Annotated in this window: 61 protein-coding genes (2 of these 61 running past the window's edge); 35 read left to right on the forward strand and 26 right to left on the reverse strand. The window is 63.8% G+C overall.

Annotated features, from left to right (window positions below):
* From Sj15T_RS20520 to Sj15T_RS20540, 5 genes are all read left to right on the forward strand, one after another.
* Positions 1-1111, forward strand: the 3' portion of a protein-coding gene (locus Sj15T_RS20520; protein WP_007683345.1) for an MFS transporter. It extends 131 nt beyond the left edge of the window; the window shows 1111 of its 1242 coding nt (coding positions 132-1242); its start codon lies beyond the left edge, outside the window; the stop codon is at positions 1109-1111.
* Positions 1112-1190: 79 nt separating this feature from the next.
* Positions 1191-1628, forward strand: coding sequence for a DUF411 domain-containing protein (locus Sj15T_RS20525; protein WP_007683347.1), 438 nt, complete (start codon positions 1191-1193; stop codon positions 1626-1628).
* A gap of 384 nt (positions 1629-2012) precedes the next feature.
* Positions 2013-2276 (forward strand): type II toxin-antitoxin system RelB/DinJ family antitoxin, encoded by a 264-nt coding sequence (locus Sj15T_RS20530; protein ID WP_004212689.1) that lies wholly within the window; start codon positions 2013-2015, stop codon positions 2274-2276.
* On the forward strand, positions 2263-2544 hold the full coding sequence (locus tag Sj15T_RS20535) for a type II toxin-antitoxin system YafQ family toxin (protein ID WP_004212690.1): 282 nt from the start codon (positions 2263-2265) through the stop codon (positions 2542-2544). The genes Sj15T_RS20530 and Sj15T_RS20535 overlap by 14 nt, the downstream gene beginning before the upstream one ends.
* Before the next feature lie 347 nt (positions 2545-2891).
* Positions 2892-3611: an SDR family NAD(P)-dependent oxidoreductase gene (locus Sj15T_RS20540; RefSeq protein ID WP_049775019.1), complete on the forward strand. Its 720-nt coding sequence runs from the start codon at positions 2892-2894 to the stop codon at positions 3609-3611.
* Positions 3612-3691: 80 nt separating this feature from the next.
* On the opposite strand, the gene Sj15T_RS20545 is transcribed toward Sj15T_RS20540, so the two are convergent.
* A complete protein-coding gene (locus Sj15T_RS20545; protein WP_030541630.1) occupies positions 3692-4063 on the reverse strand; it encodes a hypothetical protein in 372 nt (123 codons plus the stop codon).
* Between Sj15T_RS20545 and Sj15T_RS20550 the strand changes: the two genes are divergently transcribed.
* Positions 4062-5030, forward strand: coding sequence for a magnesium and cobalt transport protein CorA (locus Sj15T_RS20550; protein WP_013039095.1), 969 nt, complete (start codon positions 4062-4064; stop codon positions 5028-5030). The genes Sj15T_RS20545 and Sj15T_RS20550 overlap by 2 nt on opposite strands.
* 59 nt (positions 5031-5089) lie before the next feature.
* Here Sj15T_RS20550 and Sj15T_RS20555 read toward each other — a convergent pair whose 3' ends face one another.
* The 9 genes from Sj15T_RS20555 to Sj15T_RS20595 all read right to left on the reverse strand — a co-directional run bounded on the left by Sj15T_RS20555 (position 5090) and on the right by Sj15T_RS20595 (position 12783).
* Positions 5090-5497 carry a response regulator gene (locus Sj15T_RS20555; protein WP_013039094.1) on the reverse strand — a complete coding sequence of 136 codons (408 nt, stop codon included), beginning with the start codon at positions 5495-5497 and terminating at the stop codon, positions 5090-5092.
* 81 nt (positions 5498-5578) lie between these two features.
* A complete protein-coding gene (locus tag Sj15T_RS20560; protein ID WP_013039093.1) occupies positions 5579-6202 on the reverse strand; it encodes a response regulator in 624 nt (207 codons plus the stop codon).
* Complete coding sequence (locus Sj15T_RS20565) at positions 6192-7727, reverse strand: PAS domain S-box protein (protein WP_013039092.1); 1536 nt, start codon at positions 7725-7727, stop codon at positions 6192-6194. Before Sj15T_RS20565 ends, Sj15T_RS20560 begins: the two co-directional genes overlap by 11 nt.
* 58 nt (positions 7728-7785) lie before the next feature.
* Entirely contained in the window at positions 7786-8259 is a 474-nt protein-coding gene (locus Sj15T_RS20570) for a DUF305 domain-containing protein (protein ID WP_013039091.1), read from the reverse strand.
* 90 nt (positions 8260-8349) lie between these two features.
* Positions 8350-9516: a copper resistance protein B gene (locus Sj15T_RS20575; RefSeq protein ID WP_013039090.1), complete on the reverse strand. Its 1167-nt coding sequence runs from the start codon at positions 9514-9516 to the stop codon at positions 8350-8352.
* Positions 9516-11441, reverse strand: a complete 1926-nt coding sequence (locus tag Sj15T_RS20580; protein ID WP_013039089.1) for a copper resistance system multicopper oxidase — start codon at positions 11439-11441, stop codon at positions 9516-9518. Before Sj15T_RS20580 ends, Sj15T_RS20575 begins: the two co-directional genes overlap by 1 nt.
* A gap of 66 nt (positions 11442-11507) precedes the next feature.
* A complete protein-coding gene (locus Sj15T_RS20585; RefSeq protein ID WP_013039088.1) occupies positions 11508-12074 on the reverse strand; it encodes an RNA polymerase sigma factor in 567 nt (188 codons plus the stop codon).
* Positions 12071-12511 carry a periplasmic heavy metal sensor gene (locus tag Sj15T_RS20590; RefSeq protein ID WP_041386223.1) on the reverse strand — a complete coding sequence of 147 codons (441 nt, stop codon included), beginning with the start codon at positions 12509-12511 and terminating at the stop codon, positions 12071-12073. The genes Sj15T_RS20585 and Sj15T_RS20590 overlap by 4 nt, the downstream gene beginning before the upstream one ends.
* Positions 12511-12783, reverse strand: coding sequence for a hypothetical protein (locus Sj15T_RS20595; RefSeq protein WP_013039086.1), 273 nt, complete (start codon positions 12781-12783; stop codon positions 12511-12513). Before Sj15T_RS20595 ends, Sj15T_RS20590 begins: the two co-directional genes overlap by 1 nt.
* A 132-nt stretch (positions 12784-12915) precedes the next feature.
* On the opposite strand from Sj15T_RS20595, the gene copC reads away from it, so the two are divergent.
* The 5 genes from copC to cueR all read left to right on the forward strand — a co-directional run bounded on the left by copC (position 12916) and on the right by cueR (position 17809).
* A complete protein-coding gene (copC, locus tag Sj15T_RS20600; protein WP_013039085.1) occupies positions 12916-13296 on the forward strand; it encodes a copper homeostasis periplasmic binding protein CopC in 381 nt (126 codons plus the stop codon).
* 4 nt (positions 13297-13300) lie between these two features.
* The gene (gene copD, locus Sj15T_RS20605) at positions 13301-14233 is read left to right on the forward strand and encodes a copper homeostasis membrane protein CopD (protein ID WP_013039084.1); all 933 of its coding nucleotides are present in this window, start codon (positions 13301-13303) and stop codon (positions 14231-14233) included.
* Positions 14234-14271: 38 nt separating this feature from the next.
* Entirely contained in the window at positions 14272-14946 is a 675-nt protein-coding gene (locus tag Sj15T_RS20610) for a class I SAM-dependent methyltransferase (protein WP_013039083.1), read from the forward strand.
* Positions 14947-15056: 110 nt separating this feature from the next.
* Positions 15057-17414: a heavy metal translocating P-type ATPase gene (locus Sj15T_RS20615; RefSeq protein ID WP_013039082.1), complete on the forward strand. Its 2358-nt coding sequence runs from the start codon at positions 15057-15059 to the stop codon at positions 17412-17414.
* Entirely contained in the window at positions 17411-17809 is a 399-nt protein-coding gene (gene cueR, locus Sj15T_RS20620; protein ID WP_013039081.1) for a Cu(I)-responsive transcriptional regulator, read from the forward strand. The genes Sj15T_RS20615 and cueR overlap by 4 nt, the downstream gene beginning before the upstream one ends.
* A gap of 26 nt (positions 17810-17835) precedes the next feature.
* Here cueR and Sj15T_RS20625 read toward each other — a convergent pair whose 3' ends face one another.
* The 4 genes from Sj15T_RS20625 to Sj15T_RS20640 form a co-directional block, all read right to left on the reverse strand.
* A complete protein-coding gene (locus Sj15T_RS20625) occupies positions 17836-18471 on the reverse strand; it encodes a response regulator (protein WP_007683376.1) in 636 nt (211 codons plus the stop codon).
* A gap of 562 nt (positions 18472-19033) precedes the next feature.
* Positions 19034-19942, reverse strand: a complete 909-nt coding sequence (locus tag Sj15T_RS20630) for a ribose-phosphate pyrophosphokinase (RefSeq protein WP_004212748.1) — start codon at positions 19940-19942, stop codon at positions 19034-19036.
* Positions 19939-21477 carry a thymidine phosphorylase family protein gene (locus Sj15T_RS20635; RefSeq protein WP_004212749.1) on the reverse strand — a complete coding sequence of 513 codons (1539 nt, stop codon included), beginning with the start codon at positions 21475-21477 and terminating at the stop codon, positions 19939-19941. Before Sj15T_RS20635 ends, Sj15T_RS20630 begins: the two co-directional genes overlap by 4 nt.
* Entirely contained in the window at positions 21474-22934 is a 1461-nt protein-coding gene (locus Sj15T_RS20640; protein WP_013039079.1) for an MBL fold metallo-hydrolase, read from the reverse strand. Before Sj15T_RS20640 ends, Sj15T_RS20635 begins: the two co-directional genes overlap by 4 nt.
* Before the next feature lie 251 nt (positions 22935-23185).
* Between Sj15T_RS20640 and Sj15T_RS20645 the strand changes: the two genes are divergently transcribed.
* Positions 23186-23449: a DUF2933 domain-containing protein gene (locus Sj15T_RS20645; protein WP_013039078.1), complete on the forward strand. Its 264-nt coding sequence runs from the start codon at positions 23186-23188 to the stop codon at positions 23447-23449.
* Complete coding sequence (locus Sj15T_RS20650; protein ID WP_013039077.1) at positions 23446-24126, forward strand: isoprenylcysteine carboxylmethyltransferase family protein; 681 nt, start codon at positions 23446-23448, stop codon at positions 24124-24126. Before Sj15T_RS20645 ends, Sj15T_RS20650 begins: the two co-directional genes overlap by 4 nt.
* 109 nt (positions 24127-24235) lie before the next feature.
* Here the strand turns inward: Sj15T_RS20650 and Sj15T_RS20655 are convergent, their stop codons facing one another.
* Entirely contained in the window at positions 24236-24805 is a 570-nt protein-coding gene (locus tag Sj15T_RS20655) for a hypothetical protein (protein ID WP_013039076.1), read from the reverse strand.
* Between the two features lie 221 nt (positions 24806-25026).
* Here Sj15T_RS20655 and Sj15T_RS20660 point away from each other — a divergent pair, with 221 nt between their 5' ends.
* The 20 genes from Sj15T_RS20660 to Sj15T_RS20755 all read left to right on the forward strand — a co-directional run bounded on the left by Sj15T_RS20660 (position 25027) and on the right by Sj15T_RS20755 (position 43338).
* Positions 25027-25788 (forward strand): LuxR family transcriptional regulator, encoded by a 762-nt coding sequence (locus tag Sj15T_RS20660; RefSeq protein ID WP_013039075.1) that lies wholly within the window; start codon positions 25027-25029, stop codon positions 25786-25788.
* A gap of 13 nt (positions 25789-25801) precedes the next feature.
* Complete coding sequence (locus Sj15T_RS20665; RefSeq protein WP_013039074.1) at positions 25802-26548, forward strand: LuxR family transcriptional regulator; 747 nt, start codon at positions 25802-25804, stop codon at positions 26546-26548.
* Between the two features lie 74 nt (positions 26549-26622).
* Positions 26623-27234, forward strand: a complete 612-nt coding sequence (locus Sj15T_RS20670) for an acyl-homoserine-lactone synthase (protein WP_007683387.1) — start codon at positions 26623-26625, stop codon at positions 27232-27234.
* 11 nt (positions 27235-27245) lie between these two features.
* A complete protein-coding gene (locus tag Sj15T_RS20675; RefSeq protein WP_013039073.1) occupies positions 27246-28178 on the forward strand; it encodes a phytanoyl-CoA dioxygenase family protein in 933 nt (310 codons plus the stop codon).
* Between the two features lie 63 nt (positions 28179-28241).
* Positions 28242-28580: a hypothetical protein gene (locus tag Sj15T_RS20680; protein WP_013039072.1), complete on the forward strand. Its 339-nt coding sequence runs from the start codon at positions 28242-28244 to the stop codon at positions 28578-28580.
* Positions 28577-29242 carry a lytic transglycosylase domain-containing protein gene (locus Sj15T_RS20685; protein WP_013039071.1) on the forward strand — a complete coding sequence of 222 codons (666 nt, stop codon included), beginning with the start codon at positions 28577-28579 and terminating at the stop codon, positions 29240-29242. The genes Sj15T_RS20680 and Sj15T_RS20685 overlap by 4 nt, the downstream gene beginning before the upstream one ends.
* Positions 29239-29577, forward strand: coding sequence for a TrbC/VirB2 family protein (locus Sj15T_RS20690; protein WP_013039070.1), 339 nt, complete (start codon positions 29239-29241; stop codon positions 29575-29577). The genes Sj15T_RS20685 and Sj15T_RS20690 overlap by 4 nt, the downstream gene beginning before the upstream one ends.
* On the forward strand, positions 29574-29924 hold the full coding sequence (locus Sj15T_RS20695) for a VirB3 family type IV secretion system protein (RefSeq protein WP_013039069.1): 351 nt from the start codon (positions 29574-29576) through the stop codon (positions 29922-29924). The genes Sj15T_RS20690 and Sj15T_RS20695 overlap by 4 nt, the downstream gene beginning before the upstream one ends.
* The gene (locus Sj15T_RS20700; protein ID WP_013039068.1) at positions 29911-32328 is read left to right on the forward strand and encodes a VirB4 family type IV secretion/conjugal transfer ATPase; all 2418 of its coding nucleotides are present in this window, start codon (positions 29911-29913) and stop codon (positions 32326-32328) included. Before Sj15T_RS20695 ends, Sj15T_RS20700 begins: the two co-directional genes overlap by 14 nt.
* A gap of 3 nt (positions 32329-32331) precedes the next feature.
* Positions 32332-33045, forward strand: a complete 714-nt coding sequence (locus Sj15T_RS20705; RefSeq protein ID WP_007683402.1) for a type IV secretion system protein — start codon at positions 32332-32334, stop codon at positions 33043-33045.
* Positions 33046-33281: 236 nt separating this feature from the next.
* Complete coding sequence (locus tag Sj15T_RS20710; RefSeq protein WP_013039067.1) at positions 33282-34226, forward strand: type IV secretion system protein; 945 nt, start codon at positions 33282-33284, stop codon at positions 34224-34226.
* Positions 34227-34566: 340 nt separating this feature from the next.
* Complete coding sequence (locus Sj15T_RS20715) at positions 34567-35265, forward strand: VirB8/TrbF family protein (RefSeq protein ID WP_013039065.1); 699 nt, start codon at positions 34567-34569, stop codon at positions 35263-35265.
* Positions 35262-36119: a P-type conjugative transfer protein VirB9 gene (virB9, locus tag Sj15T_RS20720; RefSeq protein WP_013039064.1), complete on the forward strand. Its 858-nt coding sequence runs from the start codon at positions 35262-35264 to the stop codon at positions 36117-36119. The genes Sj15T_RS20715 and virB9 overlap by 4 nt, the downstream gene beginning before the upstream one ends.
* Positions 36120-36122: 3 nt before the next feature.
* Positions 36123-37349, forward strand: coding sequence for a type IV secretion system protein VirB10 (gene virB10 / locus Sj15T_RS20725; protein ID WP_013039063.1), 1227 nt, complete (start codon positions 36123-36125; stop codon positions 37347-37349).
* A gap of 3 nt (positions 37350-37352) precedes the next feature.
* Entirely contained in the window at positions 37353-38357 is a 1005-nt protein-coding gene (gene virB11, locus Sj15T_RS20730) for a P-type DNA transfer ATPase VirB11 (RefSeq protein ID WP_013039062.1), read from the forward strand.
* The gene (locus Sj15T_RS20735) at positions 38341-40305 is read left to right on the forward strand and encodes a type IV secretory system conjugative DNA transfer family protein (protein WP_013039061.1); all 1965 of its coding nucleotides are present in this window, start codon (positions 38341-38343) and stop codon (positions 40303-40305) included. The genes virB11 and Sj15T_RS20735 overlap by 17 nt, the downstream gene beginning before the upstream one ends.
* Positions 40295-41164, forward strand: coding sequence for an LPD7 domain-containing protein (locus Sj15T_RS20740; RefSeq protein ID WP_013039060.1), 870 nt, complete (start codon positions 40295-40297; stop codon positions 41162-41164). Before Sj15T_RS20735 ends, Sj15T_RS20740 begins: the two co-directional genes overlap by 11 nt.
* A 97-nt stretch (positions 41165-41261) precedes the next feature.
* Complete coding sequence (locus Sj15T_RS20745; RefSeq protein WP_021245304.1) at positions 41262-41459, forward strand: hypothetical protein; 198 nt, start codon at positions 41262-41264, stop codon at positions 41457-41459.
* Positions 41459-42637 carry a nucleoside triphosphate pyrophosphohydrolase family protein gene (locus Sj15T_RS20750; protein ID WP_013039058.1) on the forward strand — a complete coding sequence of 393 codons (1179 nt, stop codon included), beginning with the start codon at positions 41459-41461 and terminating at the stop codon, positions 42635-42637. The genes Sj15T_RS20745 and Sj15T_RS20750 overlap by 1 nt, the downstream gene beginning before the upstream one ends.
* Positions 42634-43338, forward strand: a complete 705-nt coding sequence (locus Sj15T_RS20755) for a uracil-DNA glycosylase (RefSeq protein ID WP_013039057.1) — start codon at positions 42634-42636, stop codon at positions 43336-43338. Before Sj15T_RS20750 ends, Sj15T_RS20755 begins: the two co-directional genes overlap by 4 nt.
* Here Sj15T_RS20755 and Sj15T_RS20760 read toward each other — a convergent pair.
* The 6 genes from Sj15T_RS20760 to Sj15T_RS20785 all read right to left on the reverse strand — a co-directional run bounded on the left by Sj15T_RS20760 (position 43305) and on the right by Sj15T_RS20785 (position 46843).
* Positions 43305-44084: a hypothetical protein gene (locus Sj15T_RS20760; protein WP_013039056.1), complete on the reverse strand. Its 780-nt coding sequence runs from the start codon at positions 44082-44084 to the stop codon at positions 43305-43307. The two genes, Sj15T_RS20755 and Sj15T_RS20760, sit on opposite strands and share 34 nt — an antisense overlap.
* Entirely contained in the window at positions 44056-44736 is a 681-nt protein-coding gene (locus Sj15T_RS20765) for a C1 family peptidase (protein WP_013039055.1), read from the reverse strand. Before Sj15T_RS20765 ends, Sj15T_RS20760 begins: the two co-directional genes overlap by 29 nt.
* Before the next feature lie 5 nt (positions 44737-44741).
* The gene (locus tag Sj15T_RS20770) at positions 44742-45752 is read right to left on the reverse strand and encodes an ImmA/IrrE family metallo-endopeptidase (RefSeq protein WP_013039054.1); all 1011 of its coding nucleotides are present in this window, start codon (positions 45750-45752) and stop codon (positions 44742-44744) included.
* Positions 45753-45754: 2 nt separating this feature from the next.
* On the reverse strand, positions 45755-46129 hold the full coding sequence (locus Sj15T_RS20775) for a helix-turn-helix transcriptional regulator (protein WP_013039053.1): 375 nt from the start codon (positions 46127-46129) through the stop codon (positions 45755-45757).
* Positions 46126-46464: a hypothetical protein gene (locus Sj15T_RS20780; protein WP_013039052.1), complete on the reverse strand. Its 339-nt coding sequence runs from the start codon at positions 46462-46464 to the stop codon at positions 46126-46128. The genes Sj15T_RS20775 and Sj15T_RS20780 overlap by 4 nt, the downstream gene beginning before the upstream one ends.
* Positions 46465-46639: 175 nt before the next feature.
* Positions 46640-46843 carry a hypothetical protein gene (locus tag Sj15T_RS20785; RefSeq protein WP_013039051.1) on the reverse strand — a complete coding sequence of 68 codons (204 nt, stop codon included), beginning with the start codon at positions 46841-46843 and terminating at the stop codon, positions 46640-46642.
* A 190-nt stretch (positions 46844-47033) separates the two neighbouring features.
* Here Sj15T_RS20785 and Sj15T_RS20790 point away from each other — a divergent pair, with 190 nt between their 5' ends.
* Positions 47034-48035 (forward strand): IS30 family transposase, encoded by a 1002-nt coding sequence (locus tag Sj15T_RS20790; RefSeq protein ID WP_013039050.1) that lies wholly within the window; start codon positions 47034-47036, stop codon positions 48033-48035.
* Positions 48036-48228: 193 nt separating this feature from the next.
* On the forward strand, positions 48229-49623 hold the full coding sequence (locus Sj15T_RS20795; RefSeq protein ID WP_013039049.1) for an ISNCY family transposase: 1395 nt from the start codon (positions 48229-48231) through the stop codon (positions 49621-49623).
* Between the two features lie 220 nt (positions 49624-49843).
* Here the strand turns inward: Sj15T_RS20795 and Sj15T_RS20800 are convergent, their stop codons facing one another.
* The 5 genes from Sj15T_RS20800 to Sj15T_RS20820 form a co-directional block, all read right to left on the reverse strand.
* Positions 49844-50893 carry a nucleotidyl transferase AbiEii/AbiGii toxin family protein gene (locus Sj15T_RS20800; protein WP_013039048.1) on the reverse strand — a complete coding sequence of 350 codons (1050 nt, stop codon included), beginning with the start codon at positions 50891-50893 and terminating at the stop codon, positions 49844-49846.
* The gene (locus tag Sj15T_RS20805) at positions 50886-51494 is read right to left on the reverse strand and encodes a DUF6088 family protein (protein ID WP_013039047.1); all 609 of its coding nucleotides are present in this window, start codon (positions 51492-51494) and stop codon (positions 50886-50888) included. Before Sj15T_RS20805 ends, Sj15T_RS20800 begins: the two co-directional genes overlap by 8 nt.
* Positions 51495-51673: 179 nt before the next feature.
* The gene (locus tag Sj15T_RS20810; RefSeq protein ID WP_013039046.1) at positions 51674-52786 is read right to left on the reverse strand and encodes a relaxase/mobilization nuclease domain-containing protein; all 1113 of its coding nucleotides are present in this window, start codon (positions 52784-52786) and stop codon (positions 51674-51676) included.
* Complete coding sequence (locus Sj15T_RS20815; RefSeq protein WP_223810969.1) at positions 52779-53315, reverse strand: plasmid mobilization relaxosome protein MobC; 537 nt, start codon at positions 53313-53315, stop codon at positions 52779-52781. The genes Sj15T_RS20810 and Sj15T_RS20815 overlap by 8 nt, the downstream gene beginning before the upstream one ends.
* A gap of 229 nt (positions 53316-53544) precedes the next feature.
* Positions 53545-54022, reverse strand: the 3' portion of a protein-coding gene (locus Sj15T_RS20820) for a ParB/RepB/Spo0J family partition protein (protein WP_013039044.1). The gene runs 470 nt beyond the window's last position; only the last 478 of its 948 coding nucleotides appear in the window; its start codon lies off the right edge, out of view; the stop codon is at positions 53545-53547.

Raw genomic sequence — 54022 nt, forward strand, 5'->3', positions numbered from 1 at the left:
GGGACAGACGGCCATTCTCGCCTTCCTTCCGGCACTGGTCGACCCGGCTCGTGGCGCGCTATCGTCAAGCGCTCATGATTTTCACGTCGCGAGCCTGACCGCGGTCCATCCCCTGGCAGCCTTGCTGGCGGCGCCGCTCTGGGGCTGGATCGCGGACCGGGTCGACTATCGGGCGATGTTGCGCGCAGCGCTGGTCATCCTCGCGCTGGTGACCGCGCCGATCGGCCTCGTCGGGTTGCCTGAGCTTTATGCATTGCGTCTGGTGGCGGGGATGGCGTCGGCCGCCATCATACCGTTGGGCTTGCTCTGCGCGAGCTTTGCCGCAAGCGGGCGCGCGGACCAGGCGCGCCGCTTCACCTGGCTGACCGCCTTCGTGTTTCTGGGCGATCTCGCCGGTCCGCTGGTGGCGGAGGTCTCGGCCGCGATCCTGCCCCGCGCTCCCCTCATGATCCTCGCTCTCGGCATCGGTGCCGTCGGGGCGGCGCTTTGCGCCGTGCGTCTGCCGCGCTGGTGTGCACCTTGCATCGATGGCGGAGACCTGCCCGCGCCTACGCTCGGCGCGACGTTGATCCTGCTTTTTATCACGATCGTCGCGGGCGGCGGGCTGGCGGCGATGCATGTCAATCTCCTGGTGACGCGGAGCGCCATTTCGCTGAGCCGCGAAGAGATCGCCTGGATGCTCAGTCTCTGCGGATTGGGCATGCTGGCGGCACAGATCTTCCATGCAAAGCTGGATTGGCTGGTCACTGTGCCGAGGCGGCTTGCCGGATTGACGCTGGGCCTGCTGGCTGTGGCACTTTTCATGTTTCCTGTCGCCGCGAGTATGGCCGAGCTCAGTGGGATCATCGTTGCTGCCGGCTGGAGCTCGGCAACCCTTCGATTGGTCACCAGCTTCTGGATCAGCGGCGGCGGGGCCCCTTCAGGCGTGAAGCTCGGTTTCCAGCATTCCGCCGCCAGCATCGGGCAGGCGCTCGCGCCGCTGGCGATAGCCATCGTCGCTCCCGGGGCGCAGCCGCTCGTTCTGTGGGGGATTGGTGGTCTATCGCTAGCGCTGCTTGTGTCCCTGCCGCTAGCCTGGAGGCCGCCCGCCATCGTAAAATCATCTGCGTGATGAGGGGAGGGGCGCATTGATGCGTATAGAAAAGAAGGGGCCTCTGCCCCATGCTTATCGTTCTTCCGGGAGTCATTTCATGAAGACCCGCCTATTCGTCGCCTTGCTGTTCCTCGCCATGCCCGGCGTAGCGCTTGCGGCCAGTGATATCGTCGTCCACCGGGATCCGGGATGTGGATGTTGCGAGAAGTGGGCGCAGGCCGTGCGCGCGAAGCTGGGACGCAAGGTCGTCATGCGTGACGATGCGTCGCGCAGCGAGCTTCAGCGCAAGGCCGGCATGCCCCGGACGCTGGCATCTTGCCACAGCGCGATCGTCGATGGCTATATGATCGAGGGCCATGTCCCGATATCCGACGTCAAGCGCTTGCTGGCGACCCGTCCTGCGGGCGTCAAAGGCATTGCGGTTGCGGGGATGCCGATCGGTTCGGAGGGCATGGAAGTGGCAGGCGCTGCCCGCCAACCCTATACGGTGGTGGCCTTCGGCAGCGCCGGTCAGCGAATTTTCGCCCGCCATTGATATCGCGCGGTTTGCAGCATCCTGCAGAATTGCCCGGTGGTAGAGGCCCCCGCTGTCGAGTGTAGAACCTTGTGTCAAGCGAGCTGATGGCGTCCCTACCCCTACCTACACTGAAAAAGCAACGATTTGTCTTGTAAGTTGTTCGCGGTCGTCTCCCTGATTTGCCTGAATTTGGCCCAAAATGTGGGAACGATTGTGGGACCGTTTGCCCACCGAAAGTGTGAGAACGGCCCCAACATTCCCGATCAGGGCCCCGAACCGATGGCACTCACAGCATTGAAGGTGAAAAACGCGAAGCCCGGTCGCCATGTCGATAGCCGGGGCTTTGCCTGATTGCACTTTGCGTTCGCTTGCATTACATCGTCATGCAGAAAGGAAATCGACATGGCCGCAAACGCTCTTGTGCAGACCCGGATCGACGGAGCGGTGAAGGAGGAAGCCGCGACCGTGCTGGCTGCTATGGGGCTGACCGTCTCCGATGCCGTGCGCCTGATGCTGACCCGCGTTGCCCGCGACAAGGCCTTGCCGTTTGAACCGCTGGTGCCCAATGCCGAGACGATCGAGGCCATGAAGGAAGCGCGCGAGGGAAAGGGCAAGCGGTTCGCCACGGTGGTCGACCTGATGGCCGACCTCAATGCGGACGATTGAACGCTTCGGGCGGTTCAAGCGCGACTACAAGCGGGAGAAGAAGGGGCAGCACGCCAAGACGCTGGACGCTGACCTGATCCCGATCATCGAGGCGCTGGCATCCGACGAGCCGCTTGAACCGCGCCACCGCGACCATGCGCTGACCGGCGACTGGCGCGACCATCGCGATTGCCACATAAAGCCCGACCTCGTGCTGATTTACCGCAAGCCCGATGACGACACCTTGCAGCTTGTGCGCTTGGGATCGCACGCGGAATTGGGTTGGTGACGCCCGCGCATGGCGAGCTTATACGTTTGTCGGGTATGTCAGCCAGAGGCACGATTACGGGTTAGGTGTGATCAGCGAGCATCCGATGCCAACAAGCTTTTGCAGAAGACATCAATCGCAGAGATGCATTCGGCAGGCGCTGCTTGAAACAAAAATGAGGGCCATAAATCACTTTCACCCTCAAATTCTGACAAATTTGCCGTTAGTTCACGACTGGTGAGCGAGAAATGAGCCGATCGCGTTGGGCTTGAAGAGCCGACCGCTCGCTCCACCGTCGTGACCCCTACGTTGATGACCGGCGGATGCTGGCCCGGTAGACGATGCTGCCGAGAGCGACGACGACGCCCATGATGGCAAAAGATTCCATGCTCGAATGGCTCAAAAGCCAGATCGTGAGAAGGAACGTCACGGTCAAGGACGATATTGCTGCGGTCGTGGCCCGGGCGCAGGCGCGTCGACCCGTCGATATTCTGGTCAACAACGCCGGCGGCGGCGTGATCGGCGCCACCGAAGAGATGTCGGACGCCGAGGTCGAAGGCCAGATCGCGCTCAATCTCATGGCGCCCATCCACATCACCCGCGCCTTTGTCCCCGCGATGCGCCTGCGCGGGAGCGGCCGGATCATCCAGATCTCCAGCGCCAGCGGTCAGGGCTCGCTTCCGACGAGCAGTCTCTATCATGCGGCCAAATGGGGCCTGGAGGGCTTCAGCGAATGCCTCCGCCAGGAGCTTGAACCCTTCAACCTGTTCGTGACGCTGATCGAGCCGGGTGGCGCGCGCACCAGCTTCAGCCACAACCTGCAATTCGCCAGCGAGATCGCCGCCTATCGCGATACGCCCGCCGGCGATATCCGCAAGATGTTCGAGACCGCCGGAAACGAGCTCTACACGCTCGACCCGCAAAAGATCGCGCAAGCGATCGTCGATGTCGCAACCAGCGACCATCCGCCGCTGCGCGTGACTCTGGGGGGTGACGCTTTCGGCGTTGTCCAGGCGGCGCTGCAATCGCGGCTCGCCTTTCTGCAGTCCCAGGAAGCGCTCGCGCGCTCGGTCGCTTTCGACAGTTGAGCTTTCCCGTCTTCCAGCTTTCGTCTCCGCGCGGTGCGATGCGCCTCACCGGGGCCCGGCAACCCCTGTCGTCAGCGCCGCTATCCGATACTTAGGTATAGCCATCCGACACGATTGCCGAAGCGCCAAACGGGCAATCGCTTGGTACCATCGCAAGAGAGGACGAAGCCCTCGCGGTCGCCAATCAAGGGTGCGCGGACCTTCGCAGTCTGCGTGCCCTTGATTTGGCAGCGCGCCGCCCAGCCACGCGCGTCATGAACGGGAGCGGCCTTCTGCGAAACCCAACGCTCCGCCGCTTTTTCTACAAGCTCTCGCTCGAATTGCTGCGCGCCGCTTTCTTCTTCCTGCGACTGGGCTTGAAGAATGAGGCGCGTCTGCTCGTGCGCGCGTCTCAATGGGCCAGGCACACGGCTTCCGGTCGCCGCCGCAGTGGCGGCACCGGAAAGTGCCATGAGCGTCGTCGCCGCCTTTCTTTATCACGAGGGCAAACGGCTACGGCCGGTGACCCTGATCGATCCGGCGTGCGAGCATATCGCCAAGGATGACTTTGTGTGGATCGGCCTCTCCCAGCCCACCGAGACAGAACTTGCCGACATCGCCGGAAATTACGGCCTTCACCCGCTTGCCGTGGAAGATGCCGGCAACGGCCACCAGATTTCCAAGCTCGACGTCTACGGTGACCAGTTGTTCATCGTCGCCAGGACGGCACATCTTGAAGGCGATCATATCGCCTACGGCTCCACCGCGATTTTCCTGGGCAAGAGTTTCCTGATCACCGTTCGGCAGGGTTCGGCACGTTCGCACAGCGAGCTTCGCGCGCATCTCGAAATCACGCCCGAGCTGCTGCGCGAGGGCCCGGACTATGTGCTCCATGCCATTCTGGACTTCATCGTCGATGGCTATTTCCTGATCGTCGAGGCGATCGAGGAGGACGTCCTCAAGATGGAGCAGCGCATGCTTGCAGCCTTTCTCACCCGCGAGGAGGTGACCCGGATTTTCACGCTGCGGCGTGAGCTCGTCCGCTTCCAACGCGTGCTCGGACCCATGCTCGAGGTCGGTCGCAAGCTGGTGAACCTGCAGCTTCCGCGGCTTGATGAGGCCTCCAAACCCTATTTCCGTGATTTGCTCGATCACATGCTCAGGGTTGAGAGCGCCATCACCGGCATCCGCGACATCCTGATCTCGGTGTTCGAGGCGAGTCACCTGCTCGAACAGCAGCGCCAGGGTGCGATCACGCGTCAGCTTGCCGCCTGGGCCGCGATCCTCGCGGTGCCTACCGCGATTGCCGGAATCTACGGCATGAATTTCGAGAATATGCCCGAACTGAAGACGCAATGGGGATATTTCGTCATCCTCGGCGTCATCGCTGCGGTCTGCATCGGACCCTACATCCGGTTCAAACGCAGCCACTGGCTTTGACGTCGCTGACCGCTTTCCACATCGCGCGGGCTGAGGCCGCTGGGGCAGGCCGCCATAACTCAATGCTTTCGAAGCGTCTCGGCGCGGTGCCGGTCCAACGCATCGAGCAAAGCCCTGCCGATCAAAGGCTTTGCGAGAACGTGATCGAAGCCCGCCTCGGCGGCCCGCGAGGCCAGCAGCGTGTCGTGAAAGCCTGAGATCATGATGGCGCGTCCCGACCATCCGATCTCGCGAAGGTGACGCAGCATCGCGAATCCGTCGATGTCGGGCATGCGATAGTCGAGGATGACGCAGTCTGCTTCCTTCGCGCGCGGGTCGGCCAACAGCGCGTGGCCGGTGGTATATCCCCACACAGCATAGCCGCGCGATCTCAGCAGCAGCTGGAGGCCACGCCGCACGCCGGGATCGTCGTCGGAAACGAGGATGGTGTATCTGCCATCATGCTGGGTGGAACGGACCGATGGCATTGCGAGAAGCGGACACCCGTGTGACGATTGCACCATCGATCGCATATCGCGCCCCGTCCCGTCGCTACGTAGAGGTCGCAGTCACTTCGGCTTGCGGCCCATGCCCGCGGCAAAGGCGATCCGCAGGGCTTCGGACAAATTGCGGACCTCGAGCTTGGCCATCAGGCTCGCGCGATGGACCTCGACCGTTCGCGATGAACAGCCCAGGTCATAGGCGATCGTCTTGTTGGGCAGGCCGTTCGCCAGCCTTTCGAGCACTTCCCGCTCCCGGGGCGTCAGTGCAGCGACCCGCACCCCTGCTTCGGACGTTTCCAGGGTACGAAGGTCGACATCGTCGAGACGTGCGAACGCGCGGCTGACGGCGCCGAGCAGGGCCGCTTTCTCGAAGGGCTTCTCGAGAAAGTCGACCGCGCCGCCTTTCATGGCCTGCACCGCAACCGACACGTCGCCATGGCCGGTCAGGACGATGACCGGCATGTTGACCCCGCGTGCTGCCATGGCGGCCTGAACCTCGAGACCGTCCATCTCGGGCATGCGCACGTCAAGGATGACGCAGCCGACGGCCGCCGACTTCGCCTCCTTGAGAAACTCCACGCCCGAGGCATAGGTCACGACGTCGTAGCCCGCGGTCTTGAGCGCAAAGCTCGCCGCCTTGCGGATGCTCTCCTCGTCGTCGACCAGATGGATGACGCGTCTATCCCCCATGTTCCTCCTCCGCCCGCGCATGGATCAAGGTAAAATGAAAGCGGGTGCCGCCGCGGTCGGGGCGCTCCATCCAGATACGGCCGCCATGCGCTTCGATGATGGTCCGGCAGATCGAGAGGCCGAGGCCCATGCCGTCGGCCTTTGTCGAGTTGAACGCCGTGAAGAGCTGCTCGCGGATTCCGTCCGCGATGCCGGGACCGGTATCCTCCACGGTCACCTCGATCAGCCCGTCAGGGCGCAACCTGGTCGCCACCTTGAGGTCGCGAACCGGACACTCCGCCATCGCCTCGATGGCATTGCGCATCAGGTTGACCAGCACCTGCTGGATCTGCACCCTGTCGACGAGGACCGGCGTCGCGGCGGGATCGACCGCAAAGAAGCTGCGGATGCCGCGCTCGCGTGCACCGACCAGCGCGAGCTGGCTCGCCTCGGCGATGACCTGCGGCAGCTCGTGGAGGCTCTTGTCGACCTCGCCGCGGGCGACGAAATCGCGCAGGCGCCGGACGATATGGCCGGCCCGCAGCGTTTCCTGTGCCGCATCATCCATCACCGACCGTAGCGACACGAAGGGTTCGTCGTCCCGCTCGTCGAGCATGTCGCGGATCGTCTCGAGATAGAGCGCGACCGCGGCAAGCGGCTGGTTGAGCTCATGCGCGAGCGTCGAGGCCATCGTGCCCATCGCGCTCAGCCGAGAGACATGGACCAGCTCTGCCTGCAGTTCCTTGAGCCTGAGCTCATCCTGCTCCTTGGCGGTGAGATCCCGGATAAAGCCGGTGAACAACCGCTGCCCGTCTTCACCGGCCTCGCCGACCGACAGCTGCATCGGGAAGGTTGAGCCGTCGCGGCGCTGGCCGACCACGACGCGACCGAGGCCGATGATCCGGCGCTCGCCGGTCTGCAGATAATGCGCGAGATATTCGTCGTGACGGTCGCGATCGGGCTGGGGCATAAGGCAGGAGACGTTGCGGCCGACGAGCTCGGCTTCGCTGTAGCCGAACAGGCGTTGTGCCGCTGCGCTGAACGACGTGATGGCGCCGGTCTCGTCGATGATGATCATCGCATCCGGCACCGTCGCCAGAATCGATTGCAGATGCTGCTCGCGGGTCTCGATCGATGCGCGGACCGCCGCCTCGTCGGTGACATCGCGGCTGATGCAGGCGAAGCCGCGATGTGTGTCGCCTTCGAACAGTGCGGTGATCGTCAGGCGCGCCAGATATTCCGCGCCGTTCTCGCAGACCCGCCACGCTTCGCGCTCCAGCGTGCCCTCGTGAAGGGCGGCCGCCAGGTCTGCGCCTGGACGCCCCGCCGCAATCTCGTCGGGCGGGTAGAACAGGTCGTGGGGCTGTCCCAGGACGCGATCGAGCGGCCAGCATTCGGCACGCTCGCCTTCTTCATTATAGCTCAGCACGATCCCGGAAGGATCGAGCAGCGTCAGGACGTGGCCGCCAGCCTGTCGCAGGAACAGCGGCGCAAGCCGCGCTACGTCGCTTGCAATCTCGTCCGCCCCGCGCCTCGTGTCGACCATCGGCCGGCTCACATGCCTGGCCGGGCGCGCGTATCCGGGCGTAGCCCGACCGAGCCGCTCAGCGCCGCGCGAGAATGGCCTTCATCTCGTCGATTTCCTGCCGCTGCGAGCGCTTGATCGATTCGCAGAGCCGGATGACTTCCGGATCGCTGAGCTTTGCTTCCTGGCACATCAGGATCGCCCCGGAATGGTGCGGGATCATCGAGCGCAGAAAGGCCGTGTCGCCGATCGTGGTCTGGGTGCGGATAAGCGCGAAGCTGCCGAAGAAGGCGACCAGCGAGGCGGCGATCAGCGCGATGTTGGCGGCCTTCGACGCAAACATGTGCCGCATGGCGAGGATCATCAGCACTACCATCGGTGCGACCATCATCAGCGTCATGTAGAGCATGTTGAGGTTGTTGTAGAAGCTGTCGAGCCCGTCGATCATGACGAACATCACCAGATACATGATGACGCCGCTGATGACGGTCTGAACGGCAAGGCTCCAATAGGCGCCCATCTTCCGGGTGTTCATGTGGGACGAATGGTCCATGGCGTATCTCCTTCGCTCGGCGCCGGCCGACCTTGGTATGAGTGTAACGCCCCGCTCTCCTGTTCGCCCCCGCCATCAGCCGTCCTGATGCTAAAACCAGAAGCGAACGCCGGCGACGAAGCTGGTCGCATGGACGTCCTCGCCGGCAAGCCTCGACAGCCGCGCCGTGTCGCCGGCTTTGCGCAGATAGGAGACGCCGATATAGGGTGCGAACTGGCGGCTGAACTCATAGCGCAGGCGCGCGCCGAGCTCTATGTTGACCAGCCCCGAACCGATGTCGTTCTCCGGAATATCCTGCGCGGCGAAATTGACCTCGGCGCGCGGCTGCAAGATCAGGCGCTGGGTAATGCGCTGGTCGTAATAGCCCTCGACCCGGCCCAGAACATCGCCCTTGGTCGAGAGGAACAGCGCGCCTTCGACCTCGAACATGCCAGGAGCCAGGCCCTCGACGCCGACCGTCGCGTAAGTGCGGTCGGGCCCGCGGCCGAAGTCCTGGCGGATACCGCCCTGAAGATTGAAATAGGGGTCGATGGCCCGGCTGTAGAGCACCTGCACCTCCGCGCTATCGATGCCGCGGCCGAACTCGCCTTCGCCCTCGCTCTTGAGCCAAAGCCGGTTGATATCGCCGCCGTAAAAGCCTTCGCCATCCCAGCGATAGCCATCGCGACCGCTATGCGCTTGATACTCGAACAGGTTGAGCAGCATCTGCCCGAAATTGTTGCCGCCGCTGTCCTTCATCATGATGTCGCGTGAGCGCGCCATCTCGGCGCCGGGAAAATCATGATCGGCGAAGTGGTCGCTGGGGGGAGGCGGCGGGGGCGCATTGCCGGCCGGAAGCGCCGTGCCGGTCATTTGCATGCCGGGCATGGCGGAGGTTCCGGGCGTGGCGGTCTGGCCATGCTGCGAATGGTCCATCCCGGGCATGTCCGGCATCGCGCCGTCCTGATGCTGGGAGTGGTCCATGCCCGGCATGTCCGGCATCGCGGGAGACGCGGGTTGCGGCTGACCGGCCGCATCTCCCTGCGGCGCAGGACTGGCCTGGTGCTGCGAATGGTCCATCGCCGAGGTGGCGTCTGGCGCTGGTGTCTGAGCGCGCGGCCTGGCGGTGGCCTTGTCCTTCTTCTTCTCCTGCGCCGGCGGCACCTCGCCCGGCGGCGCCATGCCGGGCATGCCGTGCATTGAATGATCCTGGGCAAAGGCGGGCGCGGCAGCGAAAAGGGCGATCGCGCTCACCAGCGGCGTGAGGATGCGGATCATTACGCGTCTCCCTTCGGACGGACGCTCACGACCCGCATCATCCCGGCATGCATGTGGTAGAGGAGATGACAGTGGAAGGCCCAGTCGCCGACCGCGTCGGCGGTGAAGTCCCAGGTCACCTTGCCGCCGGGCTGGACGATTACCGTATGCTTGCGTGGCGCATGATCGCCATGCCCAGTCACCAGCTCGAAAAAATGCCCGTGAATATGGATCGGATGCCCCATCATCGTGTCGTTGATGAGATTGACGCGCACCCGCTCGCCTTCGATGAAGGGGATCGGCTCGTGATGGTCCGACATTTTTTCGCCGTCGAACGACCACATGAACCGCTCCATGTTGCCGGTGAGGTGAATGTCGATGCTGCGGCTCGGCGCGCGCACGTCCGGATTGCGATCGAGCGCCATCAGGTCCCTGTAGACAAGCACCTTGTGGCCGACGTCGGCGAGGCCCTGGCCGGGCTCGCCGGTGCGGTCGACGGGCATCGGCGAGATGGTCTGGACGCTCGGGTCGCGCTTCACCTGCGGCGCGTTCGAGAAGTCTCGCATCTTCATCGAGTCCATCGCGTGCCCGCCATGGTCCATGCCCGCCATCTGGCCATCGGCGCCCATCGCGCCGTGGTCCATCCCGCTCATCGCGGAATGATCCATCCCCGAATGATCCATGCCTGCCATGGCGCTATTGTCCATGGTCGCCATCGCTGCCGCCGCGCCGGTCGCGAGGCGCGCGGACGCGTTCTTCTCGGCCGTCGGATCGACGCCCCGCATAGCGCCGCCCGACATGTCCATGCCTTCCATGCCCGGCATCGAGGACATGTCCATGCCCATGTCCTTCATGTCGGCAAGCGGCCGCTTGCGCAGCGGCGGCACCTCGCCGGCCATACCGGCGCGCGGCGCGAGCGTAGCACGCGCCATGCCCGAGCGGTCGATCGCCTCGCCGACAAGGGTGTAGGCCTTGTCCTCAGCGGGCGTCACGATGACGTCGTAGGTCTCGGCGACACCGATTTGGAACTCGTCGACGGTGACCGGCATCACATTCTGCCCGTCGGCCTGGACGATGCTGAGCGGCAGGCCGGGTATGCGGACGTTGAAGGTGGTCATCGCCGACGCATTGATGACGCGCAGCCGCACACGCTCGCCCGGTGTGAAGAGCGCGGTCCAGTTGTCCATCGGACCATGGCCGTTGACGAGATAGGTGTAGGTCGATCCGGTGACGTCGGAGATGTCGGCCGGGTCCATCCGCATCTGGCCCCAGTCGAGCCGGTCCTTGAGCGGCTGATCCTTGCCCGACAGGAGCCCGGCCAGGGTCTGGCGCTGGAAATTGAAATGGCCGGGGTTGACCTTGAGGCGCCGGAAGATCGCCTGCGGCGAGAGCGCGCTGTGATCGGCGAGCACGATGACATGCTCGCGGTCATAGGCGACCGGATCGGCACCGGCGGGATCGATGATGATCGGGCCGTAATGGCCTTCCTGTTCCTGCAGGCCCGAATGGCTGTGATACCAGTAGGTGCCGCTTTGCACGACGGAGAACTGGTAGAGGTAGTTCGAGCCCGGCTTGATGCCCGGAAAAGACACGCCCGGCACACCGTCCATATTGGCCGGCAGGATCAGCCCGTGCCAGTGGATCGAGCTGTCCTCCTCCAGCTGATTGATGACGTTGAGCCGCACGCGCTGGCCCTCGCGCAGCCGGATCAGCGGGGCGGGGACCGTGCCGTTGAGGCCGATTGCCCGGAACTTGCGCCCGTCGATGGTCATCGACTGCCGGGCGATGGTGAGCGTAATGTCTTCGCCCGACACGGTCGGCAGCGTCGGTCGCATCCCCGGCGAGATCGTCTGCGCCCAGGCCGGCAGCCAGGCTGACAATGCTGCGCCGCCGCCGGCGAGGGCCGCGCCGCGGAGGAACTGGCGGCGGTCGAGAGCAGAAATCATTCGGTTGTCTCAGCTTTAAGAAAGAGGGCGGACCTATTGGAAATACGCAGCGTGGCCTCATCCCCCTCAAACTTTCTTCAACATTTCTGCGAGGCGTGCGCGGGCGCGGTAGAGGCGAGTCTCGACTGCCTTCTGGCTGATGCCGAGAATCTCGGCGGTTTCGGCTTCCGATTTCTCGTCGATCGTCCGCAGGATGAGCGTGTCCTTGAGAGAGGCGGGCAGGGCGGCGATCGCCTTCATCGCCTCTGCCAGCTGCTGCTCGGCGCCGATTGCCTGGTCGGGTAGCGGCGCCTCATCGGCGACGTCATCCGCCTCGCCCAGCGGCAGGGCCATGGAGAAGAAGTTTCGGACCGCGCGCCGGCGCCGCCAGTCATGGCATTTGTTGATGACGATCCGGGACATCCAGACCTGGAAGGGTCGGGTTACGTCATAGCGGTTGAGTGCGGCAAAGGCCGCGACGAAGCTCGCCTGGGTGACATCTAAGGCCTCATCCATAGATCCGACATGGCTGCGCACGAGCCGGTGAACCCAACCTTGATGCCGCCGGACCAGTTCGCCATAAGCCGCTTGCCGCCCGCCAAGCGCCAAAGCCGCAAGCTCCCCGTCCGAGCAGTCGGGGAGGCTCGCGGTCATTTGGACTTGGCCGTCAGCGCTTTCACGACGGCGTCGTCGAACTTCTCGGTCTGATCGGGACGCAGCACGGCCCGCATTGCGAAGATGTGCTCGAGCGTTTCCTTCTGCAGGGCGCCCATGGCCTGGTGCGAGCGATCCACCGCCGCTGCGACTTGCGGGCCATAGCCATGCTCCGCTTCGATCGCCTCCGCGAGGCGCGCATTGTCGGCGCGCAGTTCGGCCTCCAGCGCTTGACGCCGTATGGCGTAGTTCTTCTCGATTGTCTCGAGCCGGCTGTGTTGCGCGGAATCCAGCTTCAGATCGCGATGGAGCAGCTCGTGCAGCTCATTTTCGACCGGGCGCACTGGAACCACATAGACGCGGCCGATGACAACGCCAGCGATCGCCGCGGCGAAGGTCAACAGGACGAGGAGCAGGAGCCGGCGGCGGTCGCGCATCATTGCGAGCTCAGTAGCGTCGAGGGCGCAAGCGCGAGCCGGGCATCGAAGGGCGATATCGGGTTCGGATCGGCAGACTGCGTCGGAACCGCCGAGCCGGCAATTCCGATGAACAGCGCGGTTGCGGCCGCGATGCCGAATGTCGTTGCGCCAAGGCGCGGTATGGCCTGGATGCGCGCTATTTCCGCCATGACCCGGCTTTCCAGACCGCCGAGCCTGGGATCGAGAGGCGCATCGCGCAACCGCGAGAGCAGGTGGTCAAGTTCATCCATGATGCTTCTCCGTCTTCATTCTTCAATACGCATCCTGGTCCAGGAACCCTTGCTGTAGATAAAAAATGTAATTGCGAGGGGTGGGGGCTCGGGCTGCGTATTGTCTCATGGGATCCACAGGAGAATGTTCCAATGCGTTTCTTTTCGCCTCTCGCAGCTATCGCCATCGTAGGCCTGAGTGTTTCGGCTCCGGCCTATGCCCATCCCAAGCTTGTATCCTCGGCTCCGGCCGCCAATGCCAGCGTCTCGGCGCCCTCGCGCATTACGCTTACGTTCAGCGAAGGTCTGATGCCCAGGCTGTCGGGTGCCGAGATCGTGATGACCGGTATGCCCGGCATGCCCAACCATCGCATGGCGGTGACCGGCTTCAAGACCTCTGTCGAGGGCGACAACAAGACGCTCGTGCTGACCTTGGCGCGCCCGCTGTCGGCCGGCACCTATCAGGTTGCCTGGCACGTCGTGTCGACCGACACGCATCGGATCCAGGGCAACCTTGCCTTCACAGTGAAGTAAGGCGATGAGCGAGATCGGGGTCATCGCGATCCGCTGGGCGCTTTACGTTGATCTCGGCCTGCTGTTCGGGCTGCCGCTGTTCGCGCTCTATGCGCTCGGCGGCGGCGGCCGGACGGTCCGGTCGTATCTGCCTTTGGGGCCGATGATCGTCCTTCTCGTACTGCTGGGACTGTTGCTGTCGGTGCTGGGATTTCTTGTCCAGGCCTCGGCTATGACCGGCCTTCCGCTAACCCGGCCGGATCTTCAGTTGGTGAGTGATCTGCTCAACGACACCGCGCTGGGCACCGCGCTCAAGGTGCGTCTGGCGGCGCTGGTCATCCTATTGCCGTGCGCGGCGCTCTATGGCCGAAAGCCGCGCGTCTGCGTCATGACCTCGACACTCGCAGGCGCTATCGCGCTCGGGACACTGGCCTGGTCGGGCCATGGCGCGGCCGGAGAGGGCAGTGCCGGCTGGCAGCAGCTGGCGTCCGATCTCGTACACCTTCTTGCGGCCGGCGCGTGGGTCGGCGCGATCGCCGCTTTCCTTGCGCTCGTCATTCCCAACGTTGACACTGATGGCTTGGCGCGGGTGTTGCTGACCGAGCAAGCGCTTCGCGGCTTTTCGATGGTTGGGACGGTGATTGTCGGATTGCTTGTCGTCACCGGGACCGTCAACACTCTCTTTCTGGTGGGTTCCGAGCATATCGCGGGGCTGTGGCAATCGAGCTGGGGGCTGCTGCTCACCGCCAAACTTGTGCTGTTCGCCGGCATGTTGGGCTTGGCCGCACTCAACCGCTATCGCCTGACCCCCTCGCTTAGTCTCGCCATCGAGCAGGAGGACGCACCACGGGCGATGACGCTATTGCGCGGCAGCCTTGTGGTGGAAGGCGGTCTTGCGATCATCATTCTCGCGCTTGTCGCCTGGCTGGGTACCTTGTCCCCGCCCATGTCCATGTAGTCGCGCTTGAGGGGCGGAAGGAGGTCGGAGCCACTGCCATGCAGCCGTACACACCGCCGCTCGGAAACGGGTCCACTCAGGATTATGACCGCGCGATCCGGCTTTGGACGCGGGAACGGCGGTGGCGCGAGGCGATGCTCGCCGCGCTCGCGCCGAGAGGCGGCGAGACGATCGTTGATATAGGCTGTGGTACGGGCAGCTTCGCCTTGCTGCTCAAGCGCGACGAACCCAGCGCGCGCGTGATTGGTCTCGATCCCGATGCGGAGGCGCTCGACATCGCCCGACGCAAGGCCGCAGCGATGGTTGCCGATGTCGACTGGCGCCAAGGCTTCGCGACGGATCTGCCCGAACAGAGTGCAGATGCCGTCGTATCGAGCCTTGTACTTCATCAGATGCCGCTGGACATGAAGGCGGCCACCCTTCGCGCCATGTACGCGATCCTTCGCCCCGGTGGTCGCCTAGTCATTGCCGATTATGGTCGCCAGCGCGGATTCATGCGCTTGGCCTTTCGGCTAACCGTTCAGCGTCTCGACGGCGTCAGCGATACCCAACCCAACGCCGAAGGCGTTCTCCCGAGATTGATCGCGCTGGCAGGTTTCGAGCATATTGCCGAACCGTTCAAGATCTCGACGATCACCGGGGCGATCCAACTGTTCACCGCGAGCCGTCCGGCATCGATTCTGAGCCGAGCCGTCGCAAACGATCTCGGCTGATTTCCCAGGGCCAGGAGATTTTGACGCTTTGGGCAATCCTTAGGTGATTACGTATTGACCCTGACACGGTGTCAGACCTTAGATTGTCAGGCGTCGAAAGGAGCAAGGCGATGAACGAGACACATGGAGCGGCGCATGGCGGCGGTTGCTGCGGCAGCCACGGCGCTGCGAAACCAGCGGCTGGCGTCAAGGACCCGGTCTGCGGCATGACCGTCGATCCTGCGATCACTGCGCACCATGCCGAGCATGGCGGTGAAAGCTATCATTTCTGCAGCGCGGGCTGCCGGGCAAAATTCATCGCCGATCCCGAGCGCTATCTCGGCCCGCCGGCACCGCCAGTCGCGGTGCCAGAAGGCACGATCTGGACCTGCCCTATGCATCCCGAGATTCGGCAGGACCATCCCGGGTCCTGTCCGATTTGCGGCATGGCGCTCGAACCCGCGACCGTGACCGCCGACAGCGGTCCCAGCCACGAACTGGTCGATTTCACGCGCCGCTTCTGGGTCGGCCTGGTGCTGGCTCTCCCGGTGCTGATCCTCGAAATGGGCGCGCATCTCTTTCCCGTGATCCATCGCCTCGTGCCGATGTCGATCTCGGTATGGATCCAGTTCGTGTTGGCGACACCCGTCGTGCTCTGGGCGGGCTGGCCCTTCTTCGAGCGTGGCTGGGCTTCGCTCAAGACCCGCAACCTCAACATGTTCACCCTGATCGCGATGGGCACCGGAGTCGCGTGGATCTACAGCGTCGTCGCGACGCTCGCGCCTCAGGTGTTCCCGCCGGCCTTCCGCGGTGAAGACGGCATGGTCGCGGTCTATTTCGAGGCGGCGGCGGTGATCACTGTCCTCGTGCTGCTCGGCCAGGTGCTCGAACTGCGCGCGCGCGAGCGGACCTCAGGCGCGATCAAGGCGCTGCTAAATCTCGCGCCAAAGACCGCGCGCCGCATCGGTTCCGATGGCAACGAAGAGGAAATCAGCCTCGATCTGGTCGCGGTCGGCGACCGCCTGCGCGTGCGGCCCGGCGAGAAGGTGCCGGTCGACGGCGTGGTCGAGGACGGCCGCTCCTCGCTCGACGAGTCGATGGTCACCGGTGAGTCCATGCCCGTCACCAAGGCCAAGGCCGACACGGTGATCGGCGGCACGCTCAACCAGACCGGAGCGCTGGTGATCGTCGCCGACAAGGTCGGACGCGACACCATGCTCGCGCGGATCGTCCAGATGGTCGCCGAGGCGCAGCGCTCGCGCGCGCCGATCCAGCGCATGGCCGATCAGGTGTCGGGCTGGTTCGTGCCGGTGGTCATCGCGGTTGCGGTGGTCGCGTTCATCGCCTGGGGTATCTGGGGCCCAGAGCCGCGCTTCGCCTACGGGCTGGTGGCGGCGGTCGCCGTGCTGATCATCGCTTGTCCTTGCGCGTTGGGTCTCGCAACGCCGATGTCGATCATGGTCGGCGTCGGCCGCGGCGCCGGGCTCGGCGTCCTTATCAAGAACGCCGAAGCGCTCGAGCATATGGAAAAGGTCGACACGCTCGTCGTCGACAAGACAGGCACGCTAACCGAAGGCCGGCCTGCCGTCACCCAGATCGTGCCGGCGCCCGGCTTCGACGAAGCCGAACTGCTGCGGCTTGCCGCCTCGGTCGAGCGGGCCTCCGAGCATCCGCTCGCGCTGGCAATCGTCGAGGCCGCGAAGGATCGCGGCATCGCCACGAGCGACGTCATCGACTTCGACTCGCCGACCGGGCGCGGCGCACTCGGCACGGTCGAAGGGCGGCGCATCGTCCTCGGCAATGCCCGGTTCCTTGCCGACGAAGGGGTTGCGACCGAGGCGCTCGCCAGCCAGGCCGATGCACTGCGCCGGGATGGCGCCACCGCGATCTTCATCGGCGTCGACGGCACGGTCGGCGGCGCCTTCGCGATCGCCGACCCGGTGAAGGCCACGACGCCCGAAGCGCTCGCCGCGCTCAAGGCGGAGGGCATTCGCGTGGTCATGCTGACCGGCGACAACCGCACCACGGCGGAAGCGGTCGCCCGGCGCCTGGGCATCGACGAGGTCGAGGCCGAGGTGCTGCCCGATCAGAAGAGCGCCGTGGTCGCCAAGTTCAAGCGCGAGGGACGGGTGGTCGCCATGGCCGGCGATGGTGTCAACGACGCCCCCGCGCTAGCCGCCGCCGATGTCGGCATCGCCATGGGCTCGGGCACCGACGTCGCCATCGAGAGCGCGGGGGTGACCCTGCTCAAGGGTGATCTGATGGGCATCGTGCGGGCGCGGCGGCTCAGCCAGGCGACCATGTCGAACATCCGCCAGAACCTCGTATTCGCCTTCATCTACAATGTCGCGGGCGTGCCGGTCGCGGCGGGCGCACTCTATCCGCTGTTCGGCATCCTGCTCTCGCCGATCATCGCCGCCGCCGCCATGGCGCTCTCCTCGGTCAGCGTGGTGACCAACGCGCTGCGCCTCAACCGGAAAGCGCTGTGAACATCGGCGAGACGTCGCGGCAGAGCGGCGTCTCGGAGCGGATGATCCGCCATTATGAGAAGATCGGCCTCATCCCGGCGCCGCCGCGCCGGGGTGCGGGCTATCGCGACTATGGCGAGCGCGATCTCCATCGCCTGCGGTTCATCGCCAATGCGCGTGATCTCGGTTTCCCGATCGAGGAGATCCGCACCTTGCTCGGCCTTTGGGCCGATACCGGCCGTGCCAGCGCGGAGGTGAAGCGGCTTGCCCTTGCCCGCGCCGATGAGTTTCAGCGCAAAGCCGAGGCGTTGACGGCGCTGCGCGACACGCTAATCGACCTGGCCGAGCGCTGCCAAGGCGACGAGCGGCCGGATTGTCCGATCATCGCCGAACTGGCCGCGGCCCGATCCGCATAGCATCCGGCATCGCACGGCCGAGAATTTTAGGGGTGCCCGTTTTCGGTCGATTCGTGCAGGTCGACGGCGAAAGCGATCCGCAACAGGTCGGGCAGGCTTTGCGCGTTGAGTTTGATCATCAGACTGGCCCGATGCAGCTCGACCGTGCGCGACGTGACGCCGAGTTCATCTGCGATAAGGCTATTTGGATAGCCTCGCGAAATTCCTCTCAGAACGGCCCGTTCGCGCTGCGTCAGTCTCGCGGCTTTCGAAAGAGCGTCGGCCTGTTCGGAGGCACGACGGGCTATACTCTCAAGCCAGCTGAAGCCGCGGTCGATCGCGCCGAGCAATGCGGCCTTCTCGACCGGTTTGGCGAGAAAGTCGGCAGCGCCCGCCTTCATCGCCTGTACGGCGAGCGTAGGATCGCCATTGCCCGTCAGCACCACGACGGGCATGTCGATACCGCGTCGCGTCAGCTCCGCCTGAACCTGCAGGCCGTCCATGTCGGGCATGTGCATGTCGAGAACCACGCAGCCTTTCTCGGCGTCCTCTGCGCTCAACAGAAACTCCGGCCCCGAAGCGTAGGCTTCTACGGCAAACCCTGCGGTCCGCAACGTGAAACTTAGTGCTTTTCGTATTGTCTCTTCGTCATCGACGATATGCACGACGCGCTTGTTCCCCATAGCCCCCGAGATCGATCAATACGCAGTGCCGCGAGGGCAGCGCTTCAAGGGATACTTCTCTGCACGTTGGACTATGGTCCCAGGTCAAGAGTAAAAATTTGGCGAGGCAAAACGGCGAAGGACAGCGAAACTGTGAGGGTTCGGCTACTCCGCTCACACCAATGCCGCGGTCGCTGCGGCTCATTGCCGGGTCTCTGCTCCGGACGATGCATGCGAGTTGCCCGCGCCGCCCTCGGCGCGATCGAGCCATCGCTACGCTTCCATCACATCGTCGACCGGCAGCGGGTTACTGGCGCCCGGCGGGCGAGGGGGGCGGGTTGGCCCTTGACGGCTGCGCGATCGGACGCCCAGGATAGCAGGGTGGCGCGCTTTACTTCGGGCTCAAGCTTCAGGTGCCCAGCAACGTCGAGGGGATCGATGAACGAGCGTGTGTGCGACACGACATATCCTCCTTCCCTGCCGCGATTTTCTCCGAAAGGGAGATCTCAGGAGATTGGTTCGGACTCGTTTAGGGTCAATGGATGAGGACGCGCACAGCGTTTGCCGGGCGTTCATTTCCGTCTTAGAACTGACGCGCAGCACGCCATTCAATCCGGTGGCGAACGGCCTCCGCGATCGCTGGCATGACGTCTATATCATTCGACGCATGTGCAACCGCGTTCGTGCTGACGATCCTTTCGACAAGCCCACCCAGAACCTGCGCTGCATCGCCGGCAAAAAGCGGATGCACGACCACGCAATCCGGTCGCGCGAACCCCATGCCGACCAGTTGGCGCGCCGCCTCGGTGAGGGTCCGACCGGATGAGGCGATATCGTCGACCAGCACCGGCTGGCGATCGAGAAACGCTGGGGCATTCGGAATCGAGATGGTGACGTGACGGTCGCCGGATCGGATTTTCTCGCACACGAGAAACGGAGCATCGGCATCGGCCGCCACCTGCGAGACCCACTGTTCGCTTTCCAGGTCCGGACCGATGATCAGCGGGCGAGCGACATTGCGCTTGATCCACGAGGCCAAAAACGGCGCGGCATGAACAACCTGGGTTGGGATGCGGTAGATTTCCGACAATTCATGGTAGCGATGGAGATGCGGATCGACCGTCACCAGCCAGTCGAGATGGCGAGACAGGATCGCAGCAAAGGTTCGCGACGTCACCGCCTCGCCGGCATGGAAGCGTATGTCCTGGCGCATGTAAGCGAGGTAAGGGGCGACGAGCCCGATCCTGCGAGCGCCAAGATCGCGCGCGGTGTCGGCTGCGAACAGCAGCGGCAACAGCTTGGCGTCCGGATGATCGAGACTGGACAGCAGGATGACCTCGCGGTCGCTGACGTCGTTTCCGACCCTGAGATAGGTTTCCCCGTCAGGAAACTGACGATGCTCGATCGTGCCGACCTCTGCATCGAGCGCGGCGGATAGCGGCTGTGCCAGGGCCTCGCTGCCAGGCAGCGCGAACAGGACGGGACGGTTCATAGCGCTTCAATCCCGAAGATCGGCCCGTCGCTCACGGCATAGGCCGCCGCATAGTCGAGCTCGCCCGGGCTCTCGGCATGAATGCTACACAAGGGAGCCCCGGCATCCACCATCTGGTTCAGCCGACACTGCAGTGCGACGCCAGCGGCCTTGGCCACCGGCGCGCCGGCGAGCTTCGCGACCGTCGCGAGCTTGCGATTGTCGATACTCACCAGGCGGCCGCTATAGGGAGCGATCATATCCTGCTGAAACCGGGCGACCGGTGGAGCCCGCATGCCGCCCTGCGCTTCGCAGATACGTTGGAACTTGGCCCAGGCCCCGCCGCTTTCGAGACACGCCCGCGCACGCGCATAGCCTTCGCCGGCCGGGGCCGCGTCAGCGAGCTCAAGCAGTCCTCCCGCCAGCTCGCAGGCCCGGTGGGCGAGATCCTCGGCGCCCGGCTGCCCCTGGAGTACGGCAAGGATATCCTGCGCCTCGAGCGCCGGGCCGATGCCCCGTCCGATCGGCTCCGCGCCGGGGCCGCGCATCACGCGCGTGCGAAGCCCGAAGGCTTGGGCGACCGAGCTCAGCGCGCGCTCGAGCGTATCGGCGGCATCGGTTCCGCGTACCTTGGCGGTCGGCCCGACCGGGATATCGATGACCAGATGGGTCGCACCGGCCGCGATTTTCTTGGACAGCACCGAGGCGACCATCTGCCCTACGGCATCGATATCGAGCACTCGTTCAACGCCGATGATCACATCGTCGGCCGGGCTGAGATTGACGGCGCCGCCCCAGGCGATGCAGCCGCCTTCGCGCTCGACCACCTTGCGGATGGCGGAAACGTCGAGGTCGACAGGTGCAAGCACCTCCATCGTGTCCGCCGTGCCGGCCGGCGAGGTGATCGCCCGCGACGATGTCTTGGGCATGATCAGGCCCTCCGCGGCCATGATCGAGACGATGATCGGCGTGGTGCGATTGCCCGGCAATCCACCGACGCTATGCTTGTCGACGATGACCGCTCCGGACCACTGCAATCGCTCGCCGACATCGACCATCGCCCTGGTCAGGCTGATCGTTTCGTCCGTATCGAGCGGGACCGCTGAGCATGCCGTGATGAACGCCGAGAGATGGACATCGCTATAGCGTCGCTCGGCGATGTCGGTCATGATCGCTGAAAAAGCCCCTTCACTGAGACGATTGCCATAGATGCGCCGACGCACTTCGGCGAGCGAGGCGAGAGGCTGGGCGTGCGCGATCTCGACCGGATCGCCCTCGCTGACGCCGAGCCGCCGCCATGCGGATTCGGACAGGCCGATCTCGCCGGGCGCTGGAGCCTCCGCGGAACTGTGCAGCAGCGAGACTACGATTTCCCGCCCGCCGGCGTGCAGCGCGACCTGCGCGCGCGACGCGAGACCTTCCGAGCGGCAGACGGGACAGTCTTGGCGCATGACCGCGATCAGATCACCTCCGGCAGCCGACAGGCCGAGGCGGTGTGCCCGCAGCGTCGTCGCGACAGGCTCTACTTCGGCGTCCTCGATGATCCCGGGCTTCACGCGAGCATGCCCCAGCTACCCAGCGCCGGTACGCTGCATGCCCAGCCCAGATCCTCCGAGACACGCTTCGCCAGGACGTGGGCGCCGGTCGGCTCGCCATGGGTGACATAGACGTGGCGCGGGGCCTCGTGCAGCGAGCCGAGCCAGCGCATGAGCTCGTCGCTGTCGGCATGCGCCGAGAGCATCGTCAGGTTGGCGACCTCGGCTTCGACCGGGATATACTCGCCGTGGATCTTGATCGTCCGGGCGCCGCCGATCATGGCGGCGCCGCGGGTGCCCGCCGCCTGGAAGCCCGAGAAGAGGATGAGGTTCTTCCCATCCGGCGCGAAGCGCTTGAGATGGTGGAGCACGCGGCCGCCCGTTGCCATTCCGCTGGCCGAGATGATGACCTTTGGGGCGGGGTTGGCGGTGAGTTCCTTGGATTCCTCCACTTCGCGCACATAGTGCGCGACGCTGCACGCCGCTTCGCACTCGGCGCGGGCCAGGCGATGCTCGTCCATGAAATCGCACATCAGCCCGCTCGCGTTGATCGCCATCGGGCTGTCGAGGAAGATCGGGATGTCGCGGAGGCGTCCCTGCGCGCGCAGACGCGAGAAATGATAGAGAAGCGACTGGACCCGTCCCACGGCGAAGGCCGGGATCACCACCGTCCCTCCTCTCTCGACGCATCGTTCGACATGATCTCCAAGCGTCTTTGTCGGATCGACCTGCTCGTGGCGCCGATCGCCATAGGTCGATTCCACCAGGACATAGTCGGCGCGCGCGGGCGGCTCGGGATCTTTCATCACCGAATCGCCGTAACGGCCGATGTCGCCTGAGAAGAGGATTGTCCGCCCCTTCCAGTCGATCTCGATCGACGCCGCGCCGAGGATGTGGCCGGCGCGATGATAGCGCACCCTGATGCCGTCCGTGACTGCATGCCACGCTCCGAACTCGATCGGCCGGAAGAGCTGCAATGCCAGACGCGCGTCAGCCTGGGTGTAGAGCGGCAGCGCCGGCTGGTGCCTGGAGAAGCCGTGCCGGTTGGCGAACTCCGCATCCTTTTCCTGCAGATGACCGCTGTCGGGAAGAAGGAGCTCGCACAGGGCCGCGGTCGCCCGGGTGGCAAGGACGGTACCGTCCCAGCCCAGGCGCGCCATGCGCGGTAGCGCGCCCGAGTGATCGAGATGAGCGTGGGTCAGCAGGACTTGGCCGACATCGGCGACTTCGGGTGGAATTGGCGACCAATTAAGGCGGCGCAGATCCCTGGGTCCTTGAAACAGGCCGGAATCGACAACGATCTGAGTTTCACCATCGTCCACCAGATAACGCGACCCTGTGACCGTTCCCGATGCGCCGAGAAAGGCGACGCCGAGACCATCGGCCGGGCGCTTAGCCAGATCGATCCTTGCTTCGCGCTCGAGGACGGTCACGCCGGACTGGTTGCGGGAATGGTGCCGTTTCTTTCTCTTGTGCATGGACGCGGGCCTGCCTCTCACGATTATGTTCGTGAGCGCAGCTTTGATTCGCGGACGCCGCACGCCTATACGCAAAAGCCGCAGCACGACTGCTGCTCCCGACAGTTGCGTCGCGCGAACACCGGTGGCCGATCCGATCGATCACCTTACCCATGCTTGCGCGATGCCCTTCGGACTTCGCTCTCTACTTATACCTTGCTCCTTGGACTCGAGCCTATGCAGGCTGGAGGTTGACCAGAAGAGGACGGCATATGGGCGAACATGACCATCGCATGCGCAAGCGCGGCAAGATCGTTCTGATCGGCTTCCTGCTCGTCGCCAGCTTCTTCCTCATTACCGAGCATACCGCGCACTTCCTGGGTGTGCTGCCCTATCTCATCCTGCTCGCCTGCCCGCTCATGCACCTGTTCATGCACCACGGCCAAGGTGGGCATCAGCATGGCCATGAGCCCGGCCAGGCACCCGCCGGCTTGCCGGCCAATCCCAACGGCCGCATCGAAGGAGAGTCGCGATGACGCACGCCGACTATGGCTATGGTCTGTGGGGGCTCGCGCTGGTCAATGCCGCCGTTTTCATCCTCTTTGCGTTCAGCTTCTTCAAGCCGGCAACGCGGCGCGACTGGCGCAGCTTCGGCGCGTTCAGTGCGTTCATCGTCGCGCTCTTCGCCGAAATGTATGGCTTCCCGCTCACGATCTTCCTGCTGTCGGGGTGGCTCCAGTCGCATTTCCCCGCTGTCGACTGGTGGAGCCACGATGCTGGACATCTCCTGGAGATGATGTTCGGCTGGCGAGTTAATCCCCATTACGGTCCATTCCACATCGCCAGCTTTGTGCTGATCGGCGTGGGTTACTGGCTGATCTCGGTTGCATGGACGGCCCTTCACTTGAGTCAGCGCAAACACCAATTGGCCCTTACTGGGATTTATGCCCGGATCCGGCACCCGCAATATGTCGGCTTCATTCTCGTCATGCTCGGCTTTTTGCTACAATGGCCGACCCTTTTGACCCTTGCTATGTTTCCGGTGCTCGTCGTGATGTATATTCGGCTGGCTCGGCATGAGGAAAAGGAGGCGCTAGCCAACTTCGGCGAGGTTTACCGCGATTATATGGCTCGCGTGCCCGGCTTCATTCCGAATCTGACAATCCATTCGCGTCGAAGAAGGCCATGGCGATCCTTTGACGGGAATGGCTGATGTAATTGCCGGCAAGGTCAATGCTGACGTTCTGACTGGCCTTATTATTCGGACATCGTTACCCGACCTCACAGCACACTACTGCAGCAACCCCGGTTCGACTGCGCAATCATCTTGGGAGGGCAAGTTCGCCTTGCACGGGCAGATTCGGTGTGGAGCTGATGCCCGGCACTAGACGCAGAGCATCGCCGATCAAGGTATAGACGGCGTGGCGCTGGCCGCCACGGTTCCGATGGTCGACGCGATAGCCCTGATAATGTCGGCGGAGCAGGCCTGCATTCACCAGTTCGGAAACGGCGCGACTGAGATTACTCTTGCCGGCTGTGCGAATGCGTGCCCGCATTTCCTCCGCGATCACGCCGCGCCTTTTCTCCGGATCGCCGGGGAGCAGTCCGTTTCTAGCGAGGTCGCTCTCGACCCGCTCGGCCAGCGTAATGCTGCGCGGACCACGCTGGGCCATCGGGGTCAATGCGTCGCATAGCCAATCGCGCAGGGAAACGAGCCCATCGTTCCGCCTGACCCAGGGACCGGCGCTTCCATCTGGCCCCGCCACCTGGGCGATCAGGTTGAGCAGCATGAAGGCATAACGGGGCCGGCTCGATACGGTCGCCAGCGTCTCGAGCACGGCCGCGACATCACAGCCAATGGAGGGTTCAAGAGGCTTGCCTGCATGAAACATAACATGATGGAATCAAGCACAAAGCAGGATCAATGTGAATCCCAAATCGGCGGCCACAGACGGGTTGTCAGCTATGACACTTTGCCGGCGGATAAAGTGTCATAGGCGATCCATTCTAATCGTAGATTGTTGCGAATCGTTCTCAACTCATCCTGATAATCATGGCGCTCGCCGCTTAGGTGTGGACGAGCCGTCTCCTCGCGAACGAGCTTCCGTCGCCTATGGCGAACAGGATAAAAGACTGCGGCCGCCTTGATGATCTCACGCGCTTTGCGACAGACTGTCAGCGTGCTGAAACCCTTGGCGATCTGCATGGCACGATCGATGCCGCCGTGCGCGATCTTGGCTTCCGCTGGTTCACGCTGCTTCACAATATCGACCTTCGGCGCGGCGACGAGCAAAGCCTGTTCCTCACAACCTATCCGTCGGCCTGGCTCGAGGAAGTTCTAGAAGAACGCCACTATATCGAAGATCCCATTCATGCGGCCTGCGCACGTACGCCCTCTGGACTGGCCTGGGACCGTGTCGGCGACATGCTGGAGCTCACGCCGCGCCAGCGAGGCATCCTTGACCGCGCCCGGGATCATGACCTTGCATCGGGCTACAGTTTGCCGATCCGGACTCCGGGCGAGCCCGAGGCGATCTTCACTGCGGCCCGATCACGCGACGAGCCGCTGAGTGCAGAAGAGGTTCTGACCGCCCGTCTGCTCGGCTCGGTCGCTTATGATCGGGCGCGCGAGCTGCTTGGCGAAAGGGCAGGGCCATTGGCCTGCGTCCCTCTCAGCCCTCGCCAGGTCGAATGCATCGCGCTCGTCGCGCAAGGCAAAAGCGACTGGGAGATCGGCCAGATCCTCGGCCTCAGCCGCGACACCGTGCACGAATATGTTGAATCGGCCCGCAGGCGTTATGGCGTGCGACGACGCACGCAGCTGGTGCTGCGCGCGGTTCGCGATGGTCATCTCAACATGGAAGCGCTGCTCTGATCTCGCCGGCCATATGATGATCGGGCTTGGGCAAGTTCAGGATTTCTGCGCTGTCGCTGGCGCGATCAAGGACGCTACGGCCTTGTCTGACCTGATGGCCGAAATCACGAAGGCCATGGGCTTTCGGCACTATGCCCTGGTCCATCATGTCGACCTGAAGCCTGCGGTTCGCTCGGTCCACATCGTCGACTATCCGCAAGACTGGGTGGAGCGCTTCCAGGCGAGACGCCTCTATGCGAGCGACCCGATCCACCGCGCCAGCCATCGCACCAATGTGGGCTTTGCCTGGTCGGCGGTTCAGTCGATCATCTCTCTGACGGCCGCCGATCGCTCGATCCTGGCAGAAGCCTACGAGGCCGGGCTGGGCGACGGCTTCACCGTTCCGGCCCATATTCCTGGCGAGCTCAATGGATCCTGTTCCTTCGCGATGGCGGCGGGCGAGATGCTCGACCATCGGCAGCTGCCGTTCGTGCAGCTCGTCGGCAGCTTCGCGTTCGAAGCGGCACGCAAGATTTCCCGGATCCACGCGCCGCAATCCGAATGGCCGAGCCTGACCGAAAGGCAGGCCGAATGCGTGGCGCTGGTCGCGCGGGGCAAGACCGATTGGGAGATCAGCCAGATCCTCGGCATCGGCCAGGAAACGGTGATCCAGCATGTGAAGGATGCGCGCGACCGCTATGGCGTCACCAAGCGCACCCTCCTCGCCATTCGCGCCTTGTTCGACGGGCAAATCAGCTTTGCCGATGTGTTCGGCCGATGATCTCCCCAGAACTGGGGATAACGCAAGAAAGCCGCCTCTGATCGACTGACAGGCCTCACCAAAAGGAGGCTGTCATGCACATCGGGACCGGCTTTTCGCAAGCCATGGAACACCGCCTGTTTCGCTCCATGTTCGAGGAGCGCAAGCGGGTCTTCGTCGATCTTCTTCGCTGGGACGTTCCGGTCATCGCCGGTCGCTACGAGATCGATCAGTTCGACAATGATCGCGCCGTCTACATCGTTGTTACCGGGGACGACGGGGAACACCGGGCATCCGCACGGCTTCTGCCGACCACGCACGAGCATATTCTCGGCACGATCTTCCCGGATCTTTGCGAGGAAGCGCCGCCGCGCGGCAGTGCTATCCTGGAAATCACCCGCTTTTGCCTTGCGCGAAAATTGCGCGCCCGGGAGCGTCTCGAGCTGCGCAATCAGCTGGTCACCGCGCTCGTCGAATATGCCCTCGCCAACCAGATCCACAGCTTCACCGGGGTCGCCGAGTGGCCGTGGTTCCAGCAGATCCTGGGTTTCGGCTGGACTTGCCGACCATTGGGTCTTCCCACGTCCGAGCAAGGGCGAAGTCTCGTCGCCTTGCAAATCGATGTGGACGACCGAACGCGCGAGCAGCTGCGCGCGAGCGGCATTTTCCGCCCTGTCGGCCTTGCCGATCTTCCCGCCGCAGCATGAGGAGGGCGATCATGGCCACGATCGCACCGCGCGGCGTCTCCGCCGCGACCAAAGCCGACGAAAATCTGCGGCAGCACGGCTTCTGCATCCTGCGGGATGTCGAGTCTCGGTCACGCATCGAGGAGATCAATCGATCCCTCCATCCGCGTTTTGCCGCCACGCCTTTCTGCCAGGGCGGATTCTACGGCCCTCGGACAAAACGCTTCGGTGGCCTGCTGAAGCGCGCGCCGACGGTTGAAAGTCTTGTCCAAAACCCTGCCGTCATGCGCCTCGTCCACGCTATCCTCGAGCCCTGGTGCGACACGGTCCAGCTCAACCTCACGCAAGCGCTCGAGCTGCACCCGGGGGCGCCAGCGCAATTTCCGCACCGGGATCAGGACATGTGGCGCGGTCCGACCGGCGAGCTCGAATATCTCGTCAACGTCATGTGGCCGATTTCGCCGTTCAAGGCCGAAAATGGGGCGACGCTGGTCTGGCCGGGGAGCCACAATGGCGGGCAGGGCGACGACGGCGCGGAGCCGGTCGCCATCGAAGCGGATCCGGGATCGGCGATCATATTCCTGGGATCGACCCTCCATGGCGCCGGCGCGAATCGTTCAAACGCGGTGCGCCGAGGCATCATCGTCAGCTACTGCCTCGGCTGGCTGAAGCCCTATGAGAACCAGTGGCTGACCTATCCGCCCGAGGTGGCCAGCGCATTCGATCCCGAGCTTGCCGCGCTGGTCGGCTACCAGCAGCACCGCCCCAATCTCGGCAATTATGACGGGCAGTGCCCGTCCATCCTGCTCGGCGGCGATCCGCCAGACCATCTCGCCGCAATCGATGCTCTCCGGCCCGACCAGGAAGGCGCTCTGTCCGAATTCCTGCGGCAGCAAACCGATCAACTCCCCCCCCGGCTAGGGGGATTGCCGAAATCGAGCGCGGTCGGAACAAAAGAGAGGTGAAATCCAACGGATAGCTGACGGCATTTCCCGACGCGGGAGCTGTCTCTCGCGGGGGAAGACCCGATGCAACGTGCAATATTCGGCATGGCGATGCTCGCCCTCGCCACAGCCCTTCCAAGCGCACCGGCAGCGGCGAATGACCTGGGCTGCCAGGTTCTCCTGTGTCTTTCCAATCCCGGTGGCGCGACCCAATACGCGCAATGCGTGTCGCCGATGACCCAGCTATGGCAACGCTTGGCCACCGGCGGCGCCTTTCCCGGCTGTAGCGGCGGCGTCGCCCGCACGAAGGTCTATGATCGCGATTCCACAACTCGCCGCCGGGTGGTCATCACGTTCAACGACGGCCGCAGCCAGACCTTCTCGCTGGCCGGCATCGAGCGTTTGGACGGCGGCCGCCGATGATCCTCGATGTCGCCACCCTTCTTTCGCTTGCAGGAGCTTGCGCACCGACGGTGGCGCCTGAGACGCTCATTTCGATCGTCCACACGGAGAGCCGGTTCAACAGTCTCGCAATCGGGGTCAATAGTCCCGGCGTGCGCGCGCCAAAGCCCGCGACCAAGGCGCAGGCAATCGCTGCGGCGCGCAGCCTGATTGGTCGAGGCTACAACATCGATCTCGGCCTGGGGCAGATCAACAGCGCCAATCTCGGCTGGCTGGGGCTTTCGGTGGAAAATGCATTCGAGCCCTGCTCCAACCTAGCCGCCGCCGCGCGTGTCCTAGCGACCAACTACCAGGCGGTCGCGCGCCTTGCCCCGAGCCGCGATCACGCGATCGCGACCGCCCTGTCGCTGTACAATACCGGCGACCGGCAGCGCGGCTTTCGCAACGGCTATGTCGCCAGGGTCTATGCCAGCGCGTCGGCCGTCATTCCGTTGATCCGGAGTACGGCGCCGGCAACCAGAAACTCGGTCGTTGCCCCAGCGGCTCCGGCCTTCGCTCCGCCACCCGATACCCCTGTTTCGCCCCCGGCCGCAGCCGGGTGGAATACAGCGGCGAGGGCGAGCCAGGCCTCGCTCATGGTGTTCGGCGACGGGGCCGCATCTCAGAAAGGACAGCATCCATGACAGCAATCACCGCCCACCTGGGCGGACGGCCACAATGGGCGCGACTTCTGCTGCGCATCATCGGCGTGATGGCATTGGCGCTGCTTGTCTCGATACTGCTGAGCGATCCTGCGCACGCGCAAGGTGCCGACGGCATCACGTCCATGGCGGAGAACATCAAGACCTGGCTCACCGGGACCTTCGCCAAGACCATCGCGGTGATCGCGGTCGTGATCGTCGGGTTCATGTTTTTCACCGGGCGCGCCAGCCTCGGCCTTCTGGTGACGGTCATTGTTGGCATCTTCATCGTCTTCAGCGCGCAGTGGATCGTCGACACCATCACGGGTGGCGCGTGAAGGAGAGCGCCGCGCTGGACGAGCGGCTGCGCGAGGAGACGTTGTTTCTCGCGGTCACGCGCCCGACGATGTGGCTCGGCGTGCCGCTCGAAGCCTCGTTGCCGATCGCGCTTGCCGCCTGTCTCACTTTGATCGTCAGCGGCAACCCGCTCTATGCCGGCGCCATCGGAGGCGCCTGTCTTGCTGTTGCACGGCTCATCGTGCGGCATGATGCCAACGCCTTCCGGCTGCTGTGCCTCTGGACCATGACCAAGGCGCGCAACCGGAACCGCGTCTGGTGGGGCGGCAGTTCCTATTCGCCGCTCCCGGTCGCCGGGCTGAAACGCAAGGGCTTTGCGCGTGGCTAGCGCGGCTGCCCAGCTCCCGCCGCGCAAGACGCCGTGGCGCATATTGCGGCAAGAGGCCGAGCCTGGGCGCTATCTGCCCTATGCGCGCCACGTGACGTCGGAGGTGATCGCGCTCGATAGCGGCGACCTCATGATGATGTTCCGCCTCGAGGGGCTCGCCTTCGAAACCGCGGATCCGATCCACCTCAACGACTGGCATGAGAAGCTCAACGGCACCTGGCGCAACATTGCCGACGACCGGCTCGCGCTCTGGACCCACATCGTTCGCCGCCCGGTCGATGACTATCCCGAAGGCCAATTCCGCTCGGACTTCGCGGCCGAACTGGACGAAAAATATCGCGCGCGGGTGACTGCCAAGCGCATGTTCGTCAACGAGCACTATCTGACGCTGATCATGCGGCCGGCGGTCGGCTCGGCCGATCGGACGGGGCTTCTCCTCAAGCGCATCGCCAAGGCCAGGGCGGCCGATGAAGAAATCGACCCTGACGAACTGGCCCGCTTCGAGGAGAAGGCGCGCGATATCGAAAAGCTCCTCCGGCGGTGCAGCCCCGCACGGCTCGGCCTCTATGAGCAAAATGGCCTCCTATTCTCCAGGCCGCTCGAAGTGCTCGAGCAAGTCATGATGGGCGCCAAGGCCAAGGTGCCGCTGGTCCGAGGCCATCTTGGATCCGCACTCTACGGCGAGCGGGTGATCTTCGGACGCGAGACGGTCGAGATCCGCGCCCATGATGCGAGCCGCTGGCTGGGGATTTTCGGCATCCGGGAATATCCTGCGCTCACCCGTCCCGGTCAGATGAACGCTCTGCTCGGCCAGGATTTCGCGTTCGTCGTGTCGCAATCCTTCACCTTCATGGGGAAGGCGCGCGCGGCCGAAAGGCTGCGCCGGCGACAGAACCAGATGGCCTCGACCGAGGACGCGGCAGCAAGCCAGGCGCTCGACCTTGAAGACGCCGCCGACGATCTTCAAAGCAATCGGTTCGTGCTGGGCGAACATCACTTCTCGCTTGGGGTGTTTGCCGAGAGCCAGAGGCGGCTCGCCGATAATCTGTCGGCCGCGCGGGCGGCGCTCGCGGACGCTGGTCTGGTGTCGGCGAGGGAAGGTCCGGCGCTCGAAGCAGCCTTCTGGGCTCAGCTTCCCGGTAACTTCGCGTGGCGGGCGCGGCCGGCGGCAATCACATCGCGGAATTTCGCCGCATTGGCACCCTTCCATACCTATCCCGCGGGCCGGCCGAGCGGAAATCATTGGGGTCCGGCGATCGCGCTGATGAAGACGGCCGCGCAATCGCCCTACTATTTCAACTTCCATGTCGGGGATCTCGGCCACACGCTCATTATCGGTCCCTCGGGCGCGGGCAAAACGGTCGTTCAGAACTTCCTGATGGCGCAGCTCGAGAAGACGGGCGCGCAGCAGATCTTCATCGACAAGGATCGCGGCGCCGAGATCTACGTGCGGTCTGTTGGCGGGATCTATCTGACGCTGAAGAACGGGGAGCCAACCGGCTTCGCGCCGCTGCGGGCGCTCGAATATGGACCGCGCAACCTCGTCTTTCTCGGTCGTCTGATCCGGCAGCTGGTGACGCCGCCGGGCGGCCCGCTGGGCGTCACCCAGGAGCGTATGATCGACGAAGGCTTGGCGTCGCTCGGGCGGCTCGCACCGGAGAACCGATCCATTCTGGCCCTGCGCCAGCTGCTCGGCCAGCGCGACCCGGAAGGCATCGGCGCTCGACTTGAGAAATGGTCGCGGGGCGGATCGCTGGGTTGGGTGTTCGACAACGAGATCGATGCTTTGTCGCTCGATGCGCCGTTCCTCGGCTTCGACATGACCGACTTCCTCGACAATCCGGAAGTTCGCACGCCGATCATGATGTACATGTTCCATCGCATCGACGGCCTTCTGGATGGCCGCCGACTGGTGATCGACATCGATGAGTTCTGGAAGGCGCTGGGTGATGACGCTTTCCGCGCCTTTGCCCAGGATGGCCTGAAGACCTACCGCAAGCAGAACGCCTTCTTGGTTTTCGGCACGCAGAGCCCGGCCGATGCGCTGCGCTCGGATATCTCACACAGTATCATGGAGCAGGTCGCGACCAAGATCCTGCTGCCCAACCCCTATGGGCGTGAAACGGATTATATCGACGGGCTGGGCCTGACCCAGGCGGAATTCAAGCTCGTCCGTCACGACCTGAACCCCGAGTCTCGCCGCTTCCTCATCAAGCAGGGTCATGACTCGATCGTGGTGGAACTGGACCTGGGCGGCCTCTCCGACGAGCTCGCGGTGCTCTCGGGCACCACGGAAACCGTGACGCTCCTCGATGCCATTCGCGCTGATGTCGGCGACGACCCGGCGAAATGGCTGCCTCTTTTTCACCAGCAGCGTCGGTCTGCATCGATCAGGAAAGGATGAGCTATGGGTAAGGGCATATACGCAGCACTTGGCGCCATCGCCCTAGGAATGGCGGGGCCTGCAGTTGCGCAAGGCATCCCCGTCTACGACAGCTCCGGTTATCTGCAGGCGCTGGCCACGGTGAAAAACACCCTGTCGATGATCGATCAGGGGAAGGAGCAGATCGCAGAAGCGAAGCAGCTCTATGGCAGCTTCAACCAGGTCACCGACGTCAACGGCATCGCATCATCTCTTTCCACCGATGCCATGCGCCATCTTCTGCCGCGGGAGGCCCGTGACATCAGTCGGCTGATGTCGTCGGACAATGCCAGCCTGGGTTCGCTCGGGAGCTCCGCGACCCGTATCCGGGACGCCAACCGCATCGCTTTGCCGGAATTGCGGCCAGGTGCGTCGGCGTATGAGCGCGCGTCCCGCGATAACCTCTTGCGGAACGGCGACCTCGCAGCGCGCGACGCCGCGATCGCGGAGGCGGCCTATGGCGTGTCGGCCCAGCGTACCGCCGGCCTCGAAGAGCTGAGAACCTCGCTGGATACCGCTTCGGACGCCAAGCAGGTCATGGATATCCAGGCGAGGGTAGGGGTCGAGAATGCCCATATCCAGAACGACGCCTTGCAATTGCAGGCGCTGCGAATGCGGCAAGAAGCAGACGTCCAGTTGCGATCACAGCGCGAAAGCGAAGCGATACTGGCGACGAAGCTAGAAAGCTTGTCGCAATGACCGCGAGAGCTTTGCTGCTTGGGTTTGCCGCAGCGGGAATGCTCGCAGGATGCGAGCGGGCACCGCGCGGGAAGGACTATCTAACCTCTCACCCGGAAGAGCTCAGAGGACTCGTCAAGGCCTGTGCCGACGGATCACATCCCAACGAACAGGAGTGTTCCAACGCTGAAAGCCTCCGGATCCTCGACAACAAGATGCGGTCGCTTTCGAAATAATCCAGCGCCCTGGAGCCTCGCATGGCCACGGACATGTTCAATTCACTTTACGCGAACGTTGATGGGAAGCTTGATCTTTTCCTCAACGAGCGTCTCCAAAACGTCGTAGAGGTTGTCCGTGGTCCGCTCGCTGTCGGGCTGGTTATCTACATCGCCCTGTTCGGCTACATGGTGATGCGGGGCATCATCAGCGAACCATGGGGTGAGCTATTCTATCGGATGGTGAAGCTCTGCCTGCTGTATGTTGCTGCGACGACGGTCGCCTATTCCGATTGGATCACGACGCCGCTCTTCCACGGAATGCCCGATGCGATCTCCCAAGCTCTCGCCGGTAAGACGATCGACACAGTAGGAGAGGCATTCGACGACTATTACACTCAAAGTGATGCTATAGTTGCGCGGATAGAGACTGAAGCCGCAACCTACAGCGACATTAACCCATATAAACTGGTCCTCTATGCGCTGAGCCTGGGGCTGAAGGCATTAGTTGGGCTCTCGGCAGCGGTTGGATTCGCTATCACCATATTTGCCAAAGTTGCGTTGGCGATCATTATCGCGCTTGGCCCCATCTTCATCGCCCTAGCTCTTTTCGAGCCAACGAGGCGTTTTTTCCACGGCTGGCTGGGCCAAGTATTCAACTATATCGTTCTCCTTGCTGTAATCATAGCCATCACGACCCTAATCACAGACCTCGGAGCGGCTGCAACAGCAGCATCTGAAGGCGTCGTGGATACGGCTTTCGGTGCTGTCCTGTTTGCAGCGTACATATTTTTGGGGACGATCTTCTTCTTCCAGGCTCCGGCCATCGCGACGGGAATAGCCGGGGGCGCGGCTGCCGGCGTGGGTGCCTTCGCCGGAACGGCTTGGGGGACGATGGCATCTCCCTTCCGACAGCGTCGCGTCATGCGCAACAGTCGCAACTTGGAGCGCGCCGCTCGTCGCGGCGGCACCATCGAATCGGCGTAGTGAGGCATCATCATGACTTTCCCTTTTCCGCGAATTTCCGCCTCGAGCTTCCGCCGCAGCGTCGCTTGCCTAGTCGGTGGCTTAGCTGTGCTCGGCGTCGCGGGCTGTGCTTCCGGACCCAAGAAGCTCGCGGTTTGCAATGGTCATCGCCTGCGAGACGTGAACATCTACGGAAGCGTCCTGCCTGGCTCGCCAGTGCCTGCCACCACGGCACCAAGAGTTGCGCCGCCCATACCGCCCCTGTCCCATCCTCGAGACGGCGATCCGCCCCCGCCGCCCGCCGTGCCGTCGCCGTCTACCTCGGACGACAAGGTCTCGTTCGCACCAAGGGGATCGCATTATGCGAGCTGCTGATGACCGCTCGGAGGCCGTGCCGGCATCGGGGCTGCAGCGCTATTTCCGGGACGCACGAAGCTGGGATCAGGACAGGATCCGGAACGCGCTGCGCTCGACCCGCATCGCTTGGAGCATCGCGGCCATCGCCTCACTCCTGGCCGCGGCCTCGATCTTCGCAGTTGCGGCTCTGACACCTCTCAAGACTGTCGTGCCCTATGTTATTCGCGTCAACCAGACCACCGGCGCGGTGGATGTCCAGACCGCGCTCACCCAGCGGCCGATGCGCTACGATGAGGCGGTCACCAAATACTTCCTCGCCCAGTATGTGAGAACCCGCGAAAGCTGGATCCCGGCAGCGGCCGAAGAAAATTTTCGGTTCGTGACGATCCTCTCGCAACCGACTGAACAGCAGCGCTGGGCGCGCTTCTACAGCAGCAACAATGGCGCAAGTCCCCAAAATGTTTGGGGCAAGAATGCCGTCGTGCAAGCGCGCGTGCGCAACATCGCCTTCATCAACGATCGCGTCGCCAATGTGCGGTTCACGCGGACGGTCCAGACCGAGACCGACGTTCAGAACAGCGATTGGATCGCCACGATCACGTTCGCCTACGCCAACGCGCCCATGGCGGAAGGCGATCGCTACCGGAACCCGCTGGGATTCCAGGTCGAAAACTATCGTGCCGATCCGGAGGTGATCCGATGAGGGCACTCTCCGCCGCCATCATTTGCGCGCTGGTGCCTGTAACGGCGGCGCACGCGGTCGAAGTTCCGCGAGGTGGTCCGTCCGACCCGCGCGTCAAGTTCGTCGAATATGAAGAGACCGAGGTCTATCGGATCGTCGGCACGTTCCGGACCGCAACGCAGATTGTCCTGAGCGACGATGAGACGATCCAGCACGTCGCGCTGGGCGACACCGTATCTTGGGAGGTCGCCGTCGCCGGGCACATCCTGTTCCTCAAGCCGCGTGAGCGTGCCGGACCGACCAATCTCATCGTCACCACGTCGCGCGGAGGCGAATTGCGCAGCTATGCGTTCGAGTTGACCGCTCGCAGCGGTCCGATCACGGGCCGCAACGGCCAAGCCTATTTTCAGGTGCGGTTCCGATATCCCAGGGACGACGCCGACCGCGCCGCGCGTCTCAGGGCCGCGCAGATTGCCATGCAGGCCGCTGCCCTAGAGGGCCGCGCCGTTCGCGGCGCTCTCGATCATGCGGTCGTCGAAGGGCCTCGCAACATGAACTACAAGGTGCAGGGCTCCAGCGAGCTTCAGCCGTCGGAGGTCTCCGATAACGGGCAGTTCACGGTGTTGCGTTTCCCCGCGAACCGCGAGGTGCCGGCGATATATCTGGTGCGACCGGACGGATCTGAGACGCTGGTCCCCTTCGACGTCCGCGACGAATTCGTCGTCGTCCATTTGGTGGCGCGTCAGCTGCGCCTTCGGCGAGGCGGCGAGGTGCTGTGCATCTATAATCAGGCGCCAGAACCCTATGGGGTCGATCATGGGACGAACACCGGGTCGCCCCATGTCGAGCGCACCATCACACATCCGCAGGAATGAGCCATGGCCGAAGATCCATCCTCCGTTTCGCGCCTTCTGCCGAGCGCCGATCTCACGCCGGAGAAAGACGAGATCCTGCACGAGCGCGGTATCGAGCCGATCGGGGGGATGACGCCTTCCAAGCGCAATACCGCCCTCATCTTTGCCGGCACGGCGATGGTACTGGGCATCCTGTGGGTTAATTCCGGGACGAGCCAACAGGGCTCCAATCGTGACCTCACTGCACCGGGCGGGGCGGCCCAAGAGCGGCGCGATATCGTGGCGCGGGAAACCGTCGATTACGCGGCGGTCGCTCCGCAGCCGAGACCGCTGGGCGCAGGCGGGAGCGATCCCAACGCACCTGTGCTCAATCCCGCAGCAGGGGTTCCTGGCCCCGACGGTCAGATCGTCCCTGCCATGCAGCCCGGTGCGGCGCCAGGACCGACAGGAGGGACGGGCGCCCGGCCCAACCTCGCCGACCGGGCGCGACGGTCGACACTCATCGCCTATGGCGGGCGCGATCTCGGTGGGGAGACCTCGCAAGGTCCGGCGGCGGCCTCGGGCGCGCAACCGACCGAAAATTCAGGAACGCCAGGGAGCGCTGAGGGCGGGGCGCCCAATGCGCTGGATCTTGTGCGGCAAAGTTCGGCCGTAGGCGAAGCGCGAGCCTCGATGCTCCCCAATCGCAATTTTCTGATCACTGCGGGGACATTGATTCCCTGCACCCTTCAGACGGCCATCAATTCCGCGCAGCCTGGATACACGTCCTGCATGATCCCGCGCGATGTCTACTCCGAGAATGGCCGGGTCGTGCTCATGGAAAAGGGCACGCGCGTGCTCGGCGAGTATCGCGGAGGTATCCAACAGGGTCAGAACCGCCTCTTTGTGCTTTGGACCCGGGCGGTGACGCCACAAGGCGTCCGCATCGACCTTGCCTCGCCTGGGTCAGACGCGCTCGGCCGCGCCGGGCTTGCTGGGGCGGTCGACAGCTTCTTTTGGGCACGGTTCGGCGGCGCGCTCCTGCTCTCGCTCGTCGATGACGCCGCCTATATTGCCGGGCAGGCCGCATCGAGCGGCAACGGCAATTTCAACAATGTCACGCGTGCGCCGAGCGAAGGGGCCGCGATCGCGCTCCAGAACAACATCAATATCCCGCCGGTGCTGAAAAAGAACCAGGGCGAGGAGGTCGGTATCTTCGTCGCCAAGGACTTCAACTTCGCCGATGTCTACAATCTAGAGCTGCGGCGGTAAGCCATGCGCGACACCGCCGTCCTTCGTCACTACCTCGAACCGCTTCTTCCGTTGCTGGAGCCAGATGATGTGACCGAGCTCGTCATCAACCGTCCGGGCGAGGCGGGAATCGAGGACCGGCAGGGGTGGCGATGGCATGAGCTGTCCGAACTCGACAGCGAGTGGCTTGGAACGCTCGCCGTCGCCGCGGCAAGCTTCACGCACCAGGACATCGATGGGCAGACCCCGATCTGTTCGACCGTCCTCCCAGGCGGCGAGCGCTGCCAGATCGTAATCCCGTCGGTGACGCCGAGCGGCTGCCCGTCCTTTACGATACGCAAGCCCTCGACCGTAACCCTGCCGATCGACCAGCTCGCACGCGCTGGCCTCTTTGACACGACGCGCGCGAGCGCCCGGGGCCTTACCGAAACCGACGCCGAGTTGGTGGCACTTCGCGATGCGGGCGACTGGCCGGCCTTCTTCAAGGTCGCGGTCGCCGCGCGCAAGAATATCCTGGTCAGCGGTGCAACCGGGTCCGGCAAGACGACCTTGGCGAAAGCGCTCATCCAGCTCATCCCGCCCGACGAGCGACTGCTTACGATCGAGGACACACGCGAACTCATCGTGCCCCATCGCAATGTCGTTCATATGGTCTATTCGAGCGAGGGGCAGGGCCTTGCAAAGGTCGGTCCCAAGCAACTTCTCGAGAGCGCGCTGCGCATGCGCCCGGATCGGATCCTGCTGCAGGAGCTGCGCGACGGCACCGCGTTCTTCTACCTGCGCAATGTCAATTCGGGGCACCCTGGGTCGATCACCACGGTGCATGCCGGCTCTGCGGCGGGTGCCTTCGAGCAGCTGACGCTACTGGTCAAGGAATCCGAGGGCGGCCGAGATCTCGCGCGCGATGATATCCGCGGACTTTTGCGAATGCTCATCGATGTGGTCGTCCAGACCCGGCGCCATGGCGGCCGCTTCGAGGTCGAAGAGGTCTACTTCCACCCGAAGGTGGGCGATGCCGGTGCAGCGTAGCTTCTGGATGATCGGCCTGTCCGTTGCCGGCGGCACCTTATTGTGCTGCGCCATCGCCGTGCTGGTTGCCCTCTTTGGGCTGGGCCAGATCGGCTCTCACACCGACCTCACGGCCTTGCCCGCATGGCTGTGGTACTATCGGACGGACCCACTGCTTATTCTTTGGCTAAAGCGCGGGGCGCTGGCGGGCGCAGTTGTGGTTGGGCTCCTCGCGATTGGGATTCTGCGCCGCGGGCCGGCATTGCACGGCACCGCCCGGTTTGCGCGCGAAGGCGAGATCCGGCGGGAGGGCCTTCGCGCCGCGTCCGGCATCGTTGTCGGCCGCAAGGCTGGACGTTTCCTGATATTCGGCGGGAGCGAGCATGTTCTGCTCGAGGCACCCACACGAGCGGGCAAGGGCGTGGGCGTCGTCATTCCCAATCTGCTGACCTGGCCAGATTCGGTGGTCGTGCTCGACGTGAAACGGGAGAACTGGGGCGCAAGCGCCGGCTATCGTGCACGGGCCGGCCAGGCCGTGCATCTGTTCGATCCGCTCGACGCGGAGGGGCGGACGGCGCGGTACAACCCCCTGGCGCACATCAGACGGACTGATGACATAGAGGTCGTCAACGAGCTGCAGAAGATCGCGGGCATGCTTTTCCCCGCGCCCGAGCGATCCGATCCCTTCTGGGCGGAGGCCGCGCGAGCGGCCTTTGTCGGCGTCGGCGCCCTGGTCGCATCCAACCCGGGCCTGCCCTTCACCATCGGCGAGATATACCGCCGCCTCACGAGCGGGGATCCCAAGAGCGACCTTCCCGCAACGCTTCAGGAAGCCCGCAGGGTGGGCCAGCGCCTCAGCCAAGCGTGCGTGTCCGCGATCCAGGATTTCACCTCGGCCTCGGACAACACCTTTTCCGGGATCAAGCAGACCATCACCGCGCGGCTCAATCTCTGGCTCAACCCCATGGTGGATGCCGCCACCTCGGAAAGCGACTTCGACCTGCGCGAGGTACGGCGTCGGCGCATGTCGATTTACCTTGGCGTGTCGCCCGACAATATCGACCGCATCGCGCCGATCTACAGCCTGTTCCTGCAGCAACTCGTGGATCTCAACACCCGCGATCTTCCTGAGGGCGCGACCAATGTCCCGGTCCTGGTCCTGCTCGACGAGTTCGCCAGGCTCGGCAAAGCCTCGGTGATTGCGAGCGGCTTTTCCTATGTCGCCGGCTATGGCCTACGTCTGGTCCCGGTCATTCAGAGCCGATCCCAGCTTCGCGCAATCTATGGTCCCGATGTCACCGACGAGATCATCGCCAATTGCGGGCTCGAGGTTGTCTTCACGCCCAAGGAGCTAAAGGTCGCGAACGAACTTTCCGAACGGCTCGGCTTTTTCACGATGAGCGTGAAATCCCGCAGCCGCACCATCCACGGGCTGCTGGCGAACCGAAGCATCTCGGAATCCGACCAGCGCCGCGCACTCTTGCTGCCGCAGGAGCTGATGCAGCTACCCAAGAGCGAGCTCCTGCTCCTCCGCGCCGGCATCCCGCCCATTCGAGGTCGCAAGATTGCCTATTACCGGATGCCGCGCTTCACGCGGCGAGTGATCGCTCCGCCCGTGCTGCCCGCCCGTCCCATCGCGGCAATGCTTTCTTCCCCCACTCCGGCTTTAGAGCAGCACGGTGCTGGCACGCCTGGGCTGAGTGGCACCCGCCGGCAACCGGCGACGAGCTCGGGGAACGCCATACCGGAGGAAATTGCGATGCGGGAAATGACCGAGGCCGAGCTTTCAGGCGCGGCAGAGATCACGGACGACATGCTGGTTCTGGGTGACCTGGCCGAACTGCCGCCGCCGGGCGACGAGGCTGCCGCAATCGCCTTCGTGACGGCGATGGTCGAGCGGGCAGTTTTACCACCGACCGGATCGGCATCCACGTCCCTCATGCAGGAAAGGGCAGCCCATGTCCGCTGAGAAACCCGAGAGTTCGCGGGGCGCTAGGAAGCGCAGCAATGCCATTTCAATCGGTGAGGCATCGCCATCGGGCCGTTCCGAAAAACACGGCCCTGATGCTCCCGAACCCCTGGGAAAGAAGGAAAAGGGGCAGCGGCCGCCCCGATCGGTCTCGACCGGCGACATGCCGGAGACGCTGCAAAAACGCTACTTCTCATCGACCAGCAAATGGTCAGGCGAGCCTGCCTACTTTACGACGGCTCAGGCCAAGGAGCCTGCATTTCGGGACCAAGGGAGGCGCCTTGTCACTTCGAGTGACAGTGAGGAGGTCGTGCGTGATCTCGTCGCGATCGCCCGGCATCGTGGGTGGACGAATGTTCACCTTACTGGCAGCGAGGCCTTTCGCCGGGCAGCATGGCTGGAGGCCAACCGCCAAGGGCTCGACGTGCGAGGATATCGGCCGAACGAGCGCGATCTGCAGGAGCTGGATCGCCTCAAGCTTGGCAATGACCGCAACAGCATCGCGCCGGCGGCCGTTCCGTCAGTCACCCGGGAGTCCGGCCGAGATCAGTCCCAAGCTCACGAGCGCTCGGCTCGATCCCGAGCTGCGGCGTCCGTGGGCAGAAACGAGCGAGCCGCGCAAAGTCAGTTGCGGGTGATCGAAGCGGTAGTGCGAACCGCACTGTTCGACAATCCCGAAGCGATCTCGCGCGTGATGAAGGTCGCGACCACCACACTGCAAAACCACGTTGACCGAGGTGATCAAATTCGTCCTGCCCTGCTCAGGGAAGGGCGCGACAGGAAGGGTCTGGACGTTGCGCCCAACCGAAACGAATCCTCGAGAGTCCATCCACCTGTGCAGCGATCTCGCAGCCGGTAGCGCAGTTTGCCCCGTTTACGGCTGTCGGAGGACCAATCATTCACCGATTGATAAATTTCTGTTTCATATTTTCATGAAACTCTGATTTATTGTTTTCATGAAACAAGTTGAGGCTCGCAGCGATGCCGATGACGAGCATCTTCAAATCCAGGTCCCAGGGGTGACCAAGCGCGATCTTGGTCAGCGAGCGCTCGACGCTCGCGAACCCATCCGCATGATCGTGCTGCGCGCGCTCGAGGCCTACGGCGTAAATGTGCCGCCTGAGGCAATCTCCGACCGTCGGAAGCGCAACTAATGTCAGGCGAGTTCGAGGCGCTGACGATCGACGACTACGCCAAGCAGGCTGCCCGGACGGACCAGCGTAGCGGGAAGAGCGCTCTGGGTTTCTCGATGCTCGGATTGTTCGGCGAAGCGGGCAGTCTTCTGAGCGAGGCGAAGAAGAAACAACGCGATGCTGCCTCTTACCTCGGATATGCCGATGCCGTTGCCGAGGAGCTCGGCGACGTTCTTTGGTATTTGGCGGCCGTCGCGCGCCGCAGCGCACTGGCGCTAAGCGACATCGCGGCAAATGCCGCGAGGGGCGACGACGAGTGGCGGGCTGGAAACAACGGTGCCTTGAGCTTCCATGCGCTCCAGCCAGCCCACATTCCGCTAGTCAAGGCGCCCATGCCGCAGTTCGAGCACACGCTGCTCGCGCTCGCCGGCGAGGTCGGCGTCCTCGTCAATAGCTTCCAGTTGGGGACGTTGACGCGAGACAAGGCGATGCTCGCTCGCCAACTCGTGGCGGTCATGCGCAGGCTAATCCAGGCCGCCAACGATTCCGGGGTCACGATCGAGGCGGCCGCCGTCAAAAACCTACATAAGATCTTTGACCGCTGGCCCCGCGAGAAAGTTTATCCGGCTCCGTTCGATGCCATGATGGACCCCGAAGAGCATCTCCCACGGCGGATGACGATCGACGTCTATGAGCGCAAGGTTCGCGGACAGACCTTCGTCTATCAACGATCGAGTGGCGTCTACGTCGGTGATCGGCTCACCGACAATGCGGTTGAACCCGACGATTATCGCTTCCACGACGTCTTTCACTATGCGCATGTCGCGGTCCTGGGCTGGTCGCCCGTCATCCGCGCATTGCTGCGCTTGAAGCGCAAGAGCGACCCGAAGCTCGATGATGCGGAGGATGGTGCGCGGGCGATCCTGATCGAGGAAGGCGTCACCTCGTGGATTTTCGGCCAGGCCCAGCAGCTTCGCTACTTCGACAAGGTAAAATCAGGCGGGCTGCCGCTGGACATGCTCAAGCATGTCCGCCAGTTCGTCGTCGGTTACGAATCCGAACGCTGTCCGCTGTGGCTCTGGGAGGAAGCGATCCTCCAGGGCTACGCGGCCTTCCGCTTCCTCCAGAAACACCGGCGCGGTCGCGTCACGATCGACTTCGCCCATCGTCGCCTGCTTATCAAGGAACTGCCGTCATGACCCCCAAGCATTTCGTTTCTACTCTGGCGGCAACCGAACTTCCTTCCGTTTTCAATCCCTGGCGCGATCGCTGCGCCGTTCATGACCGGCGCGACGCGGCGGCCAAGCGGCGCGATAATCTGGAACGGTTGCTGATCGCTGCCTTGGATGCAAAGGTCGAGACCATCTGGATTGCCCGCGACCTCGGTTATCGCGGTGGCCGGCGCACGGGCGTTCCCCTCACCGATGAGGTCCATCTCGACCGGGCGGGTGCGTTGATGGGCGGCATCGCCCTTCAACGTGCGACGCAAGGCCCGGCGGTCGCCGAGCGGACGGCGGCGATCGTCTGGCGCGTGCTCGAACAGATCGGACAGCCGGTCATGCTCTGGAACGTCTTCCCGTTCCATCCGCATGAAGCGGGCGATCCCTTGTCGAACCGTTGTCATACCCGCGGAGAACGCGAGGCGACCTGGCCTTTGCTTCAAGCGCTGATTGCCATGCTCAACCCCCGGCGCATCGTTGCGATCGGGCGCGATGCTCACCTAGCCCTTGGCGATGTCGGTATACCGACGACGGCCGTCCGCCATCCGAGCTATGGCGGGCAGCGCGACTTCATCGAAGGCATGTTCGCGATGTACGGGATCGACGGTGGCGCTCTCGAAACGCCGCGTCTGCCGTTGGAGGCGCCTTATGCTGCCGCGAGGAGTTGCGCACTCGCCTGATCGCAGCGCGCAAAAAGCTGCTGGAGATCGCCGCGATTCCATTTGCCGGTGTCGATTTCGGCGTGGGTAGAGACGATTGTCATTGGTCCGAGACCGACCCCTCCCTCTTTGGCAATGAACGATTGCAACCTGCCCAGCCCAATCAGATTGCCCAGTAGCTTTTCGATGTAGAAATGGTTGCGGTAGAATGCCGTCATGGCGATCCGGCGTTGATCGCCTTTGCCGATCAGCTTGAGGCTCGCGAAGCTCAGACACTGCCCGCCGTAAGGCGAATCGTTCACGTCGCGGGCAGGGTCGAAAACGCTCAGTTCAAACTTGTTGAGCGCGCGCACCTTTGGATTGCGCAGGCGCTCGACGATCCCCCAAATCTGGTTGATCGGCGGCCCGTCAAGTTGGGGTAACTGCATCATTCGCTCGAAATAGTAGCCTGACCAGGCTTCCTTCAACCTGACCTTTGGAAGCACATTGTCCCGGAACCGATCGAAGAAGAGCGGCGCGCCGTGGCGGTGGTAGAGCGCTGCCGGAAAGATGGTGTTGGCGACCGTCTCGATCGGCTTTTTGCCCCGCCCGGCAAGGAAGGCATCGACCTCGGCGACCACGGGATCTGCAAGCGTCGCGCGCGCCGAGGGATCGGCGACGTCGATGATGACGTTGTAGGCTTGGTGGCCGGGGGCGCCATCGACGACGCGCACCGCCTCGCGCCACGCGGAAACGCAGTCAGGCTGCGAGGGTACTGGAAGATACATCGACTGCCTCCATCAAATTCGCGGTGGCGAAGAGCCGCGGCGCCAGGAACCGTTCCGTCAGCCAGGCATGTCCGTCCATGCCCCATCCCGCACCCCAGCTATTGCGAACGAGAATTGCAGTGGCACCATCGACTTGGCCGTGCCCAACCGCGATTACGGCATGACGCTGGCTCGGTTCAGGCTGTTCGTCATTGGCGGGATCGACGATGCCATCGTCCGTCGGCATGAAGAACGAGCGCGACAGCATCGTCAGGATCACGACCGGCCGGCCTTGGTCGAGCAAGGCGATGATCGAGGCGAGGTTCGCTCCGCCCGGCTGGCCGTCTCGCCCATAGCGTTCACCCACGGCGGACGGCGGCTTCCACGAGCCATGGTCTTCGGGGACGGCCTGGAGGTAGGGCCAGCCCTGTTCTTCGGGTTGGCCGTCGCTGCGCAGCGCATCGAGCATCGCCGACAGCAGCGCGCCCTGCGCCGGCGATCGGCCCGCACGCCGCTGCGCTTGGTAAAAGGCGAATTCGCAGGAAAGCGGTGCCCAACCGTCGCGTAGGCCGGCATGGGCATCGCTTGCCGCAAAGGCCATGCAGGTGGGCCGCGCGCCTTGATCGCGCGCAGCACCAAACAAGGGCCGAAGATCGGTCGTGATCTGGATCATAGGAGCTAGGCGGCCTCGAGCAGATGCCGCCGCTCGGCGCGCGAGAGACCTTCAGGTTCGGGGCCGGTCAGGTCGAAGTCGAACGTCAGATGGGCCAACGCTGGCACCGGCTGCCATGGCCGCCGTTCCTCGATCGACATCCGACCCCGCTGCGCCGCCTCGATGGCGGCTGTCACTCTCCGAACGACCGGCCCGCCAATCGCGTCCGCATCGACCGCTTCGCGGTCGTCGCGAACAATGGCGAAGCCGCTCGCGATAAGCTGGTCGAAATCCCACAGATACCCGCCGCCGCTATGTTCCTTGAGCCGGAGCACAAACAGGTCGTTGCGGCTGCCATCGATTCTCGTGCCAGCGTCGCGTTCGGTCAGAAGCCAGACATCGCCGCGATAATTGGCCGGGCGATAATCCTTGAGAAGATCGATCTTCAGCGCGCGCGGCTGCGTCCGCAACAGATCGGTCATGGTCGATTGCGAGATCAGATTGTAGCGCAGCAGCGTCCGGCATGTCGCTTCGTAGCTGGCGCCCAAGCGAAGCGAGAGCTGATAAACCACGTTGGCGCGGCGAAAATCATCGACCTGCCAATCCTGGCGGGCGCTGTGCGACAGGATCAGCCATTTCGGCATCATGAAGGCAATCGCAAAGGCGTCCGCCTCGGTTTCCTGGAACAGCCCTCCGGGCTCCGGCGATGTTGGCATCCGCCGCAAGATGCTTTCGTCATCAAGGCTGGGTTGATGCTGCATCGAGAAATGCCCCAGCTCGTGGGCCGCCGTGAAGCGCTGAATGCTCATCGGCCGCTCGGTCGTAACGAGGACGCCGTGCGCAGGATCGCTCAAATAGGCGCCGAGCAGCCCTTTGAGCGGCCGGAGCAACAACGGCAGGTCGACGGCGTGGATCGCGCCGAACACATCGACGTTGCCACCTTGCTGTTCGATCACTTCGCGCGTGCTCAGCTGCCGATGCAGCCGCCCAGCGGCCATGGCCCCGGCTCGAACCGCGCTCGCGTAGTCGAGCGCCATGGTCAGCCTTGTCCTCCGCCCGACCGTGCGCGCAGATAATCGGCGAAGCGGCCAAGCTCTTCGCGGTCCTGAGCGGACAGATCGGCAACGCGCCGCGCCAGATGCGCGACATCCGCCGGCAAGCTGGCCGAGGTTTCGTCCTCACCAGTGAAATAGCCGACCGATTGACGATAGAGACGCGCGAGGCGGGTTAACTCGATCGCTTCGACACGGCGCTGCCCGTTCTCGATGTCGGTAAGCCCCGTGCGCGGGATCTTGAGATAGGCCGCGACCTCTTCCTGCTTGAGGCCAAGATATTTCCGGGCCTCGCGCAGCCGTTCGCCTAAGCGCCGCCGCTCCTCCTCGTCGTCCTCGTGACGCAATGCGAGATTGGTCATGGCTTCGATCCTTTCTTGCGAATCCATACGCGCTCGATCTTGGGAACGAGATGTTCGAGCGCGGCTTCGATCGAACTGTAGCCACCTGTGCGGACGATACTTTCGCGCAGCTCGAAGCCGACAACCGGTTCAAGCGCGCACAGCGTATCGACGACCGACAGCGAATCCATCGGAATAGGCGCCTTGATGATCTCGGGATTATCGGGGGGAAGCGGAATGCCGCGTACCTGCGCCTCCGCTTTCGCCACTTCGATGAGCTCGGCCACGAGCGCCGCGATGACGTCGCTCTTGGGGAATGCTACCGTAACCGGCTTGGTAGGTGCAATTGTCGCCATCTACGCCTCGCACGATTTGCCTACATGAGTTGTATATAGTGTCGGATATTCCGACATGCAAGACAATATCTTTGATCGGAGGCCGCCACGGCTCGATCGATATCGTGGGTCTTTTTCTCCATGTTGGGCAGACCGGACTCTCAAAAGAGGGCGATCTCCCTCGTGCGTTAGCCCATCACACGGGTGGATTGATGTCAGCCCAATGGGTGACTTCTTCTAGGATATGCATGCTTTCGGGATCCTCCCAGCCTTCGCGGTCGCTATCCCATCGCCCGATCACAGGGAGGTCAACCTCCCAGAGCAGCAAGCGACGGCCATCTTTCCGGTCTTCCGGCAATGTCGCGATCGGCTCCCAAGGGATGTGCTTGGCGGTGATCATGCAAGTTCCCTCGCTCGCTTCCATTCGTGCCGCATTTAGCTCATCTCTGTGCAGGCACGAAACTCAGCTGGTTGTGGATTTAACATAATCCTTATTATCATTCTGCATAGCTGTAAGCGGTGGATTCTATCTCGAAGTGCGAAATCCTTGGTTTTATAGGGGTTTGATCCCCTTTCCAGGAAGGCACGATATGGAAGGCTATCAGCATCTGGGTCTGGATGAGCGACGCGATATTTATCGACTGATCGGAACCGGACGCACAGTGAAGCAAGTTGCAGATGCGCTGCGACGACATCCTTCGACGATTTATCGAGAGATCAAGCGCAACCGGCATTTTGATGAAGAACCGCTGTTCCGAGGATATTTCCCGACTGCAGCGCAGACCATGGCCAGCAATCGTCGCGTGCGCGGAGGCAAGATTGCTCGCCAGCCGGAACTCGCCGCCTACATTGCTGATCGCTTGTTGGCGGCCTGGTCGCCAGAACAGATTGCAGGTTATCTTCGGCGTCATCGCGGTCAGCGGGAGGCGGTGTGCCACGAAACCATTTACCAGTATGTCTACGGCGCTGAGGGACGGCACCATAAGCTTTGGCGCCATCTGCCAGTTGCCCGCCGTTCGCGCCGGCAACGTTATGGCCGAAAGCCGCGCGGTCTCCATATACCCGTGGCAAATACGATCGGCGCGCGGCCGCAGGAAATCGCGGATCGCAGCAGTTTCGGCCACTGGGAAGGCGATCTCCTGATCTTCAGGAGAGAATATGGCAAAGCGAACCTCACCTCGCTGGTTGAGCGCTGTAGCCGCTTCACCTTCCTGACGCGTAATCCGAGCCGGCATTCTGCCGGTGTCATGGCCGGCATCGATCGGCATTTACGCGACATGCCGCCTCCCCTCCGGCGCAGCATCACCTTCGATCGAGGCACGGAATTTGCTGCCTTTGCGACCCTGCGGAACAGGCTCGGCATCACCAGCTATTTCTGTCTTCCCTCAGCGCCCTGGCAAAAAGGCGGCGTGGAAAATTGCAACGGGCGGATACGGCGCTTCCTACCCTCCGACACCGACCTGGCACTGCTCTCAGACAGGGAAATCCAGGCCGTTGCCGATCGCCTCAACAGCACACCGCGCAAGTGCCTGGGCTATCGCACCCCGCATGAGGTTCTGGGGGAGCAAATCGCCCTCCTCAAAGCCGGATAAATTTGGCCATCCGGGGTGGGGCTCGCCCCACCCCGGATGAAATGCTACGCATCACAACGGGTGTCGCACTTCAAATCGAAACCGCCGCGCTAGATAGAAATGACACCCCTCCGCTAGATAGAGATGACACCCTCGGGCGTCGTCAGCGGAACAACGGTGGCATGGTTCTCCTGCGGGTCGGGAGAACGCGCTTATGACGGTGTTGGCAATGAGCCACGGCGAGCTATCGCGGTTTGATACGTTGATGCGCGTGGAGCGCGGCGAGCTGCGGGTCGAAGACGCAGCCGCGCTGCTCGGGTTGAAGCGGCGCCAGGTTTTCCGATTGCTCGATCGATTGCGATCCGAAGGCGCCCCAGGCCTTGTCTCGCGCAAGCGCGGCCGGCCGAGCAACCGGCGGCACAGCGACGCCCTGCGGGAGCAGATCATCGCGATCGTCCGCGAGCACTATAGCGATTTCGGCCCAACTCTGGCGCGCGAGTATCTGATCGAGCGTCACGGCATCACGATCGCCTGCGAGACGCTCCGCCAGCTGATGATCAAGGCGGGCATGTGGAAGGATCGCGAGGCCCGCCGGCCGCGGCCGTATCAGCCGCGCTACCGGCGGGATTGCCGTGGCGAGCTGATCCAGATCGATGGCTCGAAGCACTGGTGGTTCGAGGATCGCGGGCCGCAGTGCACGCTGCTGGTCTTCATCGACGATGCGACGAGCGAGCTCATGCAGCTGAAGATGGTCGAGAGCGAGAGCACCTTCGCCTACATGGAGGCGACGCGGGAATATATCGAGCGGCATGGCAAGCCGGTGGCGTTCTACTCGGACAAGCATTCGGTGTTTCGCAACAACACGGCCTCGGCCAAGGGCGACGGGATGACGCACTTCGGCCGCGCCATGGAGGCGCTCGCCATCGAGATCATCTGCGCGCACTCGCCGCAGGCCAAAGGCCGGGTCGAGCGGGCGAACGGGACGCTGCAGGATCGCCTGGTCAAGGCGATGCGGCTTGAGGGAATCGCGACGATCGCCGAGGCCAACGCGTTCCTGCCCGGCTACATGGCGCGCCACAACGCACGCTTTGCCAAGCCGCCGTTCGATCCGCGCGACCTGCATCGCCCCCTTGCCCTGCACGACGACCTGCGCGCCGAGATGGTGTGGCGCGAGCATCGCACGGTGACCGCGGCGCTGACGCTGCATTACAACAAGGCACTGTTTATTCTCGATCCGACGGAGATCAGCCGGCCGCTCGCGGGCAAGCGCGTCGAGGTTTGCGAGTATCCCGATAGCCGTCTCGAGATCCGACATGGCGAGCATGCCCTTCCCTATCGGATGTTCGACAAGATCAGGCAGGTAAACCAGGCGGCGATCGTCGAGAACAAGCATCTCGATGCGGCGCTGGCGATGGCTAAAGCGATGCAGGAGATGCTGCCGGCGCGGAAGCGCAACAACAACGAGCCATGCCGGCGTTCGCAGGGGAGTCACCTGTTCCCCTCGCCCGAGCCGCCGAGCGAGACGCCGGTGAAGCGCAAGCGCGGGCGCCCTCCCCTGCGCCGGCTCAGCCCGATCGAGGCGGCGCAGCGGATGCTCGAGAGCTGTTGAGGGAGCCCACTGCTGAAGCAGCGGGTCCGGGGCGCTCAGACCGCGAGACCTGCGCGCCAGCAGGGTCTGCGCTGCGCAATGCCGAAGGGCTACGCACAGCCCCTGCTGCATCAACCGGTGACATCTCTACTTGGCAGAAATAGTGTCTTCTCTAAATTGCCCGAACATATCGTTTTATTTCAAATACTTAGTTGGATAGTTCTTTCGCAACCCCCGGGCATTAGCGCCCGTTGATCGCCGCCTCTATCGCCGCCAGCCCTTTCATCAGCGCATCGAATTTCGGCGGCGCGGCCATGAACATCTCAGACATCGCGCCATAGTCTCGCTCGAGCTTTTCCTGGGTGGCGCCATCAGGCGACAGGCGCAGCGTTCCAGGCACGGCCGTCTCGTAGGATGCCGACTTGTCGGCGAACATCAGGCTCTTGTTGTGCACGACCTGCTCGAGCAACGTGATCCGCGCCAGCGCCTCGGCCGTGATGCCGGCCTGGTCAAGCATCAGCACGTCATAATAATGGCGCGACATGCCCTCGCGTAGCTTGCCGTTATGATGGATCGCATGAAGGATCGTGACCTTTTCCCAGAAGGTCCGCGCGACGGCGAGCGTCGGCACCTCGGTCAGCGCATTCGGCAACTCCTCGGGAAAGTCCTCGGTCAGATAGGATGATATCGGTCGGAGCTCGAACGGTTCGGTATCGCCGCGGGCGCCAAATTCGAGCTTGATGCGCGGCTTGATGTAGCCGCTTTCGTCCGCACCGCCGTAATTCTCGCCATAGGCGAGCCCGTAGCCCGAACTGCGCGGGTAGACGAAGAGCAGCGTCTGCTGGTCCTTGTCGTCGGGATCAAGGGCGAGGCTCCAGCCCTCGCCGGTGCCGAGAGCGGTCTCGATTTCGCGGGCGAGGATCGGCATTGCGACGGTCGCGACATAGGCCTGCGCCGCCGCCTTGAGCGCCTTGGTCCGGCGTTCGCGCTCCTTGCCGGTAATGTCGTCGTCCATCGGCGACGCGACCTTATCGAGCAGCGGCGCTGAGCGGCTGATGGTGAGGTCGATATCTTCGGAGAACCGCGCAATGATCCCATAGGCCTTCGACAGCGACGTTCCGCCCTTGAAGGTCATATGACCGACAAGGTCGGGGCACATGATCAGGCGGCGCAGCGTCCAGCAGACCCAGAAATCCTTCTCGATGATGATGGGCGTGAGGTCCCGCCGCGCGGCGGCTTCATCAATGTAGGCCCGCCGGTCCTCGGCGGGTCTGCGCGCGAACTCATCCATTGCGGGCGGCGCCGATCTTTAAGACGACGTCGCCCATCCATCCGGGCATCGCCGGCCGGGCCTGGATGAGGATCCGCATGTCGCGATCATCGAGCCGCGTTGCGAAGTGCCGGATCTTGCCGCTGTCGATATTGTCCTTCCCCAGATGCGCGAGCGCCTGCACGATTGCGTTGACCGAGTCAGGCGCATTGTCGAGCACCGGTGCGCGGCTGTGTTTGAGCGTCAGGCTGCGCCCGCCCGCTTGCCTGACCCGGGACCGCCCGGTTGTGGCATAGCTGGCCCGGGCCGGCACCTGGGTCGAGAGGCCGAGGTTGTTGGCTGCCGTCGCTCCGGACGGCGCAAGCTTATCCCCGCTCTGCGTCGAGAGGGCCTTGGCGACATTGGCGGGATCGGGACTGAGCGCGCCGAGCTTGTCATGCTGGCGTGGATAGTCATAAAGGCCTCGGCCGATGCGCCGGATGTCGCCAGCGCTCGCGAGGCGCGACAGCGCCATGTCGACCGACCCGCGCGTGCCGAAGTCGACGAAGCTCTTGGGCGTGAACACCCAGCCGCGGCCCTTGCCGCGCACACGCTTCATGATCCGATCGGCTACCGCAGACATTGAATCGATGCTCCTCTTTGTTAGATAATAGCATGGTTTTTTCTAACAAGCTATGAGCACGGTTTTACGTCGAATATCCCTGTTTTTCGGGAAATTCCCTCACACCTATAGATAGGATTGCTCCCTTTGTCGGCAAGGCTGGAAAGCTGCCCGAGTCGGCGAAGCCGGCGCGGCCGACATCATCGCTCGCGGTCCCGGCCTTGCGGCTGCCGCTCGTCCGTCCCCGCAGAGCCATCCTGCGGCGGGCGTGTACGATCCTGCGGCGGCCGCACCGCTTGCAGGATCTCCCGAGCACGCGCGAGGCGCCGCGACACCGCAGGCGGCATGGCCGCCAGGAAGCTGGCGATTTCTTGCCCCAGAGCACGATCTTCCGGTTTCCCCGTGCCGACGAGCGCGACGGCGGCCTCGGCATAGGCGCCGCGGATCTGCTTCTGGCGGGAAAGCGCCATCACATCTTCCGGTCGGCGCTCCTGGTCGGCCGCGCGCACGAAGCTTTGCGCCCGCAGCTCGTTCAGCTGCTCGAGATTGAGCCTGCGCCCCTCGGTTCCGAGCCGGACATCGAGATGGAGCGCCGCCGAGCGGACCCGCTTCTGGACATGACCGCGTGCGCGCCGGGGGGTCGCTTCCGCCGCGACGCCGCGCGCGCGCAGCTCTTGCGCGAAGGTCTCGCGCATATGATGGAGATCCGCCTTGCGCGGATTGAAGCGTGTTCCGTCCGCCCCTTCCGTCGCCACCGTCAGATGGACGTGGGGATGATCGGTGTCGGTATGCAGCGCCAGCATATAAGCATGGTTCCCCTCGAAGAGGATCCGCGCGAAAGCCTGCGCCGCATCATGGAGGGTCTCGGCGTCGGTCGATCCGCCCGGCATCGACAGCACCAGCGACATCGACGTCGGCCGGTCCCGGCCATGCTCGTTCATGGCTTCGTCGAGCATCGCCCAGTCGCGGGCAATCTCCTTGAGCCGTCCGGGCTCGGTGATCACCTCGCCCTCGCTCGATCGCACGGCGAGCTTCCCGTGGCGCGCCACATAGCCGAAATGCTCGGCGACATGGGTGGCGCCATATTGCTTGCCGGAGACCTTCACCATCACCTCGGGCGCCTTGCGAACGATCCGCTCGAGCTTGGCGCGTGCCTCGGCCTGGCCCATGGCCATTGGGCGGGCGGTCCCGCCCCCGCTTCCCCCCGGTCTGATCCGAACATAGGCGCCGCGCAGGGTCCGCTTGCCGCCGCTGGGCGGCCGCCAGGCTTCCATCAGGCTGGGAAGCGGCAGAACTCCCTCCTCCTCACGCATCGGCCATGTCCCAGTAGCGAAGGTCGCCCTTGAGCGCGGCACCGAGACCGGCCAGCGCATCAACGATCTCGGACCTAAAGCTTGCAACCCTGGCAGCTTCCCGCGCGACGTCGAGCCCGGATTCGACCATAACCGAGGCATTGAGCGCGCGGGTCGCCTGATTGAGATTGATCCCGATCCGGTTGAGTTCGCGCCAGGCTTGCGCGACGGCCGCTCGCTCCTCGCGCGGCAAGGGCGCGTTCGCGCGCAATCGCCGCGCCAGCAACGTGGTGATCCAGTCGGTGCGCTTCATCCCCAGCGCATCCGCCTCGCGGTCGAGCGCGGCGATTTCTTCGGGGATCAGCCGCACTTCGACCCGGCAGGTTGCCCGCTGGCGGGCGCGCGGCGCCTGATGCCCCTCCCCCGCCTCCATGGCCAAGGCGTCACCGATCAAGCGGCGCAGCAGCGCCGAGCGGCCGCCCGATGCCGCCGCGAGCGCGGCGAAGCGCTGGGCGACATCATCGTCGAGCCGAAAGGTGAGGACGGGCATGTCCCCAACGCTATTGTCATACATCCCCGGCGCCAAGCCTATCCGGCCCTCACCTTTACTCAACTCATCTTATAGTCTGCTTAGGCAGACTATCGCTCTTCGGCCAGCGAACCCTCTCGAACTCCGATCGTGCGCAGCAAGGGGCGGCGCCTTCGGCGCCGCCCCCGCCCGTCGACACGAAAAGGGCCGCACCCCGAAGGGTACGGCCCAAATCATCATGCAAGATAAATTACGAACGCGGAGGAGGCGGGTCAGTTGTTGGCAAGGCCTCGCTTCTCTCGCCGGTCGGACCGATTGACGAGGCAGCGACCTCCCGCTCGCGGCCATCCTCGAAAATCACCGTGACCAAAGGCGCCAGCGGGAGCCACGCAGGGAATCCGTCGACCAGAACCGGTAGTCTCGGAGATCGGATCGGCGCGGAGGGTTTGTCCGTGAGGCCCGATCGAACCGGATCGCGGTCGGTGGGCCCCAATGGCTTTGCCACAGGCGCCCGCGGAGGGACCGGCGCCGGGTGCGTCTGCTTGAGTTCGGCGATGAAGCGCGATCCTGCGGCGAGCGTTGCCCCGGCGTCGCCCCAGCTGGCGACATAGGCCTCGACCTCGGCAGGGTAGTCCCTCGCCGTCCGGTGCAGATCATAGAGAAGGCGAATGGGCGCAAACGGCAGGGCCTCTTTGAGATAGGCCGGCATGTCGCCATAGGCGGCATAG

This window comes from Sphingobium sp. TA15 (genome assembly GCF_037101235.1).
Lineage (GTDB): Bacteria > Pseudomonadota > Alphaproteobacteria > Sphingomonadales > Sphingomonadaceae > Sphingobium > Sphingobium indicum.

Coding starts and splice junctions, on each gene's coding strand:
- Sj15T_RS20545 (WP_030541630.1), bottom strand. CDS start 4,063: ATGGCACTTTCCGGTGCCGCCACTGCGGCGGCGACCGGAAGCCGTGTG.
- Sj15T_RS20645 (WP_013039078.1), top strand. CDS start 23,186: ATGGGCGAACATGACCATCGCATGCGCAAGCGCGGCAAGATCGTTCTG.
- Sj15T_RS20655 (WP_013039076.1), bottom strand. CDS start 24,805: ATGTTTCATGCAGGCAAGCCTCTTGAACCCTCCATTGGCTGTGATGTC.
- Sj15T_RS20580 (WP_013039089.1), bottom strand. CDS start 11,441: ATGATTTCTGCTCTCGACCGCCGCCAGTTCCTCCGCGGCGCGGCCCTC.
- Sj15T_RS20715 (WP_013039065.1), top strand. CDS start 34,567: ATGCGAGCTGCTGATGACCGCTCGGAGGCCGTGCCGGCATCGGGGCTG.
- Sj15T_RS20525 (WP_007683347.1), top strand. CDS start 1,191: ATGAAGACCCGCCTATTCGTCGCCTTGCTGTTCCTCGCCATGCCCGGC.
- Sj15T_RS20710 (WP_013039067.1), top strand. CDS start 33,282: ATGGCCACGGACATGTTCAATTCACTTTACGCGAACGTTGATGGGAAG.
- Sj15T_RS20555 (WP_013039094.1), bottom strand. CDS start 5,497: ATGCCATCGGTCCGTTCCACCCAGCATGATGGCAGATACACCATCCTC.
- Sj15T_RS20585 (WP_013039088.1), bottom strand. CDS start 12,074: ATGACCGCGAGCCTCCCCGACTGCTCGGACGGGGAGCTTGCGGCTTTG.
- Sj15T_RS20565 (WP_013039092.1), bottom strand. CDS start 7,727: ATGGTCGACACGAGGCGCGGGGCGGACGAGATTGCAAGCGACGTAGCG.
- Sj15T_RS20705 (WP_007683402.1), top strand. CDS start 32,332: ATGGGTAAGGGCATATACGCAGCACTTGGCGCCATCGCCCTAGGAATG.
- Sj15T_RS20810 (WP_013039046.1), bottom strand. CDS start 52,786: ATGCGTGAGGAGGAGGGAGTTCTGCCGCTTCCCAGCCTGATGGAAGCC.
- Sj15T_RS20685 (WP_013039071.1), top strand. CDS start 28,577: ATGATCCTCGATGTCGCCACCCTTCTTTCGCTTGCAGGAGCTTGCGCA.
- Sj15T_RS20755 (WP_013039057.1), top strand. CDS start 42,634: ATGACCCCCAAGCATTTCGTTTCTACTCTGGCGGCAACCGAACTTCCT.
- virB11 (WP_013039062.1), top strand. CDS start 37,353: ATGCGCGACACCGCCGTCCTTCGTCACTACCTCGAACCGCTTCTTCCG.
- Sj15T_RS20630 (WP_004212748.1), bottom strand. CDS start 19,942: ATGAACCGTCCCGTCCTGTTCGCGCTGCCTGGCAGCGAGGCCCTGGCA.
- Sj15T_RS20530 (WP_004212689.1), top strand. CDS start 2,013: ATGGCCGCAAACGCTCTTGTGCAGACCCGGATCGACGGAGCGGTGAAG.
- Sj15T_RS20770 (WP_013039054.1), bottom strand. CDS start 45,752: ATGGCGCTCGACTACGCGAGCGCGGTTCGAGCCGGGGCCATGGCCGCT.
- copC (WP_013039085.1), top strand. CDS start 12,916: ATGCGTTTCTTTTCGCCTCTCGCAGCTATCGCCATCGTAGGCCTGAGT.
- Sj15T_RS20780 (WP_013039052.1), bottom strand. CDS start 46,464: ATGGCGACAATTGCACCTACCAAGCCGGTTACGGTAGCATTCCCCAAG.
- Sj15T_RS20615 (WP_013039082.1), top strand. CDS start 15,057: ATGAACGAGACACATGGAGCGGCGCATGGCGGCGGTTGCTGCGGCAGC.
- Sj15T_RS20765 (WP_013039055.1), bottom strand. CDS start 44,736: ATGATCCAGATCACGACCGATCTTCGGCCCTTGTTTGGTGCTGCGCGC.
- Sj15T_RS20560 (WP_013039093.1), bottom strand. CDS start 6,202: ATGGGGGATAGACGCGTCATCCATCTGGTCGACGACGAGGAGAGCATC.
- Sj15T_RS20750 (WP_013039058.1), top strand. CDS start 41,459: ATGTCAGGCGAGTTCGAGGCGCTGACGATCGACGACTACGCCAAGCAG.
- Sj15T_RS20690 (WP_013039070.1), top strand. CDS start 29,239: ATGACAGCAATCACCGCCCACCTGGGCGGACGGCCACAATGGGCGCGA.
- Sj15T_RS20660 (WP_013039075.1), top strand. CDS start 25,027: ATGGCGAACAGGATAAAAGACTGCGGCCGCCTTGATGATCTCACGCGC.
- Sj15T_RS20815 (WP_223810969.1), bottom strand. CDS start 53,315: ATGCCCGTCCTCACCTTTCGGCTCGACGATGATGTCGCCCAGCGCTTC.
- Sj15T_RS20550 (WP_013039095.1), top strand. CDS start 4,062: ATGAGCGTCGTCGCCGCCTTTCTTTATCACGAGGGCAAACGGCTACGG.
- Sj15T_RS20795 (WP_013039049.1), top strand. CDS start 48,229: ATGACGGTGTTGGCAATGAGCCACGGCGAGCTATCGCGGTTTGATACG.
- Sj15T_RS20735 (WP_013039061.1), top strand. CDS start 38,341: ATGCCGGTGCAGCGTAGCTTCTGGATGATCGGCCTGTCCGTTGCCGGC.
- Sj15T_RS20800 (WP_013039048.1), bottom strand. CDS start 50,893: ATGGATGAGTTCGCGCGCAGACCCGCCGAGGACCGGCGGGCCTACATT.
- Sj15T_RS20745 (WP_021245304.1), top strand. CDS start 41,262: ATGAAACAAGTTGAGGCTCGCAGCGATGCCGATGACGAGCATCTTCAA.
- Sj15T_RS20790 (WP_013039050.1), top strand. CDS start 47,034: ATGGAAGGCTATCAGCATCTGGGTCTGGATGAGCGACGCGATATTTAT.
- Sj15T_RS20540 (WP_049775019.1), top strand. CDS start 2,892: ATGATGGCAAAAGATTCCATGCTCGAATGGCTCAAAAGCCAGATCGTG.
- Sj15T_RS20650 (WP_013039077.1), top strand. CDS start 23,446: ATGACGCACGCCGACTATGGCTATGGTCTGTGGGGGCTCGCGCTGGTC.
- Sj15T_RS20760 (WP_013039056.1), bottom strand. CDS start 44,084: ATGTATCTTCCAGTACCCTCGCAGCCTGACTGCGTTTCCGCGTGGCGC.
- Sj15T_RS20775 (WP_013039053.1), bottom strand. CDS start 46,129: ATGACCAATCTCGCATTGCGTCACGAGGACGACGAGGAGGAGCGGCGG.
- Sj15T_RS20610 (WP_013039083.1), top strand. CDS start 14,272: ATGCAGCCGTACACACCGCCGCTCGGAAACGGGTCCACTCAGGATTAT.
- Sj15T_RS20570 (WP_013039091.1), bottom strand. CDS start 8,259: ATGGACCATTCGTCCCACATGAACACCCGGAAGATGGGCGCCTATTGG.
- virB10 (WP_013039063.1), top strand. CDS start 36,123: ATGGCCGAAGATCCATCCTCCGTTTCGCGCCTTCTGCCGAGCGCCGAT.
- Sj15T_RS20595 (WP_013039086.1), bottom strand. CDS start 12,783: ATGGATGAACTTGACCACCTGCTCTCGCGGTTGCGCGATGCGCCTCTC.
- Sj15T_RS20785 (WP_013039051.1), bottom strand. CDS start 46,843: ATGATCACCGCCAAGCACATCCCTTGGGAGCCGATCGCGACATTGCCG.
- virB9 (WP_013039064.1), top strand. CDS start 35,262: ATGAGGGCACTCTCCGCCGCCATCATTTGCGCGCTGGTGCCTGTAACG.
- Sj15T_RS20575 (WP_013039090.1), bottom strand. CDS start 9,516: ATGATCCGCATCCTCACGCCGCTGGTGAGCGCGATCGCCCTTTTCGCT.
- Sj15T_RS20590 (WP_041386223.1), bottom strand. CDS start 12,511: ATGCGCGACCGCCGCCGGCTCCTGCTCCTCGTCCTGTTGACCTTCGCC.
- Sj15T_RS20535 (WP_004212690.1), top strand. CDS start 2,263: ATGCGGACGATTGAACGCTTCGGGCGGTTCAAGCGCGACTACAAGCGG.
- Sj15T_RS20625 (WP_007683376.1), bottom strand. CDS start 18,471: ATGGGGAACAAGCGCGTCGTGCATATCGTCGATGACGAAGAGACAATA.
- copD (WP_013039084.1), top strand. CDS start 13,301: ATGAGCGAGATCGGGGTCATCGCGATCCGCTGGGCGCTTTACGTTGAT.
- Sj15T_RS20670 (WP_007683387.1), top strand. CDS start 26,623: ATGCACATCGGGACCGGCTTTTCGCAAGCCATGGAACACCGCCTGTTT.
- Sj15T_RS20665 (WP_013039074.1), top strand. CDS start 25,802: ATGATGATCGGGCTTGGGCAAGTTCAGGATTTCTGCGCTGTCGCTGGC.
- Sj15T_RS20740 (WP_013039060.1), top strand. CDS start 40,295: ATGTCCGCTGAGAAACCCGAGAGTTCGCGGGGCGCTAGGAAGCGCAGC.
- Sj15T_RS20680 (WP_013039072.1), top strand. CDS start 28,242: ATGCAACGTGCAATATTCGGCATGGCGATGCTCGCCCTCGCCACAGCC.
- Sj15T_RS20640 (WP_013039079.1), bottom strand. CDS start 22,934: ATGCACAAGAGAAAGAAACGGCACCATTCCCGCAACCAGTCCGGCGTG.
- Sj15T_RS20805 (WP_013039047.1), bottom strand. CDS start 51,494: ATGTCTGCGGTAGCCGATCGGATCATGAAGCGTGTGCGCGGCAAGGGC.
- Sj15T_RS20675 (WP_013039073.1), top strand. CDS start 27,246: ATGGCCACGATCGCACCGCGCGGCGTCTCCGCCGCGACCAAAGCCGAC.